At 70.9% G+C, this 55,384-nt stretch carries 58 protein-coding genes (2 of these 58 only partly in view); 22 read left to right on the top strand and 36 right to left on the bottom strand.

The features are described from left to right. Together AB0259_RS07165 and AB0259_RS07170 are read left to right on the top strand one after the other, a co-directional pair. Positions 1 to 40: the final stretch of an NAD(+) synthase gene (locus tag AB0259_RS07165; RefSeq protein ID WP_366222629.1), read on the top strand. 2,027 nt of this gene lie to the left of the window's left edge; the window shows 40 of its 2,067 coding nt (coding positions 2,028-2,067); its start codon lies off the left edge, out of view; the stop codon is at positions 38 to 40. Between the two features lie 23 nt (positions 41 to 63). Continuing rightward, a complete protein-coding gene (locus AB0259_RS07170) occupies positions 64 to 621 on the top strand; it encodes a nucleosidase (protein WP_251578534.1) in 558 nt (185 codons plus the stop codon). Positions 622 to 646: 25 nt separating this feature from the next. Here AB0259_RS07170 and AB0259_RS07175 read toward each other — a convergent pair whose 3' ends face one another. From AB0259_RS07175 to AB0259_RS07185, 3 genes are all read right to left on the bottom strand, one after another. Further along, a complete protein-coding gene (locus AB0259_RS07175; RefSeq protein ID WP_251578533.1) occupies positions 647 to 826 on the bottom strand; it encodes a hypothetical protein in 180 nt (59 codons plus the stop codon). A 41-nt stretch (positions 827 to 867) separates the two neighbouring features. Beyond that, positions 868 to 1,257: a hypothetical protein gene (locus AB0259_RS07180; RefSeq protein ID WP_366222627.1), complete on the bottom strand. Its 390-nt coding sequence runs from the start codon at positions 1,255 to 1,257 to the stop codon at positions 868 to 870. A 62-nt stretch (positions 1,258 to 1,319) separates the two neighbouring features. Then, positions 1,320 to 2,471: a phosphotransferase gene (locus AB0259_RS07185; RefSeq protein ID WP_366222626.1), complete on the bottom strand. Its 1,152-nt coding sequence runs from the start codon at positions 2,469 to 2,471 to the stop codon at positions 1,320 to 1,322. A gap of 91 nt (positions 2,472 to 2,562) precedes the next feature. On the opposite strand from AB0259_RS07185, the gene AB0259_RS07190 reads away from it, so the two are divergent. Both AB0259_RS07190 and AB0259_RS07195 read left to right on the top strand, forming a co-directional pair. Then, positions 2,563 to 4,041 (top strand): HAMP domain-containing sensor histidine kinase, encoded by a 1,479-nt coding sequence (locus tag AB0259_RS07190; RefSeq protein WP_251578527.1) that lies wholly within the window; start codon positions 2,563 to 2,565, stop codon positions 4,039 to 4,041. A gap of 2 nt (positions 4,042 to 4,043) precedes the next feature. After that, positions 4,044 to 4,703 (top strand): response regulator transcription factor, encoded by a 660-nt coding sequence (locus AB0259_RS07195; protein WP_366222625.1) that lies wholly within the window; start codon positions 4,044 to 4,046, stop codon positions 4,701 to 4,703. Here AB0259_RS07195 and AB0259_RS07200 read toward each other — a convergent pair. The 5 genes from AB0259_RS07200 to AB0259_RS07220 are packed head-to-tail and all read right to left on the bottom strand — an operon-like array spanning position 4,688 to position 11,042. Beyond that, positions 4,688 to 7,699, bottom strand: coding sequence for an SMC family ATPase (locus AB0259_RS07200; RefSeq protein WP_366222623.1), 3,012 nt, complete (start codon positions 7,697 to 7,699; stop codon positions 4,688 to 4,690). The two genes, AB0259_RS07195 and AB0259_RS07200, sit on opposite strands and share 16 nt — an antisense overlap. Then, a complete protein-coding gene (locus tag AB0259_RS07205; protein ID WP_366222621.1) occupies positions 7,696 to 8,844 on the bottom strand; it encodes an exonuclease SbcCD subunit D in 1,149 nt (382 codons plus the stop codon). Before AB0259_RS07205 ends, AB0259_RS07200 begins: the two co-directional genes overlap by 4 nt. Before the next feature lie 55 nt (positions 8,845 to 8,899). Then, a complete protein-coding gene (locus AB0259_RS07210) occupies positions 8,900 to 10,381 on the bottom strand; it encodes an MFS transporter (protein ID WP_251578518.1) in 1,482 nt (493 codons plus the stop codon). A 46-nt stretch (positions 10,382 to 10,427) separates the two neighbouring features. Then, positions 10,428 to 10,745: a DUF2277 domain-containing protein gene (locus tag AB0259_RS07215; RefSeq protein WP_251578516.1), complete on the bottom strand. Its 318-nt coding sequence runs from the start codon at positions 10,743 to 10,745 to the stop codon at positions 10,428 to 10,430. Positions 10,746 to 10,784: 39 nt separating this feature from the next. Then, a complete protein-coding gene (locus AB0259_RS07220) occupies positions 10,785 to 11,042 on the bottom strand; it encodes a hypothetical protein (RefSeq protein ID WP_366222615.1) in 258 nt (85 codons plus the stop codon). Positions 11,043 to 11,161: 119 nt separating this feature from the next. On the opposite strand from AB0259_RS07220, the gene AB0259_RS07225 reads away from it, so the two are divergent. Further along, positions 11,162 to 11,494, top strand: coding sequence for a hypothetical protein (locus tag AB0259_RS07225; RefSeq protein ID WP_366222613.1), 333 nt, complete (start codon positions 11,162 to 11,164; stop codon positions 11,492 to 11,494). A 5-nt stretch (positions 11,495 to 11,499) separates the two neighbouring features. Here the strand turns inward: AB0259_RS07225 and AB0259_RS07230 are convergent, their stop codons facing one another. Continuing rightward, entirely contained in the window at positions 11,500 to 11,799 is a 300-nt protein-coding gene (locus tag AB0259_RS07230) for a GNAT family N-acetyltransferase (RefSeq protein WP_251578511.1), read from the bottom strand. Between the two features lie 424 nt (positions 11,800 to 12,223). Between AB0259_RS07230 and AB0259_RS07235 the strand changes: the two genes are divergently transcribed. The 3 genes from AB0259_RS07235 (at position 12,224) to AB0259_RS07245 (ending at position 14,179) form a co-directional block, all read left to right on the top strand. After that, positions 12,224 to 12,949 carry a winged helix-turn-helix domain-containing protein gene (locus AB0259_RS07235; RefSeq protein ID WP_251578509.1) on the top strand — a complete coding sequence of 242 codons (726 nt, stop codon included), beginning with the start codon at positions 12,224 to 12,226 and terminating at the stop codon, positions 12,947 to 12,949. Positions 12,950 to 13,010: 61 nt separating this feature from the next. Then, entirely contained in the window at positions 13,011 to 13,946 is a 936-nt protein-coding gene (locus tag AB0259_RS07240; protein WP_366222722.1) for a DNA-3-methyladenine glycosylase 2 family protein, read from the top strand. 20 nt (positions 13,947 to 13,966) lie between these two features. Then, on the top strand, positions 13,967 to 14,179 hold the full coding sequence (locus tag AB0259_RS07245) for a hypothetical protein (protein ID WP_251578505.1): 213 nt from the start codon (positions 13,967 to 13,969) through the stop codon (positions 14,177 to 14,179). Here AB0259_RS07245 and AB0259_RS07250 read toward each other — a convergent pair. Genes AB0259_RS07250 through AB0259_RS07265 form a run of 4 tightly spaced genes read right to left on the bottom strand, consistent with a single transcriptional unit; the run spans position 14,176 to position 17,906 of the window. Continuing rightward, on the bottom strand, positions 14,176 to 14,931 hold the full coding sequence (locus tag AB0259_RS07250) for an ATP-binding cassette domain-containing protein (protein ID WP_251578503.1): 756 nt from the start codon (positions 14,929 to 14,931) through the stop codon (positions 14,176 to 14,178). The two genes, AB0259_RS07245 and AB0259_RS07250, sit on opposite strands and share 4 nt — an antisense overlap. Further along, positions 14,928 to 15,941, bottom strand: a complete 1,014-nt coding sequence (locus AB0259_RS07255; protein WP_366222610.1) for an iron chelate uptake ABC transporter family permease subunit — start codon at positions 15,939 to 15,941, stop codon at positions 14,928 to 14,930. Before AB0259_RS07255 ends, AB0259_RS07250 begins: the two co-directional genes overlap by 4 nt. Next, on the bottom strand, positions 15,934 to 16,923 hold the full coding sequence (locus AB0259_RS07260; RefSeq protein ID WP_251578499.1) for an iron chelate uptake ABC transporter family permease subunit: 990 nt from the start codon (positions 16,921 to 16,923) through the stop codon (positions 15,934 to 15,936). Before AB0259_RS07260 ends, AB0259_RS07255 begins: the two co-directional genes overlap by 8 nt. Continuing rightward, complete coding sequence (locus tag AB0259_RS07265; protein WP_366222607.1) at positions 16,920 to 17,906, bottom strand: ABC transporter substrate-binding protein; 987 nt, start codon at positions 17,904 to 17,906, stop codon at positions 16,920 to 16,922. The genes AB0259_RS07260 and AB0259_RS07265 overlap by 4 nt, the downstream gene beginning before the upstream one ends. A 110-nt stretch (positions 17,907 to 18,016) precedes the next feature. On the opposite strand from AB0259_RS07265, the gene AB0259_RS07270 reads away from it, so the two are divergent. Then, a complete protein-coding gene (locus AB0259_RS07270) occupies positions 18,017 to 18,805 on the top strand; it encodes a siderophore-interacting protein (RefSeq protein WP_366222605.1) in 789 nt (262 codons plus the stop codon). Between the two features lie 8 nt (positions 18,806 to 18,813). Here AB0259_RS07270 and AB0259_RS07275 read toward each other — a convergent pair whose 3' ends face one another. After that, on the bottom strand, positions 18,814 to 19,938 hold the full coding sequence (locus AB0259_RS07275) for a zinc-binding alcohol dehydrogenase family protein (protein ID WP_366222603.1): 1,125 nt from the start codon (positions 19,936 to 19,938) through the stop codon (positions 18,814 to 18,816). 85 nt (positions 19,939 to 20,023) lie between these two features. Between AB0259_RS07275 and AB0259_RS07280 the strand changes: the two genes are divergently transcribed. Further along, the gene (locus AB0259_RS07280; RefSeq protein WP_251578493.1) at positions 20,024 to 20,590 is read left to right on the top strand and encodes a TetR family transcriptional regulator; all 567 of its coding nucleotides are present in this window, start codon (positions 20,024 to 20,026) and stop codon (positions 20,588 to 20,590) included. 362 nt (positions 20,591 to 20,952) lie between these two features. Beyond that, positions 20,953 to 22,122, top strand: a complete 1,170-nt coding sequence (locus tag AB0259_RS07285) for an RtcB family protein (RefSeq protein WP_251578492.1) — start codon at positions 20,953 to 20,955, stop codon at positions 22,120 to 22,122. 15 nt (positions 22,123 to 22,137) lie between these two features. Here AB0259_RS07285 and AB0259_RS07290 read toward each other — a convergent pair whose 3' ends face one another. From AB0259_RS07290 to AB0259_RS07355, 14 genes are all read right to left on the bottom strand, one after another. Further along, positions 22,138 to 22,968, bottom strand: coding sequence for an aldo/keto reductase (locus AB0259_RS07290; protein WP_366222601.1), 831 nt, complete (start codon positions 22,966 to 22,968; stop codon positions 22,138 to 22,140). A gap of 4 nt (positions 22,969 to 22,972) precedes the next feature. Continuing rightward, positions 22,973 to 23,572, bottom strand: coding sequence for a 2-phospho-L-lactate guanylyltransferase (gene cofC / locus AB0259_RS07295; RefSeq protein WP_366222600.1), 600 nt, complete (start codon positions 23,570 to 23,572; stop codon positions 22,973 to 22,975). Then, entirely contained in the window at positions 23,569 to 24,579 is a 1,011-nt protein-coding gene (gene fgd / locus AB0259_RS07300; RefSeq protein ID WP_366222599.1) for a glucose-6-phosphate dehydrogenase (coenzyme-F420), read from the bottom strand. The genes cofC and fgd overlap by 4 nt, the downstream gene beginning before the upstream one ends. Then, positions 24,576 to 26,045, bottom strand: coding sequence for an NAD(P)/FAD-dependent oxidoreductase (locus AB0259_RS07305; RefSeq protein ID WP_366222598.1), 1,470 nt, complete (start codon positions 26,043 to 26,045; stop codon positions 24,576 to 24,578). Before AB0259_RS07305 ends, fgd begins: the two co-directional genes overlap by 4 nt. Continuing rightward, entirely contained in the window at positions 26,042 to 28,291 is a 2,250-nt protein-coding gene (gene cofG / locus AB0259_RS07310) for a 7,8-didemethyl-8-hydroxy-5-deazariboflavin synthase CofG (protein ID WP_366222597.1), read from the bottom strand. The genes AB0259_RS07305 and cofG overlap by 4 nt, the downstream gene beginning before the upstream one ends. A gap of 10 nt (positions 28,292 to 28,301) precedes the next feature. Next, the gene (locus AB0259_RS07315) at positions 28,302 to 29,810 is read right to left on the bottom strand and encodes a CoA-acylating methylmalonate-semialdehyde dehydrogenase (RefSeq protein WP_366222595.1); all 1,509 of its coding nucleotides are present in this window, start codon (positions 29,808 to 29,810) and stop codon (positions 28,302 to 28,304) included. 22 nt (positions 29,811 to 29,832) lie between these two features. Then, on the bottom strand, positions 29,833 to 31,137 hold the full coding sequence (locus AB0259_RS07320; protein ID WP_366222594.1) for an aspartate aminotransferase family protein: 1,305 nt from the start codon (positions 31,135 to 31,137) through the stop codon (positions 29,833 to 29,835). 64 nt (positions 31,138 to 31,201) lie between these two features. Continuing rightward, positions 31,202 to 32,380: an ABC transporter substrate-binding protein gene (locus AB0259_RS07325; RefSeq protein WP_251578477.1), complete on the bottom strand. Its 1,179-nt coding sequence runs from the start codon at positions 32,378 to 32,380 to the stop codon at positions 31,202 to 31,204. Positions 32,381 to 32,450: 70 nt separating this feature from the next. Beyond that, positions 32,451 to 33,215: an ABC transporter permease subunit gene (locus AB0259_RS07330; RefSeq protein ID WP_366222593.1), complete on the bottom strand. Its 765-nt coding sequence runs from the start codon at positions 33,213 to 33,215 to the stop codon at positions 32,451 to 32,453. Between the two features lie 7 nt (positions 33,216 to 33,222). After that, complete coding sequence (locus tag AB0259_RS07335; RefSeq protein ID WP_251578473.1) at positions 33,223 to 34,017, bottom strand: ABC transporter ATP-binding protein; 795 nt, start codon at positions 34,015 to 34,017, stop codon at positions 33,223 to 33,225. Positions 34,018 to 34,048: 31 nt separating this feature from the next. Continuing rightward, positions 34,049 to 34,930 carry an ABC transporter permease subunit gene (locus AB0259_RS07340; protein ID WP_251578471.1) on the bottom strand — a complete coding sequence of 294 codons (882 nt, stop codon included), beginning with the start codon at positions 34,928 to 34,930 and terminating at the stop codon, positions 34,049 to 34,051. After that, positions 34,927 to 35,943 carry a TIGR03842 family LLM class F420-dependent oxidoreductase gene (locus AB0259_RS07345; RefSeq protein WP_251578469.1) on the bottom strand — a complete coding sequence of 339 codons (1,017 nt, stop codon included), beginning with the start codon at positions 35,941 to 35,943 and terminating at the stop codon, positions 34,927 to 34,929. Before AB0259_RS07345 ends, AB0259_RS07340 begins: the two co-directional genes overlap by 4 nt. 23 nt (positions 35,944 to 35,966) lie before the next feature. Beyond that, positions 35,967 to 37,403: a dihydropyrimidinase gene (gene hydA / locus AB0259_RS07350; protein ID WP_366222590.1), complete on the bottom strand. Its 1,437-nt coding sequence runs from the start codon at positions 37,401 to 37,403 to the stop codon at positions 35,967 to 35,969. Positions 37,404 to 37,416: 13 nt separating this feature from the next. Then, positions 37,417 to 38,265, bottom strand: a complete 849-nt coding sequence (locus AB0259_RS07355; protein ID WP_366222589.1) for a nitrilase-related carbon-nitrogen hydrolase — start codon at positions 38,263 to 38,265, stop codon at positions 37,417 to 37,419. A gap of 114 nt (positions 38,266 to 38,379) precedes the next feature. Here AB0259_RS07355 and AB0259_RS07360 point away from each other — a divergent pair, with 114 nt between their 5' ends. After that, positions 38,380 to 39,726 carry an aminotransferase class I/II-fold pyridoxal phosphate-dependent enzyme gene (locus AB0259_RS07360; protein ID WP_366222588.1) on the top strand — a complete coding sequence of 449 codons (1,347 nt, stop codon included), beginning with the start codon at positions 38,380 to 38,382 and terminating at the stop codon, positions 39,724 to 39,726. 10 nt (positions 39,727 to 39,736) lie between these two features. Here the strand turns inward: AB0259_RS07360 and cofD are convergent, their stop codons facing one another. Further along, positions 39,737 to 40,714, bottom strand: coding sequence for a 2-phospho-L-lactate transferase (cofD, locus tag AB0259_RS07365; RefSeq protein WP_366222586.1), 978 nt, complete (start codon positions 40,712 to 40,714; stop codon positions 39,737 to 39,739). Between the two features lie 33 nt (positions 40,715 to 40,747). On the opposite strand from cofD, the gene cofE reads away from it, so the two are divergent. The 4 genes from cofE to AB0259_RS07385 all read left to right on the top strand — a co-directional run bounded on the left by cofE (position 40,748) and on the right by AB0259_RS07385 (position 44,367). Beyond that, positions 40,748 to 41,518 (top strand): coenzyme F420-0:L-glutamate ligase, encoded by a 771-nt coding sequence (gene cofE, locus AB0259_RS07370; RefSeq protein WP_366222584.1) that lies wholly within the window; start codon positions 40,748 to 40,750, stop codon positions 41,516 to 41,518. A 64-nt stretch (positions 41,519 to 41,582) separates the two neighbouring features. Continuing rightward, complete coding sequence (locus AB0259_RS07375; RefSeq protein ID WP_366222582.1) at positions 41,583 to 42,854, top strand: histidine kinase; 1,272 nt, start codon at positions 41,583 to 41,585, stop codon at positions 42,852 to 42,854. Then, the gene (locus tag AB0259_RS07380; RefSeq protein ID WP_251578456.1) at positions 42,842 to 43,516 is read left to right on the top strand and encodes a response regulator transcription factor; all 675 of its coding nucleotides are present in this window, start codon (positions 42,842 to 42,844) and stop codon (positions 43,514 to 43,516) included. The genes AB0259_RS07375 and AB0259_RS07380 overlap by 13 nt, the downstream gene beginning before the upstream one ends. Then, a complete protein-coding gene (locus AB0259_RS07385) occupies positions 43,513 to 44,367 on the top strand; it encodes a hypothetical protein (RefSeq protein ID WP_366222580.1) in 855 nt (284 codons plus the stop codon). Before AB0259_RS07380 ends, AB0259_RS07385 begins: the two co-directional genes overlap by 4 nt. Before the next feature lie 87 nt (positions 44,368 to 44,454). On the opposite strand, the gene aztD is transcribed toward AB0259_RS07385, so the two are convergent. From aztD to aztB, 4 genes are read right to left on the bottom strand one after another with little or no spacing between them, the layout of a single operon-like run. Beyond that, entirely contained in the window at positions 44,455 to 45,642 is a 1,188-nt protein-coding gene (gene aztD, locus AB0259_RS07390; protein ID WP_366222578.1) for a zinc metallochaperone AztD, read from the bottom strand. Between the two features lie 23 nt (positions 45,643 to 45,665). Beyond that, entirely contained in the window at positions 45,666 to 46,562 is an 897-nt protein-coding gene (locus AB0259_RS07395; protein WP_366222576.1) for a metal ABC transporter substrate-binding protein, read from the bottom strand. Next, the gene (locus AB0259_RS07400; protein WP_366222574.1) at positions 46,559 to 47,746 is read right to left on the bottom strand and encodes a hypothetical protein; all 1,188 of its coding nucleotides are present in this window, start codon (positions 47,744 to 47,746) and stop codon (positions 46,559 to 46,561) included. The genes AB0259_RS07395 and AB0259_RS07400 overlap by 4 nt, the downstream gene beginning before the upstream one ends. Next, positions 47,743 to 48,588, bottom strand: a complete 846-nt coding sequence (gene aztB, locus AB0259_RS07405; RefSeq protein WP_366222572.1) for a zinc ABC transporter permease AztB — start codon at positions 48,586 to 48,588, stop codon at positions 47,743 to 47,745. Before aztB ends, AB0259_RS07400 begins: the two co-directional genes overlap by 4 nt. A gap of 54 nt (positions 48,589 to 48,642) precedes the next feature. Between aztB and aztA the strand changes: the two genes are divergently transcribed. From aztA to AB0259_RS07420, 3 genes are all read left to right on the top strand, one after another. Then, entirely contained in the window at positions 48,643 to 49,347 is a 705-nt protein-coding gene (gene aztA, locus AB0259_RS07410; RefSeq protein ID WP_366222570.1) for a zinc ABC transporter ATP-binding protein AztA, read from the top strand. Then, the gene (gene pgi, locus AB0259_RS07415) at positions 49,344 to 51,026 is read left to right on the top strand and encodes a glucose-6-phosphate isomerase (RefSeq protein ID WP_366222568.1); all 1,683 of its coding nucleotides are present in this window, start codon (positions 49,344 to 49,346) and stop codon (positions 51,024 to 51,026) included. Before aztA ends, pgi begins: the two co-directional genes overlap by 4 nt. A 92-nt stretch (positions 51,027 to 51,118) precedes the next feature. Then, positions 51,119 to 51,448 carry a DUF6176 family protein gene (locus tag AB0259_RS07420; protein ID WP_285875851.1) on the top strand — a complete coding sequence of 110 codons (330 nt, stop codon included), beginning with the start codon at positions 51,119 to 51,121 and terminating at the stop codon, positions 51,446 to 51,448. Between the two features lie 86 nt (positions 51,449 to 51,534). Here the strand turns inward: AB0259_RS07420 and AB0259_RS07425 are convergent, their stop codons facing one another. Continuing rightward, a complete protein-coding gene (locus AB0259_RS07425; RefSeq protein WP_366222565.1) occupies positions 51,535 to 52,776 on the bottom strand; it encodes a DUF222 domain-containing protein in 1,242 nt (413 codons plus the stop codon). Between the two features lie 138 nt (positions 52,777 to 52,914). On the opposite strand from AB0259_RS07425, the gene AB0259_RS07430 reads away from it, so the two are divergent. The 3 genes from AB0259_RS07430 to AB0259_RS07440 all read left to right on the top strand — a co-directional run bounded on the left by AB0259_RS07430 (position 52,915) and on the right by AB0259_RS07440 (position 54,551). Further along, a complete protein-coding gene (locus tag AB0259_RS07430; protein ID WP_366222563.1) occupies positions 52,915 to 53,502 on the top strand; it encodes an acetyltransferase in 588 nt (195 codons plus the stop codon). A 1-nt stretch (position 53,503) separates the two neighbouring features. Beyond that, complete coding sequence (locus tag AB0259_RS07435; RefSeq protein ID WP_366222561.1) at positions 53,504 to 54,115, top strand: hypothetical protein; 612 nt, start codon at positions 53,504 to 53,506, stop codon at positions 54,113 to 54,115. Positions 54,116 to 54,176: 61 nt separating this feature from the next. Then, complete coding sequence (locus AB0259_RS07440; protein ID WP_366222559.1) at positions 54,177 to 54,551, top strand: VOC family protein; 375 nt, start codon at positions 54,177 to 54,179, stop codon at positions 54,549 to 54,551. Positions 54,552 to 54,557: 6 nt separating this feature from the next. Here the strand turns inward: AB0259_RS07440 and AB0259_RS07445 are convergent, their stop codons facing one another. Next, entirely contained in the window at positions 54,558 to 55,139 is a 582-nt protein-coding gene (locus AB0259_RS07445; RefSeq protein ID WP_251578431.1) for a hypothetical protein, read from the bottom strand. Between the two features lie 32 nt (positions 55,140 to 55,171). Then, positions 55,172 to 55,384, bottom strand: the 3' portion of a protein-coding gene (locus AB0259_RS07450) for an XRE family transcriptional regulator (protein ID WP_366222557.1). The gene runs 339 nt beyond the window's last position; only the last 213 of its 552 coding nucleotides appear in the window; the start codon falls outside the window, past its right edge; its stop codon occupies positions 55,172 to 55,174.

Here is a 55,384-nt window from a genome sequence, read left to right on the forward strand (position 1 = left end):
CGCCGATCTCGACGCCGCCTTCCCCCGCCCGTCGCACTGACGTGCGGGTGCGATGATGGATCGGTGAAGCTCCTCGTCGCCGCCCTCGACTCCGAACTGGTCGCCTTCCCGGAGGAGCTTCCCGGCTTCGACCGTCTCGTGACGGGTCCCGGCAAGCTGCAGGCGACGTACGCACTCACCCGCGCGCTCGACCGCGGGGAGTACGAGGAGATCGTGGTGGTCGGCACCGCAGGCTCGGTCGATCCCGAGGCGACCGGCGTCCACGACGTGACCACCGCGCTGCAGCACGACGTCTCGGACGTCGACGGCATCGCCGGTCAGCACGTGTCGCTGCCGGCGACCGTGTCGATCGCCGGACGCGACGGCACGATCATCGCGACCGGCGACCACTTCGTGGACGACGCCGGAACCGTGGAGGCCATCCGCGCACTCGGCGGCACCCTCGTGGACATGGAGGCGTACGCCTACATCTGGGTGGCGCAGCAGTTCGGCGTGCCCATCCGTGTGCTGAAGGCCGTCTCCGACAGCGCGCAGGACGACGCGATCACCGATTGGCGCGACGCGGTCGCCGCCTGCAGCGTGCAGCTGCGCGGACGGATCACCGAGCTCTACGGCGTCTGAGCGCGACCCGTGGGCGCCGTGGGACTCAGGCGTCGCGACGGGCGAAGAGCGACCGGAGGACGAAGAACACGATCAGCGCGACGATTGCGACGACGACCAGCTTCGCAGCGAAGAAGACGAGCTTCAGCACGACATCCACGACGATCCACGCGATGACGATCGCGATGATGACACCCAGGATCGTCCAGATCATGCCCTTCTTCATGCGTCCAGCCTAGGGCCCGCGGCGGCCGCGGGGATCCGGGGTCAGTTCGACGGCGCGGATGCCGCGCTCGCGGGCGTCGCCGGCGTCGCGGGCGTCACCGGCGACGGGGGCGTGAGCGGCGACGGCGGCGTGGCCTGCGTCACCGGGGTCGGCGTCGTGACCGGGGTCGTCGCGGAGGGCGGGGTGACGGGGCTCGGCGTCGGGGTCACGGCCGTGACGACCTTCGCCGTGTCGTTCGTCACGTCCACCGTCACCGGGGTGGAGCCGTCGAGGGTCGGCGTCGACGTGCCGGTCAGCTGGCCGCCCGGAAGGGTCGTCCCCTCCGGGTCACGCAGGTCCATGGCGGCGGCGGCGGCGGTCGCACCGCCGGCGATGAGGCCCAGACCGACGATGCCGGTCACTCCGTACGCGATCCACTTCTTGGTCTTCATGATCCTGTCTCCTGGTCGAAGGGGCGGGTGCTCGCCCGATGGCATCAGCCTGACCGACGGGGCTAAGCCGACTCGAAGGCGTTCATGAGAGGGCCCTTATGTTCGCCGCGCCCGTCGCACAGGGCGGCCGCCACCCGCAGCAGCCCGCGGGCTCGTGCCCGGTCGCCGGCATCGACCGCGGCCAGCGCGTGGCCGATGAGGTGCGCCGCCGAGAGGGGGGCGCTGTCGGGGACATCCCGCCAGCGTGCCGCGGCGGCATCCGCCACCTCCCACAGCGCGGGGGATGCATCCGCCCCCGACAGCGTCGCACTCGCGATCGTGTGGCCCAGGAAGGCCGCCACGTCGTCCGCGGGGTGCCCGACACCCGCGGTGTCGACGTCGATCAGACCGGTCACCTGTCCGCCGGCGTCGACGAAGATCTGACCGAGGTGCAGGTCGCCGTGCACACCCACGGATGCCGAGGTGGTGGGGGCGCCGTCGCGGGGGATCTCGTCGAGCAGGACGTCGATGCCGGTGTCGATGCCGCGCAGGCGGGATTCGTACCAGCCCCGTCTCGTCGCGATCGACGTCCGCGCGCTGCCCTTGAGCGGCGCGGCGGCGATCCGCGCGCGCAGCTCGTCCACCCGGTCCAGGAGCAGCTCGGGGGCGAGCGCGCCGGTCGCGGCCGCGTCGATGGCCGGAGTCCCGGAGGCGTGCGCCGTCACGAGGATGCCGTCGGGCGCCCACCCTGTCACCCCGGGCACCGGAAGGCCGGCCGAACGGAACGCGGTGTGCAGCTCCACGATGCGCTCGACGCGCCGCGGGCGGACGACCTTGACCCAGACCGGCTCGCCGTCGCCCGCCGCACGCACGACGGCACGGCGGCCCGGCCGGTAGGCGACCAGGACCGGGGTGCCGCCGCTGTGAACGCCGAGCCGCGCCAGGAGGATCGACAACGCCTCGCCGAACGCGACGGGAGCGAGCGCGGGGAGGTGCGGGTCGGCCGGGTGCATCCAGATGCGCGCGACCCCTTCCAGCGCGAGACCGGTCTCCTCCCGGACGGGCAGGAGGGACGTGTCCACGTAGGCGTACGCCTCGGCCTCACCCGGCAGCCGGAAGCCGGCGACGGTCCCCTCGCCGAGCGGCTCCCGGCCGATCGGGGCCAGCTGCGACTCCTCGAGGTCGAGGGCGTCCGCGAGCAGGGCGGCCTCGGGTGTCACGGTGGGCGCTGGCATGTGTCGATCCCACCACGATCAGCACGGCGGAGGGCGTGAGACCTTTCTTAGGGTGACGTCGCGGCGGCGCGACGTCGCGATACTGGAGGGCATGGATGCCGCCCCCCGCCGCCGCTTGCTGGTGTCGGTGCGCACACGCATCGTCGTGGCGATCACTCTCGTCGCCGCGATCGGGCTCGCCTCGGTGGGCCTGACCGTCTACGTCGTCGAACGCACGACGAACCTGCAGAGCATCGAGGACCGCCTCAGCGACAACCTCGAATCGGCTCGCTACATCGTCGCGGCGGGCAACAACGACACCGGGGGGTGGACGAGTGCCGAGGAGGCGCTGCGGCAGGTCGTCCAGCGCATGAGCCCCGACGACAACACAGGGGCCGTCGGGATCATGGCAGGCAACGCCCGCTTCACCCCCGGCATCCGGTTGGACGTCGACCCGAGCAGGGACAGCGACTTCGTCTCCGCCGCTGCCGAGGCGGGGGCAGGCGGCGCCCCCGTCGTCCGCACGTACAGCGGGAACGGGGTCACGTGGCGCTACCTCGCGGTCCCGATCGCCATCGAGGGCGACACGACACCCGGGGACGTCGTGTTCGCCCTCGTGTACGACGTGGAGGCCGAGCTCGCCGAGATGGACGGACCGGCGCGGGCCTACCTCCTCGCGAGTGCCATCGCGTTGATGATCATCACCGCCGTCGCCTTCATCGTGTCGACGCGACTGCTGCGCCCGCTGCGGCGGATGCGCGAGACGGCGGAACGGGTCTCGGGCCAGTCGCTGTCCGAGCGGCTCCCCGTCGAGGGCGAGGACGATGTCTCCGAACTCGCCGCGACGATGAACGCCATGCTCGACCGGCTCGACGAGGCCCTCGACTCGCAGCGACGCCTGCTGAGCGACGTCGGGCACGAGCTGAAGACCCCCATCACGATCGTCCGCGGGCACCTCGAGGTGATGGACCCGCGCGATGTCGCCGATGTGGAGAGCTCCAGGGACCTGGCCGTCGACGAGCTCGACCGGATGCACAACCTCGTGCACGACCTCGGTGCCGCCGCCGCTCTGCACGGTCCGCGGCCGGTGACCCTCTCCCCCGTCGACACGGCGGACCTGCTGACGCAGGTCGTCCGCAAGGCCGGCGCTCTCGCCGATGCGTCCGTGACGGCGGGACCGGCGGTCGACGTCGTCATCGCGGCCGATGCTGAGCGGCTCACTCAGGCGCTCCTGCAGCTCGCGCAGAACGCCGTCACACACGGGGGCGGCGACATCGTCCTGAGCAGCAGGCTGACGGAAGACGCGGTGGAGTTCCGCGTGCGCGACCACGGTCCCGGTGTCCCCGACGACCAGAAGCCGTTCGTGTTCGACCGGTTCCACCGGGGAACGGATGACGGTCGCGGAAGCGGGCTGGGTCTCAACATCGTCCAGGTCATCGCGAAGGCGCACGGCGGTTCCGCGCGGGTGGCGGATGCCGAGGGCGGCGGCGCGGTCTTCATCCTGTCCATCCCGCACGAGGGTGCGGTGGCCGACGACGATAGGCTGCCGGATCGACCGCCGACACCCGTCACCATCTCCGAGGAGCGCTGAGCGTGGCATCCATCCTGATCGCCGAGGACGAGGCGCGCATCGCCGGTTTCGTGGAGAAGGGGCTGCGGGCTGCGGGGTACGCGACGCAGATCGCGGCGACCGGCCCTGACGCCCTCCACCTGGCGCAGACCGACGAATTCGACCTGCTGGTACTGGACGTGAACCTGCCGGGCATGGACGGTTTCCAGGTTCTGGAGCAGCTGCGCGGCAGCGGGTCGCGGATGCCGATCATCATGCTGACGGCCCGTGTCGAGCTTCAGGACACGGTGGCCGGCCTCGAGGGCGGTGCGGACGACTACCTCGGCAAGCCGTTCCGGTTCGACGAACTGCTCGCACGGATCCGGCTGCGGATGCGCAAGGACGACGACAGCAGCGGCGCCCCCGCCCTCTCGCACCGCGACCTGACCCTCGACATCCGGACGCGCGAGGCCCGGGTGGCGGGAACCCGCGTCGAGCTCTCGGCGCGCGAGTTCGCCCTCGCGGAGGAGTTCGTCCGCAACGCGGGCCACGTGCTCAGCCGCGAGCAACTGCTGAGCCGCGTGTGGGGGTATGACTTCGATCCGGGCTCGAACGTCGCCGACGTGTACGTCGGGTACCTCCGGCAGAAGCTCGGGTCGGATCGCATCGAGACGGTCCGCGGCGTCGGCTACCGGATGGTGTGACCCGCGGGGCTCAGCGCCTCCTGCCGCACGACGCTCGGTCCCTCCGGTGTCGCCTCGACGACGAGCTGAGCCGGGATCTGGTCCTTCATCGCCTCGACGTGACTGATGACCCCGACGACCCGCCCGCCGGCGCGCAGCTCGTCCAGGGTGCGCATGGCGAGTTCGAGCGTCTCGGGATCGAGCGAGCCGAAGCCCTCGTCGATGAACAGCGTGTCGAGCCGGATGCCACCAACCCGGGACGTGACCACCTCGGCGAGGCCGAGGGCGAGCGCCAATGAGGCGAGGAACGTCTCGCCGCCCGAGAGGGACTGCGGCGACCGGAGCCGCCCGGTGTGCGCATCGAGGACCTCGATGGACAGACCGGATGCCGCGCCGCGAGCCTGCCGCGCATCGGAATGACGAAGCGTGTACCGGCCCGACGACATCTCCGACAGCCGGAGGTTGGCGGCGGCGACGATCTCCTCGAGCTCGGCGGCGAGGACGAAGGTCTCGAGATCCATCTTCATCGTGTTCGGCGCTCGGCCGGCGACCGTGTCGGCGAGACGGGTGACGGCAGCGGCATCCTCCGCCTGCGTCGCCACGGCCTCAGCCGCCGTCTCGATGCGGGCGAGGAGGTCGCGGAGTCCGGCAGCGGCGCTCGCCGCGTCGGCCTCGGCTGCGATGGCCGCGGTGCGTGCGTCGTCGGCGGCCGTCGCCGCATCCGCCGCTGCGGCGACGGCATCGGGGTCGAGGGTCTCGTCGACGGAGGCGAGCTCGAGCTCGAGGGTGCGCGCCTGCGCGGCCGCCAGGCCGGCGGCATGCGCCTCGATCCGCTCGGCGAGCCGGGTCGCCTCGTCCGCCGGCAGGAGCGCGTCGAGCACGTCCGCGGGAGCGTCGAACACCGAGGCTTCGAGGCGCTCGTCACGGTCGCGCTGCGCCAGGTGGGCGGCCTCGCGTCGTGTGCGCTCGGTGCGCCGGAGGTCGAGCAGGCGCGTCGCGAGGAGCCGGTGCTCCTCGTCCGCGGCGATCCGCGCGGCGACGCTCTCATGCTCACCGCGGGCGGCCGCCACCGCCCGTTGAGCGGTGTCGAGCACCGTCTCGGCGGCGGCGATCTCCTCGCGCAGCGCGCCGGCACGCCGGCGAAGCTGCGTCGCCTCGCCGAGAGCGGCGGCCTCGAGCGCGTCGATGTCCTCGACGGCCCTCGTGAGTCCGTCGAGCCGGTCGCGCGCGGCGCGGGCCGCAGCGAGCTCCGCGTCGAGGCCCTCGAGCGCCGTCACGAGGTCGTCGACGTCCCGGCCACCTGACGATGCGGTCGCGGCGGCGACGGCCTCGCGGGCGGCTGCGGCCGCCTTCGCCGCATCCCGCTCCGCGGCGGCGGCGGTGTCTCGGGCGCGTTCGGCGGCGGCGAGATCGTCGTCGGTGACGTGCGCGGTGTCGTGCGTCGCGGGACGGGGGTGCGCCGTCGCACCGCAGACGGCGCACGGCTCGCCGTCGACGAGGGATGCCGCGAGCTCCCCCGCGTAGCCGCGAAGGCGCCGCCGGAGGAGCTCACCCACGTGCGCCGAGGCCGAGGCGGAGCGGGCGTTCGCCTCCGCGTAGGCGGCCTCGGCTGCCGCTGCGGCCGGGGTCAGTCGCTCGAGGGAACGCGCCGCATCCAGGCGGGGCGCCAGATCCCCCCGCGCGGTGGAGAGGTCGTCATGCCGATCCGCGACCGCGCGGGTCTGCGCCAGGTCGGCCGCCGCCTGGCGGCGCCGCTCGGGCACGGCAGCCAGGGCGGCATCGAGATCCCGGAGGGCGTCCTCGACCTTCTCGAGCTCTTCCCGGCGCAGGCGCTGGGCGTCGGTCAGTGTCGCGGCTGAGCGCTCCGCCTCGGCGGCGTCCTGAGCGCGCGCGATGCGGCCCGTGAGGTCCTCGATCACGGCGTCCAGGTCGTCCGCGGCGGACCCGCCGGCGGCGACCCACTCGTCCTCCGCCGTCTGACGCGTCTGCTGCGCGACCGTCCACTCACCGGCGGCGCGGGCCGCGGTCTCGACGGGAGCGCGCAGCGCCTCAGCGGCGCGAGCGCGTCCGACCTGCGCGCGGAGGACGTCGATCTCCGGAGCCTGCGCCTCTCGGGCAGCGAGGTCGCCGCGCGCCGTCTGCAGGTCGGCGAGGCGCTGGCCGACCTCCAGGAGACGCCGATGCTCGGACACGGCGACCTCGGCGCGGGTCGTCGCGAGCGCGCGCTCGTTGCCGCGAGCCTCCACCCGATACTGGGCGCGCGCGACGGCGCGCTCGACGGCGGCCTTCCTCCCGAGAAGGTCCGCGTCGACCGGGGCGTCGCCGCCGTCGGCCGGGTGGAGCGCGTGCGCGGTGATCTCGCGCTCCGCGACGTCGAGCAGCGTGCGCACGCGCGCGCCGCTGTCGTCGAGTCGCTTCTGCGCCTCACGCCGACGGTCCTCGAGCGCATCCTTGTACCCCTCGAAGCGGCGCGTGCCGAACAGCGTCCGCAGCAGCTGCTGCCGCTCCGCGTTCCCGGCCAGGAGGAATCGGGAGAACTTGTTCTGCGCGAGCAGGATCACCTGCTGGAACTGCTGCGCGCTGAGGCCGAGGACCTCATCGAGAGCGATCCCGACCTCACGCTGCTTGGCGGCCCGCCCGATCCAGGCTTCGTCGACCCACTCCTCGAGTTCCGCCCGCGCGGGCTCGAGGGTGAGTCCGCCCCCGCGTTTCGCCGGACGCTCGTACTCCGGCGCACGGGTCACCCGCCAGCGCGTGCCGCCGACCGTGAACTCCAGGCGCACCTGGGTCGGGTCGGTCAGGAAGCTGTGGTCGCTGCGCAGCCGACGGTCGCCCCCCTCATAGCGCGGAACCGACCCGTAGAGCGCGAAGCTCACCCCGTCGAGGATGCTGGACTTCCCGGCGCCCGTGCGCCCTGAGATGAGGAACAGACCGTCGTCGTCGAACGCGTCGAAGTCGACCGTCTGGCGCTCGCGGAACGGGCCGAATCCGGTGACTTCGAGGCGGTGCAGCTTCACGCGAGCGCCTCCTGGCGCACCCGCTCGTCGAGCACGTCGTCGAGGACCTCCGCCTCGCGCTCGGACGGCCCCTGCCCCTCTCGCACGTGCGCGAGGAAGGCTTCGACGAGCTCGCGGTCGGTACGCGCCGCCCGCACCCGCTCGACGTAGCTGCGCCGGTCCCCCGACCGCACGACGGCGGGCGCGTGCACGACCTTCGCGCAGAACGGGAACCGCTGCTGCAGGCGGCGCAGCGGGTCGGCCTCGGGCAGGTCGTCGGTGTACTCGACGCACACCCAGGCCTCCGCGGCGGTCTCGTACTGCTCGTCCTCGAGGATCTCGGCGAACGAGCCGCGCAGCGTCACGAGTCGCCGTGGCACCGGGAGCTCGAGCCATTCCACGGATGTCAGGCCCTCGGCGTCCAGGTCGATCAGCCACGACCCGCGCGGCTTGTCACCCTCGCCGAAGTTGTAGTGCAGCGGCGCACCGGCATACCGGACGTTCTCGGCCAGCCGCTGGCGCCCGTGGATGTGCCCGAGGGCCATGTAGTCGACACCGTCGAAGGTCGACAGCGGGACGACGTCGAGGCCGCCCTGCTGGATGTCGCGCTCGAGGTGGGGGGTGGGCTCGACACCCGCGGCGAAGCAGTGCGCGATCGCGACCGACCGCCCGCGCCGCTCGGCGAGGTCCGCGCGGACGAGGTCCATGGCACGACCGAGCACCGCGGCCTGGGTGCGGACGCCCTCCCACCGGTGACGCAGAAGGGCGGGCTCGAGGTACGGGATGCCGTAGAAGTGGACCGGACCATGGTCGTCGTCGATCGTGAGCGGGGTGCCGACGGCATCCGGATCGGTCAGGACGTGGATGCCGTCGCGCAGCAGCCCCGCCTGGAAACCCAACCGGGCCGCGGAGTCGTGATTGCCGCTCGTCACGACGACCCGCGCGCCCGCGTCGGCGATGCCGCGGAGCGCGTCGGAGAGCAGCGTGTAGCACGCGGCGGCGGGGGTCGCGGAGTCGAAGACGTCGCCCGCGACGATCACGACGTCGACGCCGTGTGCGCGCACCTGCGCGGTCAGCTCGTCGAGCACGCCGCGGAGCGCGTCGAGCGTGGAGTGACCGTGGAAGGTCCGCCCGATGTGCCAGTCGGAGGTGTGCAGGATGCGCATGCTGACACGGTAGATCGGACCCCCGACATCGCCGCCGAGGCGTGCCGGGGCCGCGTCAGTCCGCGGCGGGAACGACGGTACCGCGGCGGCGCAGGCCGATGAGGTCGATCACCGAGACGAGGGTCGCGATGGCGAGGAAGACCCCGACCGCGGCCATCCCGTAGGCGTAGGCGTCGTGGTAGACCGCGAGCGAGTCGAGCCCGGCATCCTTCTCGCGGTAGATAGACGCGTAGAACAGCGACAGTCCGATCGCGGTTCCGACCGCTGTCCCCACGCGCTGCCCGAGCTGGCCGACGGAGCCCGCGAGGCCGCCCTCGCGCACGGCGATCTCGGAGAGGGTCAGCGTCTGGTTGGGTGAGACGACGAGGCCACCTCCCGCGCCGGCGACCAGCAGTGCCGCGGCCATCCCGTAGGCGACCGTCTCGCGGGGCATCGTGAAGGCGACAATCGTGAGCGCGACCACGCTGACCAGCACGGTCACGAGGCCGATCGTCACGAGCTGGCGACCGAGGCGGTTGACGAGGAGTCCGCCGTAGTACGAGCTCGCCGCACTCGCGACGGCGAACCCGATGGAGACCATGCCCGCGAACACCGGCTCGAGCCCGACGCCCAGCTGCAGGAAGAGGGTGCCGAGCAGGAACATCGGCGGGATCGCGGTGAAGTAGGCCACGACGACCAGCGTTCCGTTGCGGAAGGAGCGGATGCGGAACATCCGGAACGGGATGAGCGGCTGACGACCGGATGCCGCGTACCGCCGCTCCCACCAGAAGAAGAGCGCCGCGAAGAGGACGAAGGCGGTCAGCAGCCACCAGCGGTTCGGGTCGTCGTCCGGCGAGCCCGTCGTGAACAGGAACGGCCACATCAGCGAGACGATCATTAGGCCGAAGAGAACGATGCCGACCGGGTCGAGCTGCAGGGGGCGGCCGCTGGCCTGACGGGTTTGCGGCAGGATCCAGATCACGCCGGCGAGCACGAGGAGGCACAGCGGCACGTTGAACCAGAAGATGCCGCGCCAGCCGTCGGTCGGACCGCCGAGCGCGATCATCAGACCGCCGAGAGTCGGGCCGAACGCGGTGGCGATGCCGATCGTCGCGCCGAAAAGACCGAATGCGCGGCCGCGCTCCTTGCCCGTGAACAGCTGCTGGATCGTGCCCATGACCTGCGGCATCTGGATGCCGGCGGCGATGCCCTGGACGAGTCGGGCCGCCATCAGCACCTCGATGGTGGGCGCGAGGGCACACACCGCGCTCATGACGGTGAACAGGCTCAGCCCGACGATGAACAGCACCTTGCGGGAGCGCTGGTCGCCGAGCCGGCCGAAGGGCACGAGCGCGAGGCCGAAGGTGAGGATGTAACCCGACACGACGAGCTGCAGCTGGGTCGAGGTCGCGTCGAGGGACGCCTCGATCGCCGGGAGACCGACATTGACCTTGCTGAGGTCGAGGATCGTGAACGCCGCCACCGAGACGCACACCCAGAAGGCCCGCCAACGCTGCGAGGAGGACAGGGGGATGCTGGCGGTGGCAGGGGATGTCATGACCGTCCCACGCTACCGGCCCCGCGGCGACCCGAGGCGGACGGGCTCAGGATGCCGCGGCTCGCTCGGCCTTCTTGCGCTCCTGGAACTCGCGCAGGGCCTCGTACCGATCGGCCGATCGCGCGCGTCGCTTCTCGGCCTCCTCATCGCGGTCCTTCGGCGGCACGGCGGACACCAGATCGTCGAGCAGCTGACGCGTCGCCGCGGCGATCTGCTCGACGGCGAGGTCGAACGCCTCCTGATTGGCGCGCGACGGTCTCGTCATGCCGCTGATCTTGCGGACGTACTGCAGGGCGGCGTCGTGGCACTCGGCGTCCGTCGCGGCGGGCTCGAAGTTGTGGAGCGGCACGATGTTGCGGCACATGGCCGCCACGGTACGCCGCCTCGCAGGGCGCCGCCAGGGTCACTCGGCGCGAAGCTCCGCCTGCTCGTCGGTCAGCACGTCGGGATCGAGACCCTGCTGGATCTCGGCACTCTCGACGAACGGATCGGGAGCGGCGTCCGGCATCGGGGCGCCCTCGGCGCGACCGCGGTCGGCGGCATCCTGCTGCTCCTTCTCCTCATTCGTCACCGCACCCGAGGCGATGATCGAGGACTCGTCCTCCGACCAGCCGCCGGCGGGTGCGGCCTCGCTCGTCCGGTCGTTCTCGTCGTGATCCATGGCCGTCTCCTCGCGCCTCGTCGTCCGCCCATCGTTCACCGCGCCGCGCCGAGGGTCGACGGGCTTGACCGCACCGGGCCATCGCGACTACGAACGAGAGGCGAGGGGAAGAGACCAGGATGTCGGGACACGGGCGGGACACCGCGGGAGCACCGTTCGTGGTGACCCTCGTCGTCGACCTGCCGATCGCCAAGCCCGACGCCCTCGAGACGATCGCGTTCGTGTGCGACGGGGTCGTCGAGCACGCGCGGACCGCCTACCCGCGCGTCAGCCTCTCCCCCGGCGCATGGGCCGAGGTGCAGATACCCAAGTTCGGTGACCCGCCGCCGCTGGCGGTCGACGTGTGCTCGGACGGATCGATCGAGGTCGCGCGCGCAGCGGCCGAGCGCCTGCGGGGCGCGCTCGAGCGGCTCGGCTGGCGGATACGCGATCCCCGGCCGGGCGAGGCCTGACCGGGTCAGGCGGTGCGCCGCTCCTGCAGCAGCGCCTCGTGCCCGGGATTCGCCTCGAACCAGTCGGCGACGTACCAGCACACCGGGATGACCCGTCGGTCACCGCGTCGCTCGAGGTCGGCGACCGCGCGTCGGACGAGCTCACCGGCGTAGCCCGACCCGCGGAACGTCGGGATCGTATAGGCACGGGTGAGCGCAACGGTGCGACCGTCGTCGTTGTAGTCGAGGACGCTGACGAGGTCTTTGCCGCGATGCAGGGTGTAGCGCGCGGCATCCTTCTCATCCGTGAACATCAGCTCGCTCATGCGATCACGGTACGCCGATCGGGCGCTCGCATGGACGATGCCCAGCGGATTGAGCAATCTGTCACATTCCGTCATGCGGACGTTGCCGAGGGGCGGCGGTTTGACACATGGCGACGCGCTTCGTCATAATCGGCCACATGACTGACTTCGCACGCACTCTGTCCGCCCGGGAGGCGAACGGAACTGCCGGCATCATGATGCCGCAGCGTGCTGTCATGTGTTGCCGAATGTGTCGCTGACACGGTGATCCCCGCCGGGTCGCGCCGCCGTTTCTGAACACGGTGTCGTCCGACCCCCGAGGCTCCGGCTCCTCCGCCCACAACGCGGATGCCGGTGGCCTCGCACATCGGCCCCAGTGAGGCCATCCGCGCAACACTCCCGAACCCGCGTCCCGCTCCGGGTTCCCCCTTCGAAGGACATCGCCATGTCGACCTCCGCTCTCCTCTCCGCTCCCACCGCCCCCCGCCACCTCCGCGCCGTCGAGGACATCGCTCCTCCCCGTCCCGTCGCGCCGCGCCCCGCGCCGTCGTCGAGCGGACTCCCTGCCGGCACCGCACCGCGCGGGTTCGCCCTCTACGTCGGCCTCGACGAGCTGAAGGCCGCCGCCGACGGTGTCAGCCTCTCGGTCATCGTCGACGCCCTGCGTCGCACCATCGCCGAGCTGGCCCCCTCCGCCGAGACGCACGCGACCGTGGCTCTCGCCCCGGTCGGCGCAGGCGGCCGTGACGTCGACGTCGTCCGGCTGGCCCTGCACGAGCCCGCCGCCGTCGCCCGCACCAAGCCCGAGGAACCCCTCGACGAGCACGTCCCCGGCGGCGTCACCATCGACATCTCCCGTCGCCGCGTCCACATCGACGGCGAGACCGCGTCGCTGACGTTCAAGGAGTTCGAGCTGCTGCAGTACCTCGTCCTGCGCGAGGGCCGCACGATCGAGCGCACCGAGCTCGTCTCGTCGCTGTGGAGCCACGCCGACGGCGACGACGCTCCCGGCGAGCGCACGATCGACGTGCACGTGCGCCGCCTGCGCTCGAAGCTCGGCCGCTACGAGGACATCGTCCGCACGGTGCGCGGCATCGGCTACCGGTTCGACCGTCACGCCGACGTCGTCATCCGCTACGGCCACGGCACCCCCTCGCCCGACCGCTTCTGATCAGCCGGCTGTCGGCCCCCGGACGTAGGGTGTCGGCATGAGGACGGTACTGCGCGAACGGATGCCGCGACCCGCGGCACCCTCGTCGCTCAAGCCCCTCGAGGCCGAGTACCGACCCCGCGTCCCCGTCGACGCGACGGGTGCGGTCCGCTACCAGCAGCGCGGCGCGCACGACCCGTCGCAGACCACGGTCGACGGCGTGATCTGGCGCGCGACGCGGACGCCGGAGGGTGTGGCCACGATCGCGATCCGCCCGGGCCTGCGCACCGTCCGTGCGGCCGCGTGGGGACCCGGCGCGGCCTGGTCGCTCGATCAGCTGCCACGGCTGTGCGGGGCGGGCGACGACCCCGACGGCTTCGACGCGTCGCGGCATCCGGTCATCGCCGCCACGCATCATCGGCGGCCAGACCTGCGCATCGGCGCGACCGACCTCGTCTTCGACGCCCTCGCGAGCAGCGTCTTCGAGCAGAAGGTGACGGGCCTGCAGGCGTTCGGTGCGTGGCGCTGGATCCTCACCCATTACGGCGAGCCCGCACCCGGCCCCACGCCCCGGCCGATGTACGCTCCGCCGGCGGATTGGCGGATGATCCCGAGCTGGTCATGGCATCGCGCAGGCCTCGAGCCGCCACAGTCACGCACCATCACGGACGCCGCGCGGCGACGCGCCTCCATCGAGCGTGCCGCCGTCGCCGCGACGACGGGCGACGAGCGCGACCGCGTCTTCACGAGCCTGCCGGGCGTCGGGATCTGGACGAGCGCCGAGACCCGCATCCGGGCGTTCGGCGACCCCGATGCCGTGAGCTTCGGCGACTATCATGTCGCGCACCGCGTCGGATACGCCCTCACCGGGTCGCGCGTCGACGACGACGGGATGCGCGAGCTGCTGGAGCCGTGGAAGGGGCACCGACAGCGTGTCATCCGCCTCATCGAGGTGTGCGGGGTGGTCGAGCCGCGGCGCGGCCCGCGGCTCGCACCGGAGGATCACCGCCGCCGCTGAGCGCCGCTTAGGCTTGCGGCATGGCTCAGCGACAGCGGGGACGCGGATTCTGGTTGCTCGGCACGGTAGTGCTGTTCGTCGGCGGCATCCTGTTCGGACTGGTGCTGCAGAACGTGTGGGTCGGGCTCGTGCTGGCCGCGGCCATCTCCATCGGCTGGCTCATCGCGTACGAATCGCGCCGCGGACGCAACGAGGGCATCTACGACCGCGACGACGACGGCGCGCAGCTCTAGTAGTAGACCGCCAGGGGGCCGCGCGGACCGTCGACGACGTCCACCGGGGTCTCGAAGATGTCGGTGAGCACGTCGGCGCGGATGATCTCGCCCGGCGTGCCGAAGGCGGCGACCCGACCGTCCTTCATCGCGCAGACGCGGTCGGCGTAGTGACCGGCGAAGTTGATGTCATGCAGGACGACCACGATCGTCCGTCCGAGCTCCGTCGCCGCCCGCTGGAGGTGGCTCATCATCTGCACGGCGTGCTGGATGTCGAGGTTGTTGAGCGGCTCGTCGAGCAGGACGTACTCCGTGTCCTGGGCGAGGACCATCGCGACGTACGCGCGCTGCCGCTGGCCGCCCGAGAGCTCGTCGAGATACCTGCCCTCCAGCCCGCGGAGGCCGAGGAAGTCGATCGACCGGTCGATGATCTCCTCGTCCGCGACAGTGAGACGGCCCTGCGAGTGCGGGTAGCGTCCGAATCCCACGAGCTGACGCACCGTCAGGCGGGTGACGAAATGGTTCTCCTGCCGCAGGATCGCGATGACCTTCGCGAGCTCGCGGGACTTCGTCGCCGTGACGTCGTGACCTCCCACCGAGATCGATCCCCTGTCCGCGGCGAGGAGACGTCCGACCATCGTGAGGAGCGTCGACTTGCCGGCGCCGTTGGGCCCGATCAGTGCGGTGATGCCGCCGGCGGGCAGGTCGAGGGTGACCGGACCGATCGCGACCTCGGTGCTGTAGCGCTTCTCGACGGCGGTGAGCGAGATCACAGGCGTCCCTTTCGGAGCAGGTGGATGAGGAAGAGGGAACCACCGACGATCTCGACGATGATCCCGACCGACCCGGCGGCGTAGAAGACGTGCTTCAGGACGAGGTAGGCACCGCCGAGCACCACGAAACCCACGAGGGCCGAGAGCGCGAACATGCGCCGATGGTCGAAGGTGTCGGCGAGCTGGTAGGTGAGCATCGCGACGAGGAGCCCGAAGAACGTCATCGGCCCGATGAGCGAGGTCGACACGGCCATGAGCACCGACACCAGCAGCAGGGCGAGGATCGAGTCGCGGCGCTGCGACGACCCGAGACTCAGCGCGACCTCGCGACCCAGCCCGAGGAGGTTCAGCCGTCCGCTGCCGAGGACCAGGAGGCCCGCCGCGACGACGACGAGCGGGATCGCGATCGGCAGGTAGGTCGCGTCGGCGTTCGCGACGCTGCCGATGAGTCGCGCCGTCAGCAGATCGAACTCGGTGGGCGTCAGCAGCCGCTGCAGGAAAGTCGAGAACGCGGCGAGCGCGCCGCCGAGGATGATGCCCACGAGGAGCATGATCTGGACGTTGGCGTACCGCCCCGACAACAACCATCCGTACAGGGCTCCCGAGAAGGCGAGCATGGCCGCGACCTGCAGCAGATATGGACCGGGCCCCTGCACCAGCAGGACACCGGCGGCACCGAAGAAGAAGATCGCCGCCGTGGAGATGGCGGTGTAGAGCGACTCGAAGCCCATGATCGACGGTGTCACGATGCGGTTGGCGGTGACGGTCTGGAAGGTGATGGTGGCCATCCCCTGGCAGACCGCGACGATCACGATCACGATCACGCTCGTCGCGCGCAGCTGCGCGATGCGCCAGAACCCGTCGCTGCCGGCGGGAGCGGGGTTGTCCCAGAGCAGGATGCCGGACGCCACCGCGACCGCGACCGCACCGAGTACCGCGACGGTCACGGCATAGCGGCGCGCGCGGGTCGCCGTCGGGAAGGGCCCGGAGAGCGCGAGGACGTCAGCCACGGCGGCGCTGCCTGAGGAGAAGGCCGATGAACACGACCGCCCCGATCATCGCGAGGATGAGCGACACCGGCACCTCGAAAGGTGCGTTGACGATGCGGGCGAGGATGTCGCAGACAGTGATCAGTGCGATGCCGCCGAGCGCCACCCACGGCAGATTGGACCGCAGATCATCACCCCGGATCAGCGAGACGACGTTCGGGACGATGAGTCCGAGGAACGGCAGGTTGCCCACGACGACCGTCACGACGCCGGCAGCGAGAGCGATCAGCACCGTGCCCAACAGCACGATGCGCCGATAGTCCAGTCCGACATTGGTCGCGACGTCCTCGCCGAGCCCGGCGATCGTGAAGCGGTCGGCCGCGACGAAGACGGCGATGACGACGAGGAGCACGATCCACAGCGGTTCGTACTGTCCGCGCAACACCGAGGTGAACGAGCCCGTGAACCAGATCGCCATGCTCTGCAGCAGGTTCGTCGACAGCGCGATGAAGGTCGAGATCGCCCCCACGACAGCGCCGAGCATCATCCCGACGATCGGCACGATGATCGACGAGGTCAGCATGACCCGGCGCAGGAACAGGAAGAAGAGCATGGTCCCGACGAAGGCCATGCCGACCGCGCCGATCATGCGCACGACGAGGGGCGCATCGGGGACGAGCAGCATGACCAGGAGCAGCCCGAGACCCGCCCACTCGGTGGTCCCGGTGGTCGTCGGCTCCACGAAGCGGTTCTGCGTCAGCAGCTGCATGACCAGGCCGCACATGGCGAGCGCTGCGCCGGCGAGGACGAGGCCGGCCGTTCGCGGGATGCGCGTGATCGCGAACATCTCCGCCCCGTCGGCCTCCCCGATCACGTCGTAGACGCCGACGAAGAGGGAGAGCGCCACGAGGCCGGCGACGACGACAGCGCCGAGCAGAAGCGGCCAGGTGAACAGGCGCCCGCGCGGGCGCCTGTTCACCGGGTGCTCGAGAGTGAGGGTCACCGGCTCTCGAGGGCGTCCGCGAGGTCCTCGAAGAACGTCGTGTACGTCTCGATCCCCTCGTTCAGGTAGGTGCCCTGCGGCATGTAGACGATGTTGCCCTCGCGGACCGCGGTCACGTTCTGCAGCGCCTCGGATCCGGCGATGACGTCGTTCGCGGGCGTGTACGCCTCATCGGTGTTGACGCTGACCGCGGCATCCCGGTCCATCACCAGGAACCAGTCGGGGTCGGCTGCGGCCAGCGCCTCGACGGAGATGTCGTCGCCCTGGTGATCGGTCGAGCCATCGGACTCCAGTGACGGCGTCAGCCCGAGGATGTCGTAGACGGGTCCGAGCGTGCGGCCGGTGGTCGGCGCGGCGTAGTTGATCTCGCCACCGGAGGTGATGACACCCATGACGGTCTCCGTGTCGTCGTAGGCGGCGCGGACCCGCTCGATCGCGGCATCGAAGTCGGCGACGAGCGCCGCTGCCTCGTCCTGCTTCCCGAAGATCTCACCCAGGGACGTGACCTGGCGACGCAGCTCCTCGTCGAGGGGCTCACCTTCGCGCGGGTCGAACTCGACGATGGCGGCGTCGGGGACGAGAGTCCGGAAATCGGCGTAGTAGCTCGAGAAGCGCTGCCCGTTGACGATGAGGTCCGGATCAGCGGCGACGACCGCCTCGAGGTCGGGTTCGTTGTGGTTGCCGAGGTTGGCGACGGCGGAGTCGTCCTTGAACGACAGGCCGTCGGGGAAGATGTCGAGCGGCGCCCCGACGATGTCGATCCCCCAGGCGTCGAGCATGGCGATCGTCCGGTTGTCGGTCGCGACGACCCGCTGCGGCGGCGTCGTGACGATCTGCTCGCCGTGATTGTCCTCGACGACGACCGTCTCGGTCTCGGTCTCGGCGACCGATTCGGCGTCGGGTGCCGGGCCGGCGCACCCGGCGAGGGCGAGCGCCGCGAGGGCGACGAGCGGCGTGGCGGTCAGGGGACGGATGCTGCGCATGTGACTGCTCCTGTCGTCGACGGAGCGGGCGTGTATGAGCACGCTGGCGCCGTCGGTCGGTAGGGGATCGCGGGCGATCGCCCGGCGGTTTTTAGGTTAGCCTTACCTGTGTGAGCTTCGTCAAATCCGCCCCCTCCTTCCGGCTGGACCGACAGCCGCTCGACCTCCGCTTCCGCCGCGCCGCCCTCGCGGCACGGACCTGGGAGACGCCCACCTTCGTGCGCGTCCGCCTCGAAGGCGACGACCTGCGCGGCTTCACATCCCTGGGCAGCGACGACCACATGCGCCTGTTCTTCCCTGACGACCCCGCCGCCGACCTCGACGCGATCCGACAGTCGCCGAGCCGCGAGTACACGCCGCTGGCCTGGGATGCTGAGGCCGGCTGGCTCGAGGTCGAGTTCGCCGTGCACGGCGATCAGGGCGTCGCGGCACCGTGGGCGGCATCCGCTCCCCTCGGCTCGACGATCGGGGTCGGTGGCCCTCGCGGCTCGATGCTCGTGTCGGGTCGCCCCGACGCCTGGTTCCTCGCCGGCGACGAGACCGCCGTGCCGGCTATCCGCCGGTTCGCCGGACTGATGGATGAGGACGCGGTCGGCCGCATCCTCATCGAGGTGACGGATGCCGCGCACGAGCTGCCCATCCCCGCGCCGCGCGGAGTGGACGTCAGCTCCGTCCACCGCGGCGCGGCCCTCCCCGGCACGGCGCTGGCCTCCGCGCTCGATGCGCTGTCGCCGGCGGATCGCCCCGAGGGCGACGTGTTCGGCTTCGTCGCGGCCGAGCAAGGCGTCGTCAAGTCGGGGCGGCGCCTGCTGCTGGAGCGGTGGGCCCTGGCATCCGATCAGATCGTCGTGAAGGGGTACTGGAAGAGCGGCGAGGCCGAGTACCACGCGCCGCACTGAGCGTGGCGTCAGAGCGTGACGACGACCTTCTGCGCCGAGACACCGGCGCGCTGACGATCGAGCGCGTCCTGCATCGCCTCGAGGCCGTGCCCGGTCACGAGCGGCTCGGGCGACGGGCGCACCGTGCCGTCGGCGAGCCACTGCGGGAGCAATCCGCCCCAGAGCCGGTCGCCGAGGCCGTCGTCGCGCAGGCTCGTGCCCCAGACGAAGCCGGCGCGGATGCCCGCCCATCGGGCGCGCAGCATCAGCGCCACCATGCGGAGCCCGAGCCTCGTGAAGACCGGCACCATCGCGGGGAAGAGGCGACGACGCCCGGCGAGATCTGCCAGCGACACCGGCGTGCTCGCCATCACGAGAACCGATCCGCCGGTGCGCCGGAGGACCTCGATGCAGGGGGCCGCCGAGGTCTCGCCGAACGCGACCGCGCCGAGGACCGGACGGCCACCGATGCCTCCAACGAGGTCGTCGACCGCGGTGGACGACCCGTGATCGGCGACGACGTCAGCGCCGAGCGAGCGCACCAGGTCCGCATTCCGCGGCGAGGCGGTGCCCACGACGTCGTACCCGGCGGCGCGCGCCAGCTGGATCGCGTTCATGCCGACGCTCGTCGACCCGCCCCAGATCACGACGACGCCGCGGGCGGTGCGGGGCTCGGCCGGGTCGTGGACGGCGAGGCCGAGGTGTTGCGGCTGGAAGAGCGCGCACGCCGCGGTCGACACCCCCAGCGGGAGGACGGCGGCCTGCGCGTCGCTGATCGCGTCCGGGATCGGGGCGGTGAGCCGCTCGAGGAGCGCCGTGTAGTGCTGGAATGCGCCCTCGTGGCGGGAGTCGCGCCCCTTGTCGGTGCCTGTCGCCAGCCCGACCACCCGATCCCCGACGTGGAATCGGGTCACCTGCGAACCGACCGCGACGATTTCTCCCGCGACGTCGGAGCCGAGCACGGCAGGAGCGGGCAGCCACCGGTAGGTGACCGCGCCGGTGCCCTGGATGACCCAGTCGACCGGGTTGACCGCGACGGCGCGGACGCGCACGATCACTTCGTCGGCCGCCGGCTCGGGCATCGGCATCCGCTCCACCGTCAATCGGGCACGCGGTGCGCGCATGAGTGCGGCGGTGTTCTGTGGATCGGTCACGGCGGCTCTTTCGGTCGATGATGTCACGGGGTGTCATCACTGTACGCTCTTTCATGACACCTGGTGCCATCACTAGGCTGTGAGCATGGCCAGATGGGCGCCGGACACCCGGGAACGACTGCGCGCCGCGGCCCTCGCCCTCTTCGAAGAGCGGGGTTATGCCGCGACGACCGTCCCCGACATCGTCGCGCGAGCGGGCGTGACACGGCGTACGTTCTTCCGCCACTTCGCCGACAAGCGAGAGGTGTTCTTCGACGGCGACGAGATCCCCGAGCTCGCCGCTCGGATGATCGCCACCGCACCCGCACACCTCGCGCCCATGACCGTCGTCGTCCAGGGGTTGCACTCGCTCGCCCGCGAACGTTTCGAGCCCCGCCGTGCCGAGATCCGCTTCGCCCGCAGTGTCATCGCCGCGGAGCCGGCGCTTCGCGAACGCGATCTGCGCAAACAGGCGGACCTCCGCGACGCCATCCGACGCGGCTTCACCGCGCGGGGCGAAGACGAGCGCACGGCCGCGGCGGTGGCCGGCATCACGGTGGAGGCTCTGCAGAGCGCCTTGGATGCCTGGGCGTCAGACGTCGACGAGGTGCCGCTCACCGATCACCTCGACGCCGCGTTCGATCGGATGCGGGCCGTGCTGCGCGTCGGGTGACGCCACCCCCGGAACGTGTCAGCCGACGCCGGAGTTGCGAAGACCGCGAGGGCGATGAGCCCTGCCACACGCAGAGCCCCACCGCACGGCCTCTCGTTGACGCGACACGCCCGGGCCGCTAACGTGGCACAGCTGTGCCGACCGGCACGGCGAGAACCCGGAGGACGCCATGACCACGCAGAAGCGTGATCTGCTCCAGCGGAACGAGACCCAGCGCCCGTTCCGCTACGAGCCGTACTCTCCGGCGCGCGCCGTCTGACGCCATCACCGTCCGACGCCCCGCACCGCACAGGTCCGGGGCGTCTTCTCGTGTGTTCCTCTCCACACGTGGGCTCCCGGGCCCTCCACGAAGGAAAGGAACCATGGAGAAGCTCTCGAACAGGCTCATGTCCTGGGCGAGCATCATCGACGAGAAGACCGTCGAGCAGGCTCGCACCTCGGCGCGGATGCCGTTCATCTACCCGCACCTGGCGCTCATGCCGGATGCGCACCTCGGCAAGGGGGCGACCGTCGGATCGGTCATCCCGACGCTGGGTGCGATCATGCCGGCTGCCGTCGGCGTCGACATCGGATGCGGCATGATCGCCGTTCGCACGCAGTTCACGAAGACGCAGCTCGTCGCACGCGAGCTCGCTGGTCTTCGGGAGCAGATCGAGCGGGCGATCCCGCTGTCGGCGGGCCACGCCAACCGGAAGATCGTCGCGACCGCCGAGCCGCGCGTCGCCGAGCTGGAGGAGCTCGCGACGAAGAACGGGTTCGACCCGGCGTCGTACGCGGGGCACTGGCGTAACCAGCTCGGCTCGCTCGGATCGGGGAACCACTTCATCGAGATCTCGGTCGACGAGACGGATGCGGTGTGGATGTTCCTCCACTCCGGGTCCCGGGGTGTCGGCAACAAGATCGCCACCCACCACATCGGTGTCGCTCAGCGGCTCGCGAAGCAGTGGTGGATCGACCTGCCCGATCCCGACCTCGCGTACCTCGTCGAGGGGACGGAGGAGTTCTGGACGTACATCCGGCACCTGCGGTGGGCGCAGCACTTCGCCCTCCTGAACCGGGAGGAGATGATGGACCGGGTCGCGCGGCAGCTGTCCGAGACGATGGGCGAGGACGTCGTGGAGCACGAGCGGATCAACTGCCACCACAACTTCACCGAGCGGGAGAAGCACTTCGGCAAGGAGGTGTGGGTGTCGCGGAAGGGCGCCATCCAGGCGGACACGGGCCGGCCCGGCCTCATCCCGGGATCGATGGGAACGGCCTCCTACGTCGTGGCCGGACTCGGGAACCCGGTGTCGCTGAACTCCTCCCCGCACGGTGCGGGACGGGAGTACTCCCGGTCCGCGGCTCGGCGGACCTTCACGCACGAGCAGCTGCGGGAGGCCATGGCGGGCATCGAGTTCCGTGACACGGACGCCTTCATCGACGAGATCCCGCAGGCCTACAAGCCGATCGACCGGGTCATGGCAGATGCCTCGGACCTCGTCGAGATCCGGCACACACTGCGCCAGCTCGTCAACGTGAAGGGCGACTGACGCGGGCGGCGGCCCTCACATCTCCTCGTGGGTGTCGGGGTCGCCGTCCCACAGGCGGCCGCGCTCGAGGGCGGAGATCGCGGCGACCTCGTCGTCGGTCAGCGAGAACTCGAACACGTCGGCGTTCTCGGCCTGACGTGCCGGGTCGGCGGACTTCGGGATCGGGGTGCTGCCCAGCTGCACGTGCCAGCGGAGCACCACCTGCGTCGGCGTCACACCGTGCGCGGCGGCGGTGTCCGCCACCACCTCCTCGCTCAGCAGTTCGGAACGACGCGCGAGCGGGCTCCAACTCTCGGTGCGGATGCCCTGCGACGCGTGAAACGCCCGCAGGTGCGCCTGGGGGAAGTACGGGTGCAGCTCGACCTGGTTCACCGCGGGAACGACGCCGGTCGCCTCGATGATGCGGGCGAGCATCGGCTCGGTGAAGTTCGAGACGCCGACCGAACCGACGCGCCCCTCCTTCTGCAGGTCGACCATCGCACGGTAGGTGTCGACGTACTTGTCGACGCTCGGGTTCGGCCAGTGGATCAGGTACAGGTCGATGCGATCGAGCCCGAGTCGCTCGAGCGACCCCTCGGCGCTGCGCCGAGTCTCGTCGTAGCCGTGGTCTCGCCCGGGGACCTTCGTCGTCACGAGAAGCTCGTCGCGGATGCCGCTGCGCCGCACGGCCTCGCCGACCTCGCGCTCGTTCTCGTAGTTGACCGCGGAATCGAGCAGGCGGTACCCGCCCTCGATGGCGGCGACGATCGCCTGCGTACCCTCCTCGTCACGCAGGTTGTACGTGCCGAGACCGAGCTGGGGGAAGGCGGTGCCGTCGTTCAGGGAGACGGTGGGGATGGTGACCATGTGCTCACGCTACGCCCCGCAACCGCTCCCCCGCTCGCGGCAGGAGTCGCGCCAGATCGTCCGGCGTGTCGAGGTCCCACCGCAGTCCCGAGGTCGCGCGCACCGGCAACGGCCGACAGCCGAGCGCGACGTGGCGCGAGAACGAATCGGGACCGTACGCCGATGCCCATGCCGTGCCTGCGCGCGCGGTGACGAGGGTCGAGCCGTCACCGACGGCATCCGGGATGACCGCGCGCGGCACCATCGCGGCCATCGCCAGCGCCGCCGCCAGCTCTCCGGGGGCGAGGGCGGCGAGATCGGCGGGCAGCGACGCTCGGTGGCGGCGCAGACCGACCCGAGCGGATGCGGCGGCGAGGGCTGCGTCAATGCCCATCGCCGTACGTTCGCGGATCAGTTCGACGCCGCCGGGCAGCAGATCGGCGAGCGCCGCATCGGCTGTGACGACCAGTACACGAGCCACCCCCGGGGTGCGCGTCGCGACGTCGACCGTGTCCAGCGCCAGTGCGCGGGCGATGTCACCGCGCGGCACGTCGTCGCCGAGCCTCGACTTCGCGTCGACGGCCGGTTTGACCGGGATCATCACGGCCCAGCCACGCTCCCTCACGCGAGCCTCCTGCGCAATCGCGGCAGGATGTCGTCGGCGTACCGCTGAAGGAACGCCGACTGGTCCGCCCCCGGGTCATGGAAGACGAGGTGCCGGAAGCCCATCTCGACGTACTCCGCGATCCGCTCGACGTGCTCGTCGGGATCGTCGGACACGATGAAGCGGGACGCCGCGCGCTCGATCGGCAGCGCCGCCGCTCTCCGCTGCATCTCGCGCGGATCGTGGATGCCCATCTTCTCCTCGGCCGCGAGCGCGAGCGGAGCCCAGAAGCGGGTGCGCTCGCGCGCCTTCTCGAGGTCCGGGTGGTACGACACCTTGACCTCGATCATGCGGTCGACCTCCTCGGCATCCCGCTCCCCCTTGGCGACCCCGTCGGCGACGGCGGGCAGCAGGGTGTCGGTGTAGAGGGCGCGGTCCTTTCCGCTCGTCGTGATGAACCCCTCCGCGATGCGCCCGGCCAGCCGCGCCGCGGCGGGGCCGGCGGCGCCGACGTAGACCGGGACCGGCCGGTCGGGGCGGTCGTAGACGGTGGCGTCCTCGACCTTCCAGAACGTTCCGTCGAACGTGACCCGCTCGTGTTCCCACAGCTCGCGCATGAGCGCGATCGACTCCTTGAGCCGCTGGAAACGCTCCGGGGGTTCCGGCCAGTCGAGGCCCAGCGTCACCTCGTTGAGTGCCTCACCGGTGCCGACGCCGAGGACGATGCGTCCGGGGTTCAGCACCGCGAGGGTGGCGATCGACTGCGCCACGACGGCGGGGTGGTAGCGGAACGTCGGGGTGAGGACGGAGGTGCCCATCAGGATGCGGGAGGTGCGGGCGCCGAGCGCACCCAGCCAGGGCAGGGCGGCCGGAGCGTGACCGCCGTCGTGCATCCACGGCTGGAAGTGGTCGGAGATGAAGACGCTGTCGAAGCCGGCGTCCTCGGCGGCCACCGCGTAGTCGAGGAGCTCCTGCGGGCCGAACTGCTCCGCCGATGCCTTGTATCCGAATCGGATCGGGACGCTCATCGGGATCCTCCTGTCAGCACGGATCGCTCGATCCGTGACACTGCGCTGCGTTCGACATCCGCCATCGCGGCCGCCATCTCGGCCACCGTGCCGGGCCACAGGACACCGAGCCCGCCGGATCGGTCGTCGAGGTACCAGCTCCCGCAGCCGGCGAGCCACGCCGTGCCGGCCGCGCGTGCGGCGACATCGGCGCTCGCGCGCGCCTCGGCATCCGCGTCGACCCGGACGACGACGCCGCCGCCGATCATCCGGCGGATGAACACAGCCTGCTGCTCGAGGACGAGCAGCGAGGAGGCGTGCGGGAGAGCGGAATGAGGGCCGTTCATGACGAAGAGATTGGGGAAGCCGGCGACGAGGGTCGAGGCGACGGCGCTCATGCCGTCCTTCCAGTGATCCGCGAGGGTCAGTCCGCCCTCGCCGCGCACGATGTCGGCGTACGGCTGGCGGGTCGTCTCGAACCCGGTGGCGAGGACGATCCGATCGATCCCGTCGTGGACCCCACCGGAGGTTCCGACGAGTCGGCGCCCGGCGACGGACGCGAGCGCAGAGGCCTCGAGCGTCACGGCATCCCCCGCGACGGTCGGGTAGAACGTGTCCGAGAGCACGACGCGCTTGCAGCCGAAGGCGTACGCCGGAGTCAGCGCACGACGGAGGGCGCGATCGGGCACCCCCGCCGCCAGGTGCGCGAGCGCCGCCCGCCGTGCCCGAGCGGATGCCGTCCCTCGCCCAGACCGCGCCGCGAATCGCTCGTCGTCGCCCGCCGCCAGCCTCGCTCTCTCGCGGGCGACCGCGCCGGGCACCGCGAACCGCTCGGCGTCACGCGCGTCGTACGGGCGATCGCCGCGCGGGAGCACCCACGCCGGCGACCTCTGGAAGAGGACGACCTCAGCGCCGGACCGGACGAGCTCGGGGACGAGCTGAGCGGCACTGGATCCTGTGCCGACGACGGCGATGCGGGAACCGGCGACCGGCTCGGTCTCATCCCATCGTGCTGTATGACCGACCGGACCCGGGAACGACGAGAGCCCGGGGACATCCGGGATGCGCGGCTGCGACAACCGCCCGCAGCCGAGGACCAGCGCGTCGGCCGTGTCGGGTCCGCCGCCCGAGAATGCGAGGCGCCACCGCTGGGAGACCGGGTCCCAGGCGGCATCCGTCATCTCCGTCCCGAAACGGATCGCGCCGCGCAGATCCTCGCGGTCGACGACGGCGTCGAGGTAGGCGGCGATCTCCGCGCCCGGGGCGAACTCGGCCGACCATGCGGGGTTCGGGTGTCGCTCCAGGCTGTAGAGGTGCGAGGGCACGTCGCACGCGACACCCGGGTAGACGTTCTCGCGCCAGGTCCCCCCGACCCGGTCGGCCCGCTCCACCACGACGACCTCGTGCCCGGCCTCGCGCAGCTCGATCGCCGCCAGGACACCGGCGAAGCCCGCACCGACGACGACGACCTCGGCGTGACCGCTCATGCGGCCGCCTCGTCCGGTGTGCCGTAGACGGTCGTGCGCTCGCGCAGTCGGCGACGCAGCGAACCCGCCAGCCGCGATGCGTCGGCGAAGGGCAGTTCGAGTCCCTGTTCGACCCCGGCGTCGGGGCGTACGCGCCCGTCGAGGAGGGTGCCGCCGAGGTCGTCGCCGCCGCTGCGCAGCAGCTCTGCGGTGACGGCACGGCTATGACGGGTCCAGGGGATCTGGATGTGGCGGATGCCGTCGTTCAGCAGCAATCGCGCGACGGCGACCATCGCGCGGTGCTCGTCCAGCTCCGACCGGTCGGCGACGCGTGCTCCCCCGCCGGGGAGCGGAATGGGGACGAACTCCGTGAACCCACCGCTCTCGTCCTGCAGACCGCGGAGGGTCAGCAGATGCGCGACCCGATCCGCGGCCGACTCGACGTGTCCGTAGAAGAGGACCGAACTCGTGCGCATGCCCAGCGTGTGCTCGGTGCGGACGATCTCGAGCCACCGGTCGACCTCGAGGTCCCCGGGGGCGATACGACGTCGGATGTCGTCGTCGAGGACTTTCACACCGGTGCCCGGCATCGTGCCCACGCCGGCGTCGCGAAGTGCCGCGACGGCATGTCGGACCCCGATGGTCGTCCGGTCCGCCAGGTCGGCGACGTCCTGCGGTCGGAACGCGTGCAGGTGCAGCGACGGCGCAGCCGCACGCACGGCGCGCACGAGGTCGACGTAGAGCGCGGGGTCCTCGGTGTGATCGAGGCGACCCTGGATGCAGAGCTCCGTCGCGCCGAGCGACGCGGCATCCCACGCGATCGCCCCGGCGTCGGCGAGATCGAACGCGCCCGGTCCGACCGGCAGACGGTGGAGGCCGGACGAGGCGAGGTTGCGGTTGACGACGAGACTGACGGTGTCGCCGATCGTCGTCCGCCGGACGTCGTCGGCGGTGCGCACAAGACGTTCCAGGTCGTCGCCGGTCGCCGTGAGCAGGTGCTCCCAGTCGGCGGCATCCAGCTCGCGGGGGGTGGATGCCGCGGTCTCGAGGAGCACCGTGCCGCGACGACGACGGGAGGGAACGACTCCCGCCTGGCGGGCCAGACCCGTCGACGGGTCGGCGAGCTGTGCGACGGCGGCGTGGAGGGCGGGATCGATCCATCCCTCGCGTGACCGCAGGTACTCGGGGTGGGCGGTCAATCGCTCGACGAGCTCGAAGCCCGCCGCCGCCGTGTGGGCGGCGAGGTCGTCGACGTGCGGCCACGGTCGCTCCGGGTTGACGTGGTCGGCGGTCAGGGGCGAGACACCGCCCCAGTCGTCGATCCCCGCGGCGAGGAGCGAGGCGAGCTCGCCCGGGTCGGAGAGGTTCGGCGGCGCCTGGATGCGCATGTCGGGTCCGAGGACGAGTCGGGCGACGGCGATGGCCGCGAGGTACGCGTCGCGGCCCGCATCCGGCTTCCCCTGCATGGCCGTGCTCGGCTTCGCGCGGAAGTTCTGGACGATGACCTCCTGCACGTGACCGTGCCGCGCGTGGGAGTCGCGGAGCGCGAACAGGGAAGCCGCACGATCGGCACGGGTCTCGCCGATGCCGACGAGGATGCCGGTCGTGAACGGGATGCGGGCGCGCCCGGCGTCCTCGATCACGGCGAGGCGGAGCTCGGGGTCCTTGTCAGGCGAACCGAAGTGCGCGGCGCCCGGTGTCTCGAAGAGGGCACGCGAGGTGGTCTCGAGCATCATCCCCATCGACGGCGAGACCGGGCGGAGCGCCGCGAGCTCGTCGGCCGACATGACCCCCGGGTTCGCATGGGCGAGGAGGCCGGTCTCTGCCGTCACGAGGCGTGCCGCGTGGGCGACGTAGTCGATCGTCGAGGCGAAGCCGTGCGCGTCGAGCCACGCGCGAGCCTCAGGCCAGCGGTCCTCGGGGCGGTCGCCGAGGGTGAGCAGCGCCTCCTTGCAGCCCTGCGCGGCCCCCGCCCGGGCGATGCGGAGGATCTGAGCGTCGTCGAGGTAAGCGGGCGCCTTCTTGCGGAGCAGCTGCGCCGGGGTGTCGACGAAGGCGCAGTAGTGACACCGATCGCGGCAGAGCGTCGTGAGCGGCAGGAACACCTTGCGCGAGTACGTCACGACGCCGGGACGGCCCGCCGCGGCGAGGCCGGCGTCGCGCATCGCCGCCGCTCGGGTCAGGAGGGCGTCGAGCTCCCGCCCGGTCGCGGCGAGCAGGCGCTCGGCCTCGACCGGGTCGGTGAGGGTGTCGTCGAGCTGGGGCATGGCGAGCCTCTCAGTCGTGCTGCGGGAAGCCCAGGTTGAGGCCGCCGTGCGACGGGTCCAGCCAGCGCGAGGTCACCGCCTTCTCGCGGGTGAAGAACGCGAACCCCTGCGGTCCGTACGCCTTCGCGTCGCCGAACAGCGACGCCTTCCAGCCGCCGAACGAGTGGTAGGCGACCGGCACCGGGATCGGGACGTTGACGCCGACCATGCCGACGCTCACCTCGCGCTGGAATCGGCGGGCTGCTCCCCCGTCGTTCGTGAAGATCGCGGTGCCGTTGCCATAGGGGCTCGCCTCGATGAGACCGACTCCCTCCTCGTATCCGCTGACACGGACGACCGAGAGGACCGGCCCGAAGATCTCGTCGGTGTAGACGGCGGACGAGGTCGGCACCTTGTCGATGAGGGTGGGACCGAGCCAGAAGCCGTCGCCGTCGGCATCCGGGACCACGTCGCGACCGTCGACGACGATGTCGGCGCCGTCGGTCTCGGCGATCGCGAGGTAGCCGGCGACCTTGTCGCGGTGCTCGCGGGTGATCAGCGGGCCCATGTCGCAGCCGCGCGTGCCGTCGCCGGTGCGGAGGGTCGCGACGCGCTCGGCGATCTTCGCGACGAGCCTGTCGGCGATCGCCTCGGTCGCCAGCAGCACGGAGATCGCCATGCACCGCTCCCCCGCCGAGCCGAAGCCCGCGTTGACGGCCGCGTCGGCGGCGAGGTCGAGGTCGGCATCCGGGAGCACCAGCATGTGGTTCTTGGCCCCGCCCAGGGCCTGCACGCGCTTGCCCTGTGCACTCGCGCGCTCGTAGATGTACCGCGCGATGGGGGTCGAGCCGACGAACGAGACCGCGCCGATCGTGGGGTGGTCGAGGATCGCATCGACGGCCTCCTTGTCGCCGTGGACGACGTTGAGGACGCCGGCCGGCAGACCCGCCTCGACGAACGCGCGGGCGATCCAGTCCGATGCGCTGGGGTCCTTCTCGCTCGGCTTGAGCACGACGGTGTTGCCCGCCACGAGCGCGATGGGGAGGAACCAGAGCGGCACCATCGCGGGGAAGTTGAACGGACTGATGACGCCGACAACCCCGACCGGCTGCTTCAGCGTGTAGACGTCGACCCCGGTCGACACGTTCTCGGAGTACTCGCCCTTCAGGAGGTGACCGGATCCGCACGCGAACTCGACGACCTCGAGGCCCCGGGCGATCTCGCCGAGCGCGTCGGAGAGGACCTTGCCGTGCTCGGCGGTGAGGATCGCGGCGAGTTCCTCCTTGCGCTCGTTGAGGATCTGACGGAAGGAGAACATGACACCCTGACGCTTCGCGATGCTGGCATCGCGCCAGGCGGGGAGCGCTGCGGCGGCGCGCTCGACGGCGACACCGACGTCCGCCGTGCTCGCCAGGCGCACCTGACCGCTGACGCGGCCGGTGGCGGGGTTGTGGATCGGGCCGGTGCGGCCCGAGTCGCCGCTCCAGGCAGCGCCGTCGACCCAGTGCTCGAGCACGGTCGCAGAAGTCTGTTCGGTCATGGTTCCTCCGGGGAAGGGTGGGTCAGAGCGCGGCGAACGCGGCGTCGTAGATGTCGAGGGCGCGGCGCACCTCGTCGTCGGTGACGACACAGGGCGGGACGACGTGGATGCGGTTGTCAGCGGTGAAGGGCAGCAGGCCGCGGGCCATGAGGTCCTTCTTCAACGCCCCGATCACCGCCGGCGCGACCGGCTCCCGCGTGACGGCGTCGGCGACCAGTTCGAGAGCCCAGAACACGCCCTCCCCGCGGACCTCGCCGATGATCGGATGCTTCTGTCCGAGGGCGTGCAGCCCCGGCCCGAGGACGGTCTCCCCGATCCGGCGGGCGTTGTCCACGATCCCCTCGTCCCGCATCGCATCCAACGCCGCGACCACCGACGCCGCCGCGAGAGGATGCCCCGAGTAGGTGAGGCCGCCGGGGAACACCCGCTCGTCGAACGCCGCCGCGATCTCGTCCGAGATGATCACCCCGCCGATCGGGATGTACCCGGAGTTCACGCCCTTCGCGAAGGTGATCAGGTCCGGGACCACATCGTGCCCCTCGAACGCGAACCATCGACCCGTGCGACCGAACCCGCTCATCACCTCATCCAGGATCAACACGATCCCGAACTCGTCCGCCAATCGGCGCACCCCCGCGAGATACCCCGCCGGCGGCACCATGATGCCTGCCGTCCCCGGCACCGACTCCAGCAGGATCGCCGCGATCGAGGACGGACCCTCCGCCTCGATCACCCGGCGCAGGTGGTGCAGCGCACGCTCGCATTCCTCCTCGGGCGTCGACGCCCAGAACTCCGACCGGTACAGATACGGGCCGAAGAAGTGCACGTGGCCGCGGGCGTACTCGTTCGGGATCCGACGCCAATCCCCCGTCGCGACGATCGCCGCACCCGTGTTGCCGTGATAGCTCCGGTACCGCGACAACACCTTGTCCCGCCCCGTGTGCAGCCGCGCCATCCGGATGGCGTTCTCATTCGCATCCGCGCCGCCGTTCGTGAAGAACACCTTCGAGAATCCGTCGGGAGCCAGATCGACGATCCGCTTCGCCGCCTCGCCGCGCGCGAGGTTCGCGGTCGACGGCGCGACGGTCGTGAGCAGGTCCGCCTGCGCCTTGATGGCGTCGACGACGGCCGGATGCTGGTGGCCGATGTTGACGTTCACGAGCTGACTCGAGAAATCCAGCATCCGGTGGCCGGCGTGATCCCAGACGGTCGACCCCGAACCGCCGGCCAGCGGGAACGGGTCGATGAGCGCCTGCGCCGACCACGAGTGGAAGACGTGGGCGCGGTCGAGTTCGCGGGTGCGGAGGTCGAGGTCGTCGGAGGTCATCTGAGGTGCTCTCTGTCGGGGGCGGTCCCGGGGCTCGCGCCCCGGGACCGCCGGGGTGGTGCTCTTACTGTCCGCCCTCGGTGAGGGTCACGTCGATAGGCGTGTACTCCCCGTCGAGGCTGACGCCCTCGTCCTCCAGCTCGGCGATCGCCTTCTCGATGTACTCGTTCGAGAATGCGGATGCGGGCGGTTCCTGCGTGATCAGGTTCATGCCGTCCTGGTTCACCGCGGCGAGGGCGCCGTCGACCGTCTGATCCCACTTGTCCTGCTCGACGGTGCCGAAAGGCGCGTCGGTCCAGATCAGCTTGTTGACCTCGTTGAGCTGCCACAGCTGGTGGACCGGCCCGACGGGGAAGGCCGCTTCGGCGTTCGAGGCGACGTCCCAGACGAGCGAGGCGGAGTCCTCGACGTTGTCACGGGCGTAGAGCCACCCCTTGGCGACCGCCTTCAGGAAGCGCACCGCGGCATCGGCGTACGCCGGGTCCTCGTCGAGGCGCTGGGTGTCGGCCCAGATGGCGTCCTGCAGCATGGCTCCCTCGGTGTCCTCGTAGTAGATGACGTCGAGGTCGTCGAGCGTGTACAGCTCTCCGGTGTCGGGGTTCACGACCTCGAGCACCTGGGCGAGCTCGTTGTAGGTCATCGCCTGCGCGGCATCCACGTCGCCGTCGAGCAGGGCGTTCATCGAGAAGTCCTGCGTCGTGATCGACACGGTCGACGCGTCGAGGTCGTCCGCTGCCATCGCGGCGAAGATCTCCCACTCGTTTCCGAAGCCCCAGGAGCCGATGCGCTTGCCCTCGAAGCCGGCGACGTCGGTGATGCCGTCGCCCTTCCACGAGACCTGCGTCGTGCCCGAACGCTGGAAGACCTGAGCGATGTCGGTGAGTTCGACGCCCGTGGACTCGATCGTCCCGAGCACCTTGGGCACCCAGGCGACGGCGAAGTCGACATCGCCGGCGGCCAGGGCGTCCTGCGGGACGATGTCTCCGCCCGAGGGCACGATCTCGACGTTGTCGAATCCCTCCTCCTCGAAGTAGCCCATCTCCTGAGCGACGTAGTAGCCGGCGAACTGGGCCTGCGGAAGCCACTGCAGCTGCAGCTTGATGTCCGTGATCGGCGTGAAGTCCGTGTCCTCACCGCCGGCGGTGGGGGTGGTGCTCGTGGTGCCCGCGCACGCGGACAGGGCGAGTGCGCCGGCGGTCAGGGTCGTGACGACCGCCGACCGGCGTCGGGTGCTGTGACGCATGGTGTTCCTTTCGGGTTCGGATGGTGCGGGTGGTGCGATGGGTGGGTGGAGCGGACCGGTCCGACGGGTGTCAGGCCGGCCTCCGCCTGGTCACGACGCGTTCGATGAGCACCGTGACGAGGAAGAAGACGAGACCGACGGCGATCGCGGCACCGACGTAGGTCCACGCGACGGCGGCGTTGCCGGTCTTGGCGTAGCTCGCGATCGCCGTGCCGAGGCCGTCGGTGGGCCCGCCGAAGTACTCCGCGACGAGCGCGGAGATGACAGCGACCGAGCTGGCGATGCGGATGCCGGTGACGAGGTATGGGAGGGCGACCGGCAGGGTCAGCCCACGGAAGAGCTGCCCGGGGGTCGCGGCGTAGGCGAGGAAGAGGTCGCGCTGGACGGGTCGCGACTGACGCAGACCGCGCAACACGTTCACGAAGACCGGGACGAACGCGGCGACGCCGGCGACCATCTGCCGCCCCGTCTGCGCCGACGCGCCGAACATCGTGTTGAGCAGCGGCGTCAGGGCGACGATGGGGACGACCGCGATGGCGGCGACGAGCGGCGCGACCATCCCGTCCACGGGGCGCAGCCACGCTGCGAGCGCCGCGAGTGCGACGCCGAGGACCGTGCCGGCGACGAGACCCACGAGCGTGTTCCCTCCGGTCACGAGCGCGTCCTCGACGACGACGTCGCCGATCCGCCCAGCTGTCTCGGCGACGTCGGCCGGGGCGGGGATGAGCGCCAGCCGGCCGATCTTGACACCCGACAGCACCTGCCACAGCAGAAGGAGCAGGATGCCGGTGGCCACCGGCGCGGCGATGCGGGAGATCCGCTCGGTCGTGGTCACGGCGCGCTCACCGTTCGTTCGCTCGGGCGACGGGGGCGCCGTGGAGCGCTTCGCGCACCTCGGTGACCTTCTCGAAGAACTCCGGCGACTCACGGAGCAGATCGGGGCGATCGTGCCCGAACGGGACCTCGACGAGGTCGGTGATGCGTCCCGGTCGCGGTGACATGACGACGACACGATCGGAGAGGTAGACGGCCTCGGGGATCGAGTGGGTGACGAAGACGACGGCTGCGCCGGTCTCGCCGGTGATGCGGGTGAGCTCGGTCTGCATCCGTTCGCGGGTCATCTCGTCGAGCGCCCCGAAGGGCTCGTCCATCAGGAGGAGCTTCGGCCGGGCGGCGAGGGCGCGAGCGATGGCGACGCGCTGCTGCATCCCGCCCGACAGTTCATCGGGGTACCTCCGTCCGAAGTCGGTGAGGCCGACGAGCTCGGCGAGTTCGGCCGCCCGGGCCCGTCGCTCGGCCCCGCCGACGCCGTGCAGCTCGAGGGGCAGCACGATGTTCTCGAGCACGGTCCGCCAGGGCAGCAGTCCTGCCTGCTGGAAGGCGATGCCGTAGTCCTGATCGAGGCGCGCCTTCTTGGGGGTCTTCCCGAAGACCTCGAGCGACCCCGCGGTGGGCTGGTCGAGGTCGGCGATCAGTCGCATGAGGGTCGACTTGCCGCATCCGGACGGACCGATGAGCGACACGAACTCGCCCGCGGCGATCTCGAGGTCGACCCCGGTCAGGGCGTGGACCTCGGTCGTGCGGCGGCCTCCGAAGGTGCGGCCGACACCGGTGGCGCGGACGGCGATCTCGCTCATGCGGACGTTCCTCTCGGGTGAGGGCGGGGGATCATGCGGATGCCTCTCCGCGGCGGTACCGGCTCAGGCCGGCGCCGAGCAGGGCCACGACGCCGGCGACGACGAGGCCGAGCAGGACGGCGCCGAAGATCGGCCCCCACGGCAGGGCGGGGTCGGCGGAGGCGGACTGCGCCGCCTGCAGCAGCATCCGTCCGAGGCCGCCGCGCATACCGATCGAGACCTCGGCGACGATCGCGCCGACGACGGCGTTCGCCGCGGCGAGGCGGGCGGCGGGGATCAGGTACGGCACCGCGGCGGGGAACCGCAGCCGGCGGAGGGTCTGACCGTAACCCGCGGCGTAACTGCGCATGAGGTCGAGGTGGATCGCGTCGGGCGACGACAGCCCCTTCAGCGCACCGATCGAGACCGGGAAGAAGGCGAGGTAGGACGCGATGACGGCCACCGACAGCCACTCCGGCCAGGGCACGCCGGCGCGGTCGATCTGCGATCCGATACGGGCCACGAGCGGCGCGAAGGCGATGAGCGGCACGGTCTGCGAGACCACGATCCAGGGCAGGAGGCCCCGTTCGACGATGCGCCAGCGCTGCATGAGGAGGGCGAAAGCGACCCCGACGACGACACCGATCACCCAGCCGACGAGCGCGATGCCGAGGGTGAGCAGGCCGGCGCTCGCGACGGTCGCCCACAGCGGCGGGGTGGCGGCTCCGCTGGTCGGATCGAACAGCCGCGCGATCATGTCGGCGACGTGGGGCATCGCACGGTCGTGGGTGCGCGGCAGGACCCGCACCCCATCCTCACCGCCGAGGACGAGACCGTCGGCGGGGCCGAGCCATTTATACGCCTCCCACAGCGCGACGAGGGCCAGGACGCCGACGACGCCCCACCCCCACGCGGCTGCCGTGCGTCGGGTCATGACTTGGCCGTGATGTGGTCGGAGAGGGCGGGCATCACGGTCTCGCCGTAGACCCGCATGGTCTCCTCTTTGTTGTCGTGCTGCAGGTAGCCGGCGAACTGCGTCACCCCGAGCGCCTTGAGCTGTTCGAGCTTCGCGATGTGATCCTCGGCCGTACCGAGCAGGCAGAACCGATCGACGATCTCGTCGGGGACGAAGTCGACATGGTCGTTGTCGCTCTTGCCGTGACTGTTGTAGTCGTACCCGGTCCGGCCCGCGATGTAGTCCGTGAGCGCCTGCGGCACATCGCCTTCGGTGCCGTACTTCGACACGATGTCGGCGACGTGGTTGCCGACCATCCCGCCGAACCACCGGCACTGGTCGCGCATGTGCTCCCAATCGTCGCCGATGTACATGGGGGCGGCGACGCAGAATGCGATCGAATCGGGGTCGCGCCCGGCGGCTTCGGCGGCATCCCGCACCACCTTGATCATCCAGGCGGCGATGTCGACGTCCGCCAGCTGCAGGATGAACCCGTCGCCCACCTCCCCGGTGAGCTTCAGAGCCATGGGGCCGTAGGCGGCGACCCAGACGTCGAGCTCCGAGCCCCGGCTCCAGGGGAACTGGAGCGTCGCACCCTTGTACTCGACGGGTCGCGAGTTGGCGAGTTCTCGGATGACGTGGATCGACTCGCGCAGCTCCCGCATCGTCACCGGCTTGCCGTTGGTCACGCGCACCGCCGAGTCGCCGCGGCCGATGCCGCAGATCGTGCGGTTGCCGTACATCTCGTTGAGCGTCGCGAAGACGGATGCCGTGACGGTCCAGTCGCGGGTGGCCGGGTTCGTCACGAACGGTCCCACGGTGATCCGCTTCGTGGCGTTGAGGATCGCGGAGTGCACGACGTACGGCTCCTCCCACAGGAGGTGCGAGTCGAAGGTCCAGACATGGCTGAACCCGTGCGCCTCGGCCAGCTGCGACAACTGTACGGTCCGCGAGGCGGGCGGATTCGTCTGCAGGACGACGCCGAAGTCCATGGGTCCTCTTTCGTGGGTTCGGGTCAGATGAGGTACTGGCTGAGGCCGCGCTTGACGAAGCGACCGTCGCCCTTGCGTCCGAGGTAGGCGCCGTCGTCGACGATGACCTTGCCCCGCGAGAGAACGGTGTCGACGTGCCCGTCGATCTCGAAGCCCTCCCACGCGGAGTGGTCCATGTTCATGTGATGGGTCTTCTCGTACCCGATCGAGGTGTGACCGTTCGGGTCGTAGATGACGACGTCTCCGTCGGCACCCGGGGCGATGACGCCTTTCTTGCCGTACATGCCGAACATGCGCGCCGGCGTCGTGCTCGTGAGCTCGACCCAGCGCTCGAGGGTGATCTCGCCCGTGACGACCCCCTGGTACATGAGGTCGATGCGGTGCTCGACCGACCCGATGCCGTTCGGGATCGCCCGGAAGTCGCCCTTGCCGAGCTCCTTCTGGTCCTTCATGCAGAACGGGCAGTGGTCGGTGGACACCATCTGGAGGTCGTTGGTGCGAAGCGCCTGCCACATGTGGTCCTGGTGGCCCTCGGCTCGGGAGCGAAGCGGCGTCGAGCACACGTACTTGGCACCCTCGAACGACCCCCACTGCTCGCTCCTGGCGCCCAGGTGCTCCTCGAGCGAGAGGTAGAGGTACTGCGGGCAGGTCTCGCCGAAGACGTTCTGGCCCCTGTCGCGCGCCCAGGCGAGCTGCTCGACGGCCTGCTTCGCGCTCACGTGCACGACGTAGAGCGGCGCCCCGGTGATGTTCGAGAGCATGATCGCGCGGTGGGTCGCCTCCTCCTCCGCCTGCCAGACGCGTGCCTTGCCGTGGAAGTACGGGTCGGTGTTGCCGGCGCGGACGAGCTGTTCGGCGAGGACGTCGATGACGGGGCCGTTCTCGGCGTGCATCATCGTGAGGAGCCCGGTGTCGGCCGACACCTGCATGGCCCTGAGGATCTGCGCGTCGTCGGCGTAGAAGACCCCGGGGTAGGCCATGAACATCTTGAAGCTCGTGATGCCCTCATCGATCAGGGTGGGGAGCGCGGCGAGCGAGTGCTCGTCCACCCCGCCGATGATCTGGTGGAACCCGTAGTCCACCGCGCACTCCCCCGCGGCGAGCGCATGCCAGGCGGCAAGGCCGTCCTCGACCCGCTCGCCCTGGCGCTGCACGGCGAAGTCCACGATCGTGGTCGTCCCGCCCCAGGCTGCGGCGCGGGTGCCGGTCTCGAAGGTGTCGGAGGCGCTGGTCCCGCCGAAGGGCAGCTGCATGTGCGTGTGAGCGTCGATGCCGCCGGGGATCACGTACTTCCCCGTCGCGTCGATGACCGTGTCGACGGATGCCGCGAGGTCGTGCCCGAGCAGGGTGGAGCCGGGCGTCAGCACGGCGACGATCGTCTCGCCGTCGATGAGGACGTCGGCGGGGCCGCGGCCGGTCGACGAGACGACGGTGCCGCCGGTGATGAGCGTGGTGGGCATGGTTCCGCTCTCCTTACGGGGCGACGATCTCGGCGTACGAGTCGGGGCGGCGGTCGCGGTAGAACTGCCAGTCGTCGCGCATCTCGCGGACGAGGTCCATGTCGAGGTCGCGGATGAGGATCTCCTCGTCGGTGCCGGAACCGAGCTCGCCGACGTAGTTGCCGCGCGGGTCGACGATCTGGCTGGTGCCGTAGAAGGTGACCGCCTCGTCGCCGTACTCGTTGTCCTCGCGGCCGACGCGGTTGGGGGCGAGGACGAAGTAGCCGTTCGCGACGGCGGCGGCGGGCTGCTCGATCTCCCACAGCCGGTTCGACAGGCCGGGCTTGGTGGCGTTCGGGTTGAAGGCGAGATGCGCGCCGTTCAGCCCCAGCTCGCGCCACGCCTCGGGGAAGTGCCGGTCGTAGCAGATGATGACGCCGACCTTGCCGACCGCGGTGTCGAAGACGGGGTAGCCGAGGTTCCCCGGACGGAAGTAGAACTTCTCCCAGAACTTCTCGACGTGCGGGATGTGGTGTTTGCGGTACGAGCCGAGGATCGTGCCGTCGGCATCCACCACCACGGCCGTGTTGTAGTACACACCGGTCTGCGCCTCTTCGTAGATGGGCAGGACCATGACCATGCTCAGCTCCTTCGCGAGCGCGGCGAAGCGCTGCACGATGGGGCCGTCGACCGGTTCGGCGTAGCGGTAGTACTTCTTCTCCTGCGTGATGCCGAAGTACGGACCGTAGAACAGCTCCTGGAAGCAGATGACCTGCGCGCCCTGCGCTGCGGCCTCGCGAGCGAACTGCTCGTGCTTGTCGAGCATCGACTCCTTGTCGCCCGTCCAGGTCGTCTGCGTGATCGCCGCCCTCACCGTTGCCATCTCGGCCTTCCTTCCCTCGGTTCTGTTACTGTCCTGCTTGAACATTTCTCGACAGTTTCCGGATGTGTCGCGGTCGTTAATCCTCCGGACACCTCCCGAACGAGAGGACGACGGATGCTGCGCCCCGAGTCGCTCCAGTCCCGCACCCCCCTCGGCATGGCGGGCGAGATCGCGCGGCTCGTCGCCGACGGCACCCTCGAGCGGGGGGAGCGCCTGCCGACGGTGCGGGAGCTGTCCGCGGCTCTCGGCGTCTCCGCGGGGACGGTCGCCGCGGCGTGGCGGGCGCTGTCGGACGCGGGCACGATCGTCTCGCGCGGCCGCGCAGGCAGCTTCGTGCGCGACGAGCCACGGGAATGGCTGAGCCCTCGAGTGCAAGGGCTGGCCGGATCCTCACAGCCCGTGCGGCTCGACCTCTCGCACGGCACCCCGGACCCGGCCATGCTGCCCGCTCTCGAGGGCGCGTTCTCACGCGTCGCGCCGAGGGCCGACACGGGCCGCTATCACGACCTTCCCGTGCTGCCCGAGCTGCACGCGCACATCGCCGAGACCTGGCCGGCGCCCGGTGTCGAGACCTTCACGGTCGTCGACGGGGCGCTCGACGGCATCTCGCGCACCCTCGAGCAGGTCGTGCGGTTCGGCGACCGCGTCGCGATCGAGTCCCCCGGGTTCCCCTACTTCTTCGACCTGCTCGAAGCCCTCGGCGCCGAGCCGATCCCGCTCGCCCTGGACCGCGACGGCGTGACGCCGGCATCGCTCTCGCGGGCGCTCGCGCGCCGACCCGCGGCGGTCGTCCTGCAGCCGCGGGCGCAGAACCCGACCGGGATCTCGATGAGCGTGGAGCGCGCCCGTGTGCTGGCGCAACTCATCATGAACGCGCCTGACGGGCGTCGCGTGACCGTCGTGGAGGACGACCACTCCGCCCTCATCTGCTCGGCACCCGACGTCACCCTGGCGCGGTGGATCCCCGGCCAGGTCGTCCACGTCCGCAGCTTCTCGAAGTCGCACGGCCCCGACCTGCGCATCGCCGCCCTCGGCGGCCCCGCGCGCGTGGTCGACCGGCTCGTGGCACGGCGGATGCTGGGACCCGGATGGACCTCACGACTGCTGCAGACCGTCCTCCTCGGCCTGCTGACCGATCCGGGATCGGTCGCCCGTGTGCGCACGGCACGCCTGATCTACCGCGACCGCCTCGACCGGATGGCGACCGCGCTCCGCAAACTCGGGGTCGACGTGGGCGACCCGGACGGCATCAACCTGTGGCTGCCGGTCGTCGACGAGCGGGCGGCGCGGACCCGGCTGGCTGCTGCCGGAATCGCCGTGTCGGCGGGCGCTCCGTATGCAGCGCCCGGCGACCGAGCCGCGACCCCGCACGTCCGCGTGACGGCCGGTGTCATCACCGCCAACGTGCGCCTCGTCGCGGAGGAGTTGGCAGGCGCGTCCTCGGCCGCTCCATTCGCCTGACGAACGCGTCTCAGAGGCCGACGGCGCGCAGCGCGGCGACGGCGAGAGCGCGGGTGCGCGCGGCATCCGTCATCCACAGGGGCTCGACGTGCGCCGCGATCCCCAGGGCGGCGACGGATGCCGCAGCCTCCGCGTCCTCCTCGGCGATGAGCCACGCGTCGAGCACGCCACCGTCTCCGCGCGCACCGTAATGCGCCGCGACCCCGGCGGCCGTGCAGGGGACGCCGGCGACGCGCAGGCACACGTCGGCCATGCCGCGAACGGGGGCGTCGCCGATGATCGGCGAGACGCCCGCGACCGGAGCGGCAGCCGTCCGGAGCGCGTCGGCCAGGCCCGGGACGGCGAGGATCGGACCGATCGAGACGATGGGGTTCGACGGGGCGACGAGGATCGCGTCGGCCCCCGCGATCGCCTCGAGCACGCCCGGCGCGGGAGCGGATGCCTCGATGCCGGGATTCTCGAAGCGGACCGGTTCGAGGCGGGCGCGGTGACGGGTCCACCACTCCTGGAAGTGCAGGCGGTGCCCCTCGGCATCCAGGATCACGTGGGTGTCGACCTCGGTGTCGGTCATCGGCAGGAGGGTCGCGCCGAGGTCCCACCGCGACTGCAGCCGCGCGACGGCCTCGGTCGGGCTCAGCCCCTCGCGCAGCCAGGACGTGCGGGCGATGTGCGCGCCGAGGTCGAGATCGCCCAGCAGGAACCACTCCCACCCGACGCGCCACGCGGCCAGCTCGTCCGCCACGCGGCGCGAGTCTCCCGCGCGACCCCACCCCTGCGCGAGGTCCTTCACCCCGGCGAGCGCGTAGAGCATCGAGTCGACGTCGGGCTGCAGACGCAGGCCGTTCAACCAGAGGTCGTCACCGGTGTTGCACACGACGGTGAGCTCGCCGCCACGCTCGGCCAGCTCGTCGCGGAGGCCGGTGGCGAAGGTGGATCCGCCGACGCCGCCGGCGAGCAGGACGACACGGGGAGCGGGGGTCGAGGTCACTGTTCCAGCGTAGGGTCGCCGTATCCTGGGCCGATGCCCGACGCTCCCGCACCGCTGACCGTCTGGCCGCTCACCGGGATCGGCGAGATAGGCCCCGGCACCGACCTGATCGAGGAGATCGTGGCGGCCTCGGCCGGAACCCTCCGGGACGGCGACATCCTGGTCGTCACCAGCAAGGTCGTCTCCAAGGCCGAGGGCCGTTACCGCCCGGCGGCGGACCGCGATGCGGCGATCGCCGAGGAAAGCGTGCGCGTCGTCGCCGAGAACGAAGCGGGCACGGTCCGGATCGTCGAGAGCCGCTTGGGCATCGTCGCCGCGGCCGCAGGAGTCGATGCGAGCAACACCCCCGAGGGTCTGATCCTGCTGCTGCCCGAGGATCCCGATGCGTCGGCGCGCGCCCTGGCCGTCGGCATCCGCGAACGGACCGCCGCCCGCATCGGCGTGATCGTGTCCGACACGCTCGGCCGCGCGTGGCGCGAGGGCCAGACCGACTGCGCGATCGGCGCGGCGGGGGTCGTCGTCATCGAGGACCTGCGCGGGGCGACGGATGCCTCGGGCCGGCCCCTCGCCGTCACGCTGCCCTGCGTCGCCGACGAGCTCGCCGGCGCCGCCGACCTCGTCAAGCGCAAGTCGAGCGGGATGCCGGTGGCCGTCGTCCGCGGCCGTGGGGACCTCGTGGGGGACCTCGACCTCCCCGGGGCGCGTTCGATCGTCCGGCCGGCCGAGCGCGACCTGTTCGGCGAGGGGACGCGCGAGGCGTACGCCCGCGGCTATTCCGACGGCGCCACGTTGTCCGGGGGATAACCCGAACGGAGGTCTCCGGTCGGCCCGGATGTGCCCCGCGCACCCCACCCCTAGCGTGGGGAACATGACATCCGACACCTCCGCGCCGCCTCGGCGGCTGCGCCCGATGCGGCGCCTCGGCGCGCTCGCACAGCTCGCCGCGGTCGCCGTGGCGGGCACCGGCATCCTCACCACCGTCGTCACCCTGTTCAGCACGGGGATCGGGACGATCCTCATCCTGGGTGTCGGTGTCCTCTTCCTCGTCGCCGCGCTCTACCTCGCGTGGGCCGCGTCGTGGCTCGAGCACGAGCGCGCCGAGGGCCTGTACCGTCACGGCATCCCGCAGCTGCGGATCCGCACGAGCGGGGAGCCGGGGTTCCGCGGACTGACGCGCACCCTGTGGCTCCAGTTCATCGACGGCGGGATGTGGCGCGGCATCGGGAGCCTCGCGATCGCCACCGTGCTCGGATGGATCGTCATCGGGGCGACGTGGGCGGTGATCGCCTCGATCGGTCTCGCCTTCTCACCGCTGTCGGGCCGGTCGGACGGCACCCTGCCCCTCACCGGGATCGCCGTCTCGGACGGCTGGGCCGTCGCCGGCGGTGTCATCGCGGCCCTCGTCAGCCTCGGTGTCCTCTTCGGCGTCTCGCTCCTCGACGACCTCCTCACGCGGTCGATCCTCGTGCCCTCGCGCGAGGCGATCCTCGCCGAGCAGGCGCGGACGGCGGGCGCGCAGCGGGCGGGCGCGGTCCGCGCCAGCGAGGTCGAGCGCACCCGCATCGAGCGCGATCTGCACGACGGCGTCCAGCCCCGGCTCGTCTCGGTCGGGATGACCCTCGGCATGGCGCAGCAGAAGATCGACTCCGACCCGGTCGCCGCGAAAGCGCTCATCGACGAGGCGCACACCTCGACGAAGGCCGCCATCACCGAGCTGCGCCAACTGGCCCGCGGTATCCACGCCTCCGTCCTCGACGACCGCGGACTGGATGCCGCCCTCTCGGCCCTCGCGGCACGCTCCCACGTCCCCGTCGTGCTCGACGTCCGCCTCGATGAGCGCTGCAGCGCAACCGCGGAAGCCGCCGTCTACTTCGTCATCGCCGAGTCGCTCACCAACGCCGCGAAGCACGCCCGCGCCACCGAGGTGCGTGTCGTGGTCCGCAGCCGCGGCGACGCCCAGAACGGTCGTCTCATCTGGGCGCGCGTCGAGGACAACGGCATCGGCGGAGCCCGCGTGCTCCCCGGCGGCGGTCTCGACGGGATCATGAACCGGGTGCTCGCCGCCGGCGGCACCGCGACGCTCGACAGCCCGGCCGGCGGTCCCACGGCCCTGGAGGTGACGGTCCCGTGCGCATCCTGATCTGCGAGGACTCGACGCTGCTGCGCGAGGGTCTGGTGCGCGTCCTCGAGGACGCCGGCCACTCCGTCGTCGCGGCGCTCCCGAACGCCGACGGCATCGTCGAGCAGGTCACCGAGACCGAGCCGGAGCTGTGCATCCTCGACGTGCGGCTGCCCCCTACCTTCACCGACGAGGGCATCCGGGCCGCGCTGGCGCTGCGGGCGCAGCATCCGTCCCTGCCCGTCCTGGTGCTCAGCCAGTACGTCGAGGAGCGGTACGCGAGCGACCTCATCACCGGGCAGAACGCCGCCCTCGGGTACCTGCTCAAGGACCGCGTCGCCGACGTGCGGGACTTCCTCGACTCGATCGACCGGATCGCCGCCGGCGCCACGGTCCTCGACCCCGAGGTCGTCGCGCAGCTGCTGACGCGCCGGGCGCGGGACGAGCGGATGTCGCGCCTCACCGACCGGGAACGCTCGGTGCTCGCGCTCATCGCCGAGGGCAAGAGCAACGCGGCCATCGCGGGTGCGCTGTTCGTCTCGGAGGCGAGCGTCGAGAAGTACATCACCTCCCTCTTCCAGAAGCTCGGCCTCGAACAGGACGAGCACGGCAACCGGCGGGTGCTCGCGGCGCTCGTCCATCTCGAACACGGCCGACCCGACCAGAACGGAACGAACCGATGAGCATCGACCTCACTCCCCCGCCCACCGCCGCGCCCCCGGCCGGTCCGCAGCCGCCGCGGCAGACGCGGCCGTCGGCACAGATCGTCGCGATCATCGCGATCTGCCTCGGCGGGCTCCTGCTCCTCGGCGCCCTCCTGTCGGGGATCGGCTCGATCGCGTACGCGGCGTCGCGCGGCAGCGACGGCGGGACGGCGGACACCAGCGGTGTCGAGGCGCTGTCGCTCGACGTCTCGGCGGGACACGTCGTCGTCCAGTACGCCGATGTCGACGGGGCGATCCTCGAGGTCGCCGGCGGCGACGGCAACTGGCGGCTCGAGCGCCGCGGCGACACCCTGGCCGTCACCAACAACCGCCCCTGGTGGGCCCTCCAGGGCGGGTTCAGCTGGAACGACAACCGCGCCACGCTGACGTTGCCCGCCGAGATGGCCGAGCAGAAGCTCGAGGCGGACTTCGACGTCGCCGCGGGCTCGCTCACCGCCGACGGCACCTACGGCCGGCTCGACCTGCACGTCGGAGCGGGCGACGCGGATGTCTCGGGCAGCGCCGACGACCTGCGCGTCGACGTGAGCGCCGGTGAGGCCGACGTCCGTATCGACGGCGCCCAGCAGGCGAGCATGACCATCGGCGCCGGGCAGATCATCGCCGACGTGACGGGGACCTCGCTCGACAGCGTCCGGGTGGACGTCAGCGCCGGCACCCTCGTCGGCACCCTCCCCGGCGGCACGTACGACGTGACGTCCGAGGTCTCGGCGGGCTCGTTCGACAACCAGCTCGAGACCGCCGACGGTGCCGCCCGCACCGTCGACGTGCAGGTCTCCGCCGGCTCCGTCACCCTCCGCCCCGCCGACTGACCTCTCACGCGCCGCGAGCCGACGCGAAGCGCGCTCCCCAGATGGTGGAGACAGCACTTCGCGTCGGCTCGACGCCGTGTGGGGAGGTCAGCCCACGACGGCGATCTCGTTGGGGATGTGGTCGAGGGCGACGGTGTGGACGATCTCGTCGGTCTCCAGGTCGATCACGACGAGCTCGCTGTCGGCGGGGTCGGTCACGTAGGCGAAGGAGCCCGCGACCTTGACCGAGGGGTGCGGGTCCTGCCACTCGGCCGGACCCTCCCACGGGTCGACGACCGGAAGGGATGCCGTGATCTCGCCGGTGGCCGGGTCGATCGTGTGCAGGTTGCCGTCGGTGCCGATGAGCACGGCCTCGTCGTCCGGGCCGCGACCGACGCCGCGGTAGGTGTACTCGACGCCGTCGGGCAGCGCGATCTTCTCGAGCGTCCCCGCGGCCGTGTCGACGAGGGCGATGTTGCGGAGGAGGTAGCCCTCGGCATCCGGGTCGTCCTTGTAGTCCATGACGACGAGCGGGCTGTCATCGGAGACGTAGGCGTTGCCGATCCGGCCGTACTCGTCGGGCGAGGTGAGCTTCGTGATCTCGCCGTCCTTCACGACGAGGGCGCCGTTCTCGCAGCCGAAGACGACAGCCTCGTCCTTCGCGGTGCCCTCACCGTGGACGCCGGGGCACTCGTCGTTCGACGCCACGTCGTTCCGGTCGGCATCGAGGACACGGATGCCGGTGCGCCCCGACTCGTCGCCGACCGTCGTCAGCAGGGTGCCGTCCTCCAGCTCGACCGAGACGCCGTGATGCGCCGTGACGCCCGGGATCACCTCGGCCTCGGGCAGCTCGCCGTCGGTCTCGGCGAGTGCGGCGGAGTCGAAGATGGTCGTGTCGCTGGTGGCGTCGTCGTAGAGCACGGTCGTGCCCGCGTGGGAGACGACGTGCCCCGCGGCCGCGGCCGGCACGACGAGGTCGGTGAGTTCGGGCTCCTGCACGTCGAGGAGCTGGAAGCCCTTCGACGTCGTCACCATCACATGGCGGCCGTCGCCGGCGGCGTTCAGGCGGATGAAGTCCTCGGAGGCGAACTCTCGGAGGTTGTCGTAGTCCTCGCCGCCGAGGACGAGCACTCCGCCCTCGTAAGCGACGGCGACGCGGGGACCGTCCGCCGGCGTACCGCTCTGCGGGGGCTCCGAGGCGCCCGGTGCGGATGCGGGCGCGCCGGCGGACGCGCAGCCCGCGAGCACGAGGGCAGCGGCGCCGGCCAGGGCGCCGAACTGCAGGGTCTTCTTCATGAGTTTCCTTTCCAGGGAATGCCTCATCGGGTGAGGCCGTCGGAGATGCTCTGCAGGTTGCGTCGCATCATGTCGAGGTAGGTGCCGCCCGGGGAGCCTTCCGGGGCGAGGGATTCGGTGAAGAGCGAGACGACGTCGACGTCGCGGCCGGCTTCGTCGGCCAGCACCTGCATGAGCCGGTCGGGCTGCGACGAGTCGGCGAAGATCGTCGTCACGCCGGCCTCGTCGATCGCGTCGACGAGGTCCTGCAGGTCGGCGGCGCTCGGGGCCGCGAGCGTCGTGCCTCCCGGGATCGCTGCCCCGAGGATGCGCACGTCGTACCGCCGTGCGAGGTACCCCAACACGTGATGGTTGGTCACGAGGGCGCGGTGCTCCGCGGGGATCGCGCCGAGGGTGTCGGCCATCTCGGCATCCAGCGCGGCCAGCTCGTCGAGGTACGCGACGGCGGCCTCGTCGATGACGGATGCCTCCACCCCGTCGACCTGCGCGAGTTCCGGCACGAGCGCCTCGACGACCCGGGCCGTCTGGGTGGGGTCGGTCCAGAAGTGCGGGTCGACGACGTCGGCGTCCGCGTAGTCGAGAGGATCGATATGGTCTCCCGCGACGAACGAGACGGCGCCGTCGGCGACGGCGGCGTCGACGTGGTGCTGCACGCCCTCTTCGAGCCCGAGGCCGTTGGACACGAGCAGGTCGGCGGTGCGCAGGGTCGCCGCCTCGCGCGCCGACAACTCGAACGAGTGCGGGTCGCTTCCGCGCGGCATGAGCGTGACGACCTCGATCTGGTCACCGACGAGGTTCGCGGTGATGTCGCCGAGCAGGTCGGTCGTGACGACGACGGTCGCCCGGTCGGGAGCAGCTGCGGCGCAGCCCGAGAGCGCGGCGAGCGCGGCGACGGCGATCGCCGCGAACGCGCGCCTCATCGGCCGGTCTCCGCGAAGAAGGCCGGCGCGTCCGTCGTCGCGAAGGTGCGCGCGATCCGCGCGGCGTCGGCGTAGTCGATCTCGACGAGCGCGTTCTCGGCGGGGCCGTTCAGGTAGACGCGGTTCGCGTCCACCTGCAGCGTGACACCCGCGGCGACGTCCGGATCGCTGAGGGATGCCGAGACGAGCGGCTCGGTGCGACCGAGGGCCCTTCCGGTCGCGCCGTCGACCACGAGCACCTCCCCCGCCGTCGTGAGGGCGACGACGTGCTGGTCGACGTCGTCGACCGCGCTCACGCGGGCGAGGGGCTCGCCCGCGTCGATGCGGCTCCACGCGCGCTCACGGGTGTCGAGCAGCCAGAACGCGTCGCCCCCGGTGGGTCCGGCGACGGTCGGGCGCCCTTCGCGTGCCGAGAACGAGAGCGCCCGGTCGGTGGCGCCGTCGGGGTATGGGATGCGCTCGAATGTCGTGCCGTCGGCATCCGTCACGGCCAGGACCGCGCCGTCCGTGCAGCCGACCACGACGCCCACGTTCGTGGCGATCGAGCCGGCGGGCTCGTCGCACCGGACGGTCCGCTGCGTCGCGCCCTCCGCATCGACGTGCCGGAGACCGTCGGCATCCGTCACCAGCGCTCCGGTCGGGAGGGGGACGACCATGCCGGCACCGGCAAGCGCGTCGAGGCGGAAGCGCTCCACGACGCGTCCGTCCTTCAGGGCGTCGAGGTCGAGGAGGACGGCTTCTCCCCCGTCGAAGTGGACTCCGGCACCGAGGTCGCTCGCGACCACGGTCGGCTCGCCGTCGCCGGCGAGGTCGGCGAGGACGGCGGCGGGGGCCTCGTAGTAGTGGAAGTGGTCGACGTGGTTCCAGGTCCACACGCCGCTGTCGACGATCGAGACGCCGCCGTCTCGGCCGGCGTAGAGGAAGCGCCCGTCGGTCTCGAGCGAGGTCGGCGCCGCGATCTCCCCGAGCGGCTCGACCTGTTCGTCGAGCAGGTCGAGGTGGTGGACCGCGCCGGTGGGCGAGACGCTCGTGAGGTGCAAGGCGGGTTCGGCGAGCTCGGTGGCGCCCGCGATGGCGCCGTGGTCGTCCTCCCCCGTGGCGGATTCGGGCACGGGGGTGGACTGGCACGCAGCGAGAGTCAGGACGAGAACGGGCAGGAGGGCGATCGGGACGCAGCGGTTCATGCGGTCCTTTCGTCGGGGGTGGAGCGGGTGAGAGGAATGAGTGAGCGGATGCCGGTGGACGCCGCACCGGAGCAGATCGCGGTGAACGCGACGGTGGCCCCGGCCGCGGTGCCGAGGTGCCACGACAGGACGAGCCCGATCGCGACGGCGACGATGCCGATGACGGCGGCGAGTGTCATCGTGGGGACGGTGCGTCGGGTCCAGGCGCCGGCGGCGACGGCGGGCCCGAGCAGCATGCCGACCACCAGGAGCGAGCCGACGGCCTGGTAGGCCGAGACGACCGCCAGCGTCACGAGCCCCACGAGGAGGACGTGCGCGAGACGGGGACGAAGACCCAGCAGCTGCGCCTGCCGCGGATCGACCGCGAGGGCGACGAACGCGCGGTGTCCCGCGGCGGCGACGAGCAGGGTGACGATCGCGGCGATCGCGAGCAGCACGAGGTCGCTCTCTTCGACGGCGAGGATGTCGCCGAAGAGGATCGCCGACGCGTCCGTCGCGAAGCTGCGGGAGGCGGAGATGACGATGACGCCGAGCGACAGACTCGCAACGAAGAGCAGGCCGATGCTGGTGTCGGCCGACAGCCGTCCGCGGCGCTGGAGCGCGCCGACACCGAGCGACATCGCGGCGGCGCTGACGGCGGCGCCGGCGACGGGCGGGAACCCGGTGAGGGTCGCGAGGGCGATGCCGGGCAGCATCCCGTGCGCCATCGCCTCGCCGAGGAACGCCATGCCGCGGAGCACGACCCATGTCCCGACGACCGCGCAGACGACGGCGACGAGCGCACCGCCGACGAGGGCGCGCTGGACGAACGCGACGGCGAACGGGTCGATGAGGGCGGACACGCTGCCTGACTGTACACGTAATTGAGAACGGTTTTCATTTGCAATAATGGCGGGATGCCGTCTCCCGCTGAGCCCGTCGTCCGTCTCCGTGACGTCCGTGTCGACCTCGAGGGTCACCGTGCACTCGATGGTGTCGACCTCGAGATCCACGCCGGACGGTTGACGGCCGTGGTGGGGGCGAACGGATCGGGGAAGTCGACGCTCGTCTCGGTGCTCGCCGGGTTCCGCGCGCCGACGTCCGGCACCGCGGAGCTGCGCGCCGGTACCGCGGTCGCGCTCGTCGCACAGCACACGGCGGACGCCGCGCGGCTCCCGCTGACGGTGACCGATCTCGTGTCGATGGGCCGGTGGCGGGAGCGAGGAGCCTTTCGGCCGTTGCGGCGGAGTGATCGCGCGACCGTCTCAGAGGCGATCGATGCGGTCGGGTTGACCCCGCTCGCGTCGCGGCCGCTCGGCGCACTGTCCGGTGGTCAGCGTCAGCGCGCGTTCGTCGCGCAGGCCCTCGCACAGGACGCGGATCTGCTGCTGCTCGACGAGCCGACGAGCGGTCTCGACGACGTGTCGCGGCGGGCCGCGGCATCCGCTCTCCGGGTCGCGACGAGCCGCGGCGCGGCGGTCGTCGTCGTGACGCACGACCTCGGCGAACTCGGGGACGTCGATGAGGTGGTGACGCTGGCGGACGGGCGCATCAGCGACCGCCGGGGCCGGTCCGTCATGCGTGGACGGACCCTCGAGAACGTCGGTACCGTTGAGGGGTGACCAACGCTCCGATCGACGCCACCACCACCTCCGCCTGGGCTGAACTCGAGTCGCTGAAGGAGGGCTTCACGCCCGATCTGCGCGGCTGGTTCGCGTCGGACCCGGAGCGCGTCGCGAAGCTCACGCACGACGTCGCCGACCTGCACGTCGACCTGTCGAAGAACCTCGTGACCGATGAGATCGTCGCCGCGCTGGTCCGCCTCGCGGAGCAGACCGGAGTCGCCGAGCGGTACGCCGCGATGCTCGCGGGTGAGCACATCAACACGACGGAGGACCGCGCGGTGCTGCACACGGCGCTGCGCCGTCCGGCCGACGCCGTGCCCTCGCTGACGGTCGACGGCCAGGACGTGGATGCCGACGTGCAGGGCGTGCTCGACGCGATGGCGGAGTTCGCCGGACGGGTGCGCTCAGGCGAGTTCACCGGCGTCACGGGCAAGAAGGTCGAGACGGTCGTCAACATCGGCATCGGCGGCTCGGACCTCGGGCCCGTCATGATCTCGGCGGCGCTGGAGCCCTACGCGGATGCCGGCATCTCGGCACGGTTCGTCTCGAACATCGACCCGTTCGACATCGCGTCGAAGACGAAGGACCTCGACCCCGAGACGACGCTGTTCATCGTCGCGTCGAAGACGTTCACGACGCTCGAGACCCTGACGAACGCGCGTCTGGCACGCGACTGGCTGTGGGACGGCCTCGCGTCGGCAGGGGCGATCGACAGCAGCGACGAGCAGAAGAAGGATGCCGTCGCCCACCACTTCGTCGCGGTCTCGACGGCGCTCGATAAGGTCGCCGAGTTCGGCATCGACACCGCGAACGCGTTCGGCTTCTGGGACTGGGTAGGCGGCCGGTACTCGGTCGATTCGGCGATCGGGCTGTCGCTCGTGATCGAGTTCGGACCCGACACGTTCCGCGAGCTGCTTGCAGGCTTCCACGCCGTGGACGAGCACGTCCGGACCACGCCGCTGGCGGAGAACGTCCCCGTTCTGATGGGTCTGCTGAACGTCTGGTACACGAACTTCCTGGGCGCGCAGTCGCACGCCGTGCTGCCGTACGCGCAGCAGCTCAGCCGGTTCGCCGCGTACCTGCAGCAGCTGACGATGGAGTCGAACGGCAAGTCGGTGCGCTGGGACGGGTCTCCCGTCACGACGGACACCGGCGAGGTGTTCTGGGGCGAGCCGGGGACGAACGGGCAGCACGCGTTCTACCAGCTGATCCACCAGGGCACTCGATTGATCCCGGCGGACTTCATCGCATTCGCGAACCCGGCCTATGCGTTGACGGACGGCGACCGCGACGTGCACGGCCTGTTCCTGGCCAACTTCCTCGCGCAGACGAAGGCGCTCGCGTTCGGCAAGACGGCCGAGGAGGTCGAGGCCGAGGGCACGAAGGGTGCGCTCGTCGCGGCACGCACGTTCCCCGGCAACCGTCCGACGACGTCGATCTTCGCCCCGTCGCTGACGCCGAAGGTTCTGGGCGAGCTCGTCGCGCTGTACGAGCACATCACCTTCACGCAGGGTGCGATCTGGGGCATCAACTCGTTCGACCAGTGGGGTGTGGAGCTCGGCAAGCAGCTGGCCCTGCAGATCGCGCCCGCGATCGAGGGTGACACCGAGGCGCTCGAGGCTCAGGATGCCTCGACGAAGGCGCTGCTCGAGTACTACCGCGACCACCGCGCCTGAGGCTCGTGCGTCGAGTTCCTGTTCACGCCTCGCAGCCCAGCTCGAGCGCGTCCCGTGACGCGTGCCGCTTCCGGTCTCGTTGATCTCGTGCTGTGATCCATCTCGTCGCTCGGCGCCTTCGCCCTGATCACCGCGATCGAGTCATCGACTGGTTGCGAGAGCTCGATGGTCCTCGTCGCGCCGAGGCGCTGGAATCTCTGACGGCCGAGGGCATCGATCATGAGACGGCGATGGTGATCGATACGAGTGAGGGCCCGATCATCGTCTACGCGATGCAGACGGATGATCTCGAGCGCTCCCGAGCGGTCGCGGACGAGTCACCACGCCCCGTGGACGCAGAGCATCGCTCCGTGATGCGCGCCGCGGACGACGGCCCGGCGACCGGCGAGATCGTCCTCGATCTGCGCTCGGATGGACGCTAGTCGAGCTTCGCAAGATCTCGACCCGACTCGGATCTTCGCAGACGACAGCGGTACGACGGGTGATGGCGTGCGTCCGTATCGGGTACTCAGAACGGTGGTGGTCCGGGTGGGTCGACGGTGAAGGTCGGGATGCGGCGTTCGGGCTGGACGAGGTAGACGCGTCCGGCGGGTGAGGTCCATTCGAGCGCGCCGCCGGGTCTGGCTCGGACCTGCCAGTCGGTCTGGTGTTTGAGGGTGTGGTGCCCGCGGCAGAGCGGGGCGAGGTTGTTCGCGGCGGTGGTCCCGCCGTGGTGCCAGTCGGTGGTGTGGTCGATGTCGCACCGGTCGGCGGGGATCCCGCATCCGGGGGCCATGCACCGTGCTGCCCGCCAGGCGACCAGCCGGCGGAGATCCGCGGGTGGCCGGTAGGTGTCGCGTCCGACGGAGAGGGCGACCCCGGTCTCGGGGTGGGTGAGCACTCGCGTCCACCCGGATGCTGCCCCGCACAACTCCCGCGCTTTCTCGACCGGGATCGGTCCGATCCCGTCGAGCTGCGCCGCGGGCCCCTCGCCGGTGAGGAGGGTGAGGGCGGGAACCGTGACCGCGACGGTCGGCCGAATCCCACGTGCCTTCGCCGGCAGCGACTCGGTCTCTCCGTCGATGAGGAGATCCCCGAACACGTCAGCACGCTTTTGGTCGAGCGTTCGTTCATCACCGTCGGTGTCGAGGGTTTTCGCGATCGCGGTGATCCGGCCGAGGATCGCGTGCGCTTCCACCGCGGGCAGGTGCGCGGTCAACCACGCCATCCCATCCACACCCGCATCCACCCGGACGTGCCGGTGGGCGACCGCCGCGGCGTGCTGCTGCGCGAGGGTCGCTTCCTGCTCCCGGTCGACGATGCGTTTCACCGCCCGCCGGAACGGTCCCGTCGACTGTTCCTCCGCCAGGCTCAGCACCTCGTGGACGAGCCCTGCGGTCACGTTCTCGACCTGGTCGAGCCCGTCGACGATGATCGTCGCGTGGGTCTCGGTGATCCCGGCCCGACTCATCGCCTCCCACACCTGCGGGTACCGACGTACGAGCGCATGCCCGACGCCCATCAACCGTCCCGCGGCATGCTCCGTGATCCGCAACGCGGCCGCGACCTCGAGCCGCACCGACCGTTCCACGAACGCGACCGGTTCCTCCCGCCGCCGCGCATCGGCGATCGCGTCATCCCACAACTCGACGATGCACGCATACCTTTGCGCCGCATGCACCGTCGCCATGTCGGCGCACATCACCACCCAGTCCAGCGCGGTCGGGATCCCCTCGGGGACCTCGTCGCGAGCATCGGGCGAACTGGACATAGTCCGAGACTAGGAGGGGTTTCCGACATCGCTTTTCAGCGCGATGCCGCCGCCGATGAGTGCCCCGGGGCGAACGTGAGAAGTGAGACGAGCAGCGCTCTCGGCCAGACTGGACGAGTGCAGCCAGAGCAGATCGTCGTGAAGTCCGACGATGCGCGATGCGCTGAGCTCGTGGCCGCCGGGTGGGCTGTTGTTTCACGATCGTGGGCAGCGCGGCTGACGGCGTCAGAGGTCGATGTGGATGACCTCTCCGGGGCGGTTCAGCGAGGCAGCCGTCACGGCGAAATCCGCGAGATCGGAGATGCGGATATCGACTCCGTTCTCCTGCTCGACGGGGCGACGCTAGCCGACTACCCGGGTGGCGTCGCGACGCAGCACCGTCCACTGACGAGGTCGACCGCTCGCGTGTCGCGAACGAGGCGAGGCTTCGGCGTCGTTGATGGCGACGGCCTGGTTCTCGCCGTCACCTACGTCGATGTCGACGGACGGACCGCTGAGACCGAGTTCACGGTCGTGGCTACAGAGGTGCGCGGGCTGGGCATCGGCACGGCTGTGAAGGCAGCGTCCATACTGAGTCTCGTTCGGGAGGGCGTCGATGTCTTCCGAACCGGGGGCTCTGAGGAGAACGCCGCGATACTTCGTTCCAACGAGAGCCTCGGATATCTGGTCGACGAGGAATGGCTCACCTTCTCCCCGCGCGCCTCACCCCACCCGCTAGCGTGCTGACATGCGCGGACGCAGACTCACGTGGACGATCGGCGGCATCGGTCTCATCGCATCAGGCGTCGCCGGCATCCTGCTCAGCGCGACGCCGGGGTCCTCTCTCACCGACTTCCTCACCTTCCTCGTCGACATCCTGTGGGCGGGCGCGTGCCTGATCTTCGCCATCGGTGGGTCAACGCGCGACAGCGTCACCGCCCGCAGACCGCTCGGGACGACGACACTCGTCCTGCTCGCCCTGTGGTCCCCCGCGATGCGCGTCGTCGGCCTCTTCCAGGACCCGATGAACCCGACACCCCTCATCCCGTGGGAGGTCACCACTTTCGTCCCTCTCGCGCTCGGCATCGTCGCTGTCGTGCAGATCGCACGCGCCGGTGTCGTTCCGCGCCGTTGGCGGTGGACGCCCGCCATCGCCCTCGGCGTCCAGGTGGCGTCTGTCGCGCTCGGCCAGCTCCTGATGATGGATCCGGCCACCGCCATGCAGACGATCGGTCTCGCATCGGCGCTCGGGATGCTCGGGTTCCTCGCCGGGACCGTCGGGCTCGGCATCATCGCGCTCGTCGCGGTCGCGTCGGAGCGCCCGGCATCCGTCGCGGTCTACTCGTCGCCCACCGAATGACCCTGGACAAGCTCCTCGCAGAGCGGGACCCTGGTCGCATACCCGGACGAAGGAGACGGCCATGTTCCAGATCGACGGCGCCTACAGCGGCTTCGCGGTCGACGACCTCGACGCGGCGAGGACGTTCTATGCCGAAACGCTCGGCCTCGAGGTCGCCACGCTCGACAACGGCTTCCTTCAGCTGCGCCTCGCATCGGGCGCGTCCGTTCTGGTTTACGGCAAGCCGAACCATGAGCCCGCCGGCTTCACGATCCTCAACTTCCCCGTCGATGACGTCGACGCCGCCGTCGACGAGCTCAACGCGAAAGGCGTCGTGACCTCGATCTACGACGACATGCCCACCGACTCCAAGGGCATCATGCGCGAGACGGACGGCCCGGTGATCGCGTGGTTCCGCGACCCTGCCGGCAACGTGCTCTCGGTCCACGAGCGCTGACGAGGGTCAGGGCTCCCAGTACCCCACCGCGCACAGCAGTCGCGTCTCGTCGTCCGCATCCGCGGGCGGCTCGATCGCCGGAGGGAAGACACCCCACTGGCGCCATTCATCGGCATGCGGCACGACGTGCTCGTTCAATCCCGCGATCAGCTCCGGCGACAGGCGGAACGGGATGCCGAGACGCTTCGCGATGAGCCACGCCTGGAACGCGCGGTAGGTCGCCATGTGCGCATAGCCCTCTTCCGCCGGGTAGTCGCCGTACTGGAAGCGGAATACCGTGCCCGGCGCGACCCCGTCGCGCACCGCGGCAGTCGCCGTGTCGTTCAGCCGGTCGTAGGATCCGATCGGGTCGTCGCCGAGCAGATCCGCATGCCGGAACTCGTCGCCGTCCGCGATCGACTTCCCCGCCAGCACGCCGGGGATCCACGCCTCGTCGTACGCGTGCGCGAAGACGATGTCACGGAAGGTCGGGTCAGGGGTGGTCGTCCACTCCTGCGGCGCCGGTTTGGAGAGATCGGCCGGATCGATGCGATCGATGACGGACCGCAACGCGGCATCCGCCTGGAGGAACAGCTCATCGGCTCTCATGTCGACACCGTACGGCCCGCCCCCGACATCCGTCATGACCCGTGGACGTGGATACGCTCCCCCGATGCGCTGAAGATGCTCACCACCTCGGCGGCGCCGTCCGGCGTCGCGCTGATGCTGTGCGGAAGCCGCGTGTCGAACTCCGCTGCCTCACCCGCACCGATCAGATGCTCCCGCCCATCGAGGAGGAGCCGGATCGTGCCGCTGAGCACGTAGAACCACTCCACGCCCTCGTGCACCTTCGG

The organism is Microbacterium sp. NPDC080005, assembly GCF_040702445.1.
Classification (GTDB): domain Bacteria; phylum Actinomycetota; class Actinomycetes; order Actinomycetales; family Microbacteriaceae; genus Microbacterium; species Microbacterium oleivorans_D.

Excerpts from the sequence above, each read along its gene's own strand:
- AB0259_RS07245 (WP_251578505.1), top strand. The coding sequence starts at position 13,967 with ATGGCTCAGCGACAGCGGGGACGCGGATTCTGGTTGCTCGGCACGGTA.
- AB0259_RS07230 (WP_251578511.1), bottom strand. The coding sequence starts at position 11,799 with ATGAGCGAGCTGATGTTCACGGATGAGAAGGATGCCGCGCGCTACACC.
- AB0259_RS07385 (WP_366222580.1), top strand. The coding sequence starts at position 43,513 with ATGAGCATCGACCTCACTCCCCCGCCCACCGCCGCGCCCCCGGCCGGT.
- AB0259_RS07400 (WP_366222574.1), bottom strand. The coding sequence starts at position 47,746 with ATGAACCGCTGCGTCCCGATCGCCCTCCTGCCCGTTCTCGTCCTGACT.
- AB0259_RS07280 (WP_251578493.1), top strand. The coding sequence starts at position 20,024 with ATGGCCAGATGGGCGCCGGACACCCGGGAACGACTGCGCGCCGCGGCC.
- AB0259_RS07335 (WP_251578473.1), bottom strand. The coding sequence starts at position 34,017 with ATGAGCGAGATCGCCGTCCGCGCCACCGGTGTCGGCCGCACCTTCGGA.
- AB0259_RS07305 (WP_366222598.1), bottom strand. The coding sequence starts at position 26,045 with ATGAGCGGTCACGCCGAGGTCGTCGTCGTCGGTGCGGGCTTCGCCGGT.
- AB0259_RS07225 (WP_366222613.1), top strand. The coding sequence starts at position 11,162 with ATGTCGGGACACGGGCGGGACACCGCGGGAGCACCGTTCGTGGTGACC.
- AB0259_RS07320 (WP_366222594.1), bottom strand. The coding sequence starts at position 31,137 with ATGACCTCCGACGACCTCGACCTCCGCACCCGCGAACTCGACCGCGCC.
- AB0259_RS07285 (WP_251578492.1), top strand. The coding sequence starts at position 20,953 with ATGGAGAAGCTCTCGAACAGGCTCATGTCCTGGGCGAGCATCATCGAC.
- AB0259_RS07375 (WP_366222582.1), top strand. The coding sequence starts at position 41,583 with ATGACATCCGACACCTCCGCGCCGCCTCGGCGGCTGCGCCCGATGCGG.
- AB0259_RS07235 (WP_251578509.1), top strand. The coding sequence starts at position 12,224 with ATGTCGACCTCCGCTCTCCTCTCCGCTCCCACCGCCCCCCGCCACCTC.
- hydA (WP_366222590.1), bottom strand. The coding sequence starts at position 37,403 with ATGCCCACCACGCTCATCACCGGCGGCACCGTCGTCTCGTCGACCGGC.
- AB0259_RS07360 (WP_366222588.1), top strand. The coding sequence starts at position 38,380 with ATGCTGCGCCCCGAGTCGCTCCAGTCCCGCACCCCCCTCGGCATGGCG.
- aztA (WP_366222570.1), top strand. The coding sequence starts at position 48,643 with ATGCCGTCTCCCGCTGAGCCCGTCGTCCGTCTCCGTGACGTCCGTGTC.
- AB0259_RS07290 (WP_366222601.1), bottom strand. The coding sequence starts at position 22,968 with ATGGTCACCATCCCCACCGTCTCCCTGAACGACGGCACCGCCTTCCCC.
- aztD (WP_366222578.1), bottom strand. The coding sequence starts at position 45,642 with ATGAAGAAGACCCTGCAGTTCGGCGCCCTGGCCGGCGCCGCTGCCCTC.
- AB0259_RS07205 (WP_366222621.1), bottom strand. The coding sequence starts at position 8,844 with ATGCGCATCCTGCACACCTCCGACTGGCACATCGGGCGGACCTTCCAC.
- AB0259_RS07190 (WP_251578527.1), top strand. The coding sequence starts at position 2,563 with ATGGATGCCGCCCCCCGCCGCCGCTTGCTGGTGTCGGTGCGCACACGC.
- AB0259_RS07340 (WP_251578471.1), bottom strand. The coding sequence starts at position 34,930 with ATGACCCGACGCACGGCAGCCGCGTGGGGGTGGGGCGTCGTCGGCGTC.
- AB0259_RS07185 (WP_366222626.1), bottom strand. The coding sequence starts at position 2,471 with ATGCCAGCGCCCACCGTGACACCCGAGGCCGCCCTGCTCGCGGACGCC.
- AB0259_RS07325 (WP_251578477.1), bottom strand. The coding sequence starts at position 32,380 with ATGCGTCACAGCACCCGACGCCGGTCGGCGGTCGTCACGACCCTGACC.
- AB0259_RS07445 (WP_251578431.1), bottom strand. The coding sequence starts at position 55,139 with ATGAGAGCCGATGAGCTGTTCCTCCAGGCGGATGCCGCGTTGCGGTCC.
- AB0259_RS07355 (WP_366222589.1), bottom strand. The coding sequence starts at position 38,265 with ATGGCAACGGTGAGGGCGGCGATCACGCAGACGACCTGGACGGGCGAC.
- AB0259_RS07345 (WP_251578469.1), bottom strand. The coding sequence starts at position 35,943 with ATGGACTTCGGCGTCGTCCTGCAGACGAATCCGCCCGCCTCGCGGACC.
- AB0259_RS07440 (WP_366222559.1), top strand. The coding sequence starts at position 54,177 with ATGTTCCAGATCGACGGCGCCTACAGCGGCTTCGCGGTCGACGACCTC.
- AB0259_RS07215 (WP_251578516.1), bottom strand. The coding sequence starts at position 10,745 with ATGTGCCGCAACATCGTGCCGCTCCACAACTTCGAGCCCGCCGCGACG.
- fgd (WP_366222599.1), bottom strand. The coding sequence starts at position 24,579 with ATGAGCGTCCCGATCCGATTCGGATACAAGGCATCGGCGGAGCAGTTC.
- cofG (WP_366222597.1), bottom strand. The coding sequence starts at position 28,291 with ATGCCCCAGCTCGACGACACCCTCACCGACCCGGTCGAGGCCGAGCGC.
- AB0259_RS07240 (WP_366222722.1), top strand. The coding sequence starts at position 13,011 with ATGCCGCGACCCGCGGCACCCTCGTCGCTCAAGCCCCTCGAGGCCGAG.
- AB0259_RS07435 (WP_366222561.1), top strand. The coding sequence starts at position 53,504 with ATGCGCGGACGCAGACTCACGTGGACGATCGGCGGCATCGGTCTCATC.
- AB0259_RS07265 (WP_366222607.1), bottom strand. The coding sequence starts at position 17,906 with ATGCGCAGCATCCGTCCCCTGACCGCCACGCCGCTCGTCGCCCTCGCG.
- AB0259_RS07395 (WP_366222576.1), bottom strand. The coding sequence starts at position 46,562 with ATGAGGCGCGCGTTCGCGGCGATCGCCGTCGCCGCGCTCGCCGCGCTC.
- cofE (WP_366222584.1), top strand. The coding sequence starts at position 40,748 with ATGCCCGACGCTCCCGCACCGCTGACCGTCTGGCCGCTCACCGGGATC.
- AB0259_RS07180 (WP_366222627.1), bottom strand. The coding sequence starts at position 1,257 with ATGAAGACCAAGAAGTGGATCGCGTACGGAGTGACCGGCATCGTCGGT.
- AB0259_RS07210 (WP_251578518.1), bottom strand. The coding sequence starts at position 10,381 with ATGACATCCCCTGCCACCGCCAGCATCCCCCTGTCCTCCTCGCAGCGT.
- AB0259_RS07315 (WP_366222595.1), bottom strand. The coding sequence starts at position 29,810 with ATGACCGAACAGACTTCTGCGACCGTGCTCGAGCACTGGGTCGACGGC.
- AB0259_RS07425 (WP_366222565.1), bottom strand. The coding sequence starts at position 52,776 with ATGTCCAGTTCGCCCGATGCTCGCGACGAGGTCCCCGAGGGGATCCCG.
- AB0259_RS07220 (WP_366222615.1), bottom strand. The coding sequence starts at position 11,042 with ATGGATCACGACGAGAACGACCGGACGAGCGAGGCCGCACCCGCCGGC.
- AB0259_RS07175 (WP_251578533.1), bottom strand. The coding sequence starts at position 826 with ATGAAGAAGGGCATGATCTGGACGATCCTGGGTGTCATCATCGCGATC.